Origin of the sequence: Anaerofilum hominis, from assembly GCF_014287275.1 — a bacterium.
Taxonomy (GTDB): domain Bacteria; phylum Bacillota; class Clostridia; order Oscillospirales; family Ruminococcaceae; genus Pygmaiobacter; species Pygmaiobacter hominis.
Genome location: NZ_JACONZ010000005.1, coordinates 227,728 through 285,398 on the forward strand (window position 1 = coordinate 227,728; position 57,671 = coordinate 285,398).

At 60.5% G+C, this 57,671-nt stretch carries 51 protein-coding genes and 2 pseudogenes (1 of these 53 running past the window's edge); 51 read left to right on the forward strand and 2 right to left on the reverse strand.

Features of this window, described 5'->3' with window-relative positions; all coding sequences use genetic code 11:
* Window positions 1-159 precede the first annotated feature (159 nt).
* Window positions 160-1,023, reverse strand: coding sequence for a hypothetical protein (locus H8S23_RS13155; protein ID WP_186888815.1), 864 nt, complete (start codon window positions 1,021-1,023; stop codon window positions 160-162).
* Between the two features lie 317 nt (window positions 1,024-1,340).
* Between H8S23_RS13155 and H8S23_RS13160 the strand changes: the two genes are divergently transcribed.
* The 42 genes from H8S23_RS13160 (at window position 1,341) to H8S23_RS13365 (ending at window position 47,484) form a co-directional block, all read left to right on the forward strand.
* A complete protein-coding gene (locus H8S23_RS13160; protein ID WP_186888816.1) occupies window positions 1,341-2,315 on the forward strand; it encodes a zinc-dependent alcohol dehydrogenase in 975 nt (324 codons plus the stop codon).
* 138 nt (window positions 2,316-2,453) lie between these two features.
* Window positions 2,454-3,443 carry a LacI family DNA-binding transcriptional regulator gene (locus H8S23_RS13165; protein ID WP_186888817.1) on the forward strand — a complete coding sequence of 330 codons (990 nt, stop codon included), beginning with the start codon at window positions 2,454-2,456 and terminating at the stop codon, window positions 3,441-3,443.
* A gap of 37 nt (window positions 3,444-3,480) precedes the next feature.
* A complete protein-coding gene (gene rbsD, locus H8S23_RS13170; RefSeq protein WP_186888818.1) occupies window positions 3,481-3,876 on the forward strand; it encodes a D-ribose pyranase in 396 nt (131 codons plus the stop codon).
* 88 nt (window positions 3,877-3,964) lie between these two features.
* Complete coding sequence (locus H8S23_RS13175) at window positions 3,965-4,981, forward strand: substrate-binding domain-containing protein (protein WP_186888819.1); 1,017 nt, start codon at window positions 3,965-3,967, stop codon at window positions 4,979-4,981.
* 126 nt (window positions 4,982-5,107) lie between these two features.
* Window positions 5,108-6,604: a sugar ABC transporter ATP-binding protein gene (locus H8S23_RS13180; RefSeq protein WP_186888820.1), complete on the forward strand. Its 1,497-nt coding sequence runs from the start codon at window positions 5,108-5,110 to the stop codon at window positions 6,602-6,604.
* Between the two features lies 1 nt (window position 6,605).
* On the forward strand, window positions 6,606-7,580 hold the full coding sequence (locus H8S23_RS13185; protein ID WP_186888821.1) for an ABC transporter permease: 975 nt from the start codon (window positions 6,606-6,608) through the stop codon (window positions 7,578-7,580).
* A gap of 23 nt (window positions 7,581-7,603) precedes the next feature.
* Complete coding sequence (locus tag H8S23_RS13190) at window positions 7,604-8,440, forward strand: sugar phosphate isomerase/epimerase family protein (protein WP_186888822.1); 837 nt, start codon at window positions 7,604-7,606, stop codon at window positions 8,438-8,440.
* A 59-nt stretch (window positions 8,441-8,499) separates the two neighbouring features.
* Window positions 8,500-9,243: a ThuA domain-containing protein gene (locus H8S23_RS13195; protein ID WP_186888823.1), complete on the forward strand. Its 744-nt coding sequence runs from the start codon at window positions 8,500-8,502 to the stop codon at window positions 9,241-9,243.
* 239 nt (window positions 9,244-9,482) lie between these two features.
* Window positions 9,483-10,385, forward strand: coding sequence for a ribokinase (locus tag H8S23_RS13200; RefSeq protein ID WP_186888824.1), 903 nt, complete (start codon window positions 9,483-9,485; stop codon window positions 10,383-10,385).
* 8 nt (window positions 10,386-10,393) lie between these two features.
* On the forward strand, window positions 10,394-11,059 hold the full coding sequence (locus H8S23_RS13205; protein WP_186888825.1) for a YczE/YyaS/YitT family protein: 666 nt from the start codon (window positions 10,394-10,396) through the stop codon (window positions 11,057-11,059).
* 1 nt (window position 11,060) lies between these two features.
* Window positions 11,061-12,497, forward strand: a complete 1,437-nt coding sequence (locus tag H8S23_RS13210; protein ID WP_186888826.1) for a M81 family metallopeptidase — start codon at window positions 11,061-11,063, stop codon at window positions 12,495-12,497.
* A gap of 318 nt (window positions 12,498-12,815) precedes the next feature.
* Window positions 12,816-13,802 carry a LacI family DNA-binding transcriptional regulator gene (locus H8S23_RS13215; RefSeq protein WP_186888827.1) on the forward strand — a complete coding sequence of 329 codons (987 nt, stop codon included), beginning with the start codon at window positions 12,816-12,818 and terminating at the stop codon, window positions 13,800-13,802.
* 329 nt (window positions 13,803-14,131) lie between these two features.
* Complete coding sequence (locus H8S23_RS13220; protein ID WP_186888828.1) at window positions 14,132-15,085, forward strand: alpha/beta hydrolase; 954 nt, start codon at window positions 14,132-14,134, stop codon at window positions 15,083-15,085.
* A gap of 77 nt (window positions 15,086-15,162) precedes the next feature.
* A complete protein-coding gene (locus tag H8S23_RS13225; RefSeq protein ID WP_186888829.1) occupies window positions 15,163-16,158 on the forward strand; it encodes a sugar ABC transporter substrate-binding protein in 996 nt (331 codons plus the stop codon).
* 142 nt (window positions 16,159-16,300) lie between these two features.
* Window positions 16,301-17,782, forward strand: a complete 1,482-nt coding sequence (locus tag H8S23_RS13230; protein ID WP_341479928.1) for a sugar ABC transporter ATP-binding protein — start codon at window positions 16,301-16,303, stop codon at window positions 17,780-17,782.
* 23 nt (window positions 17,783-17,805) lie between these two features.
* The gene (locus tag H8S23_RS13235; protein ID WP_186888830.1) at window positions 17,806-18,804 is read left to right on the forward strand and encodes an ABC transporter permease; all 999 of its coding nucleotides are present in this window, start codon (window positions 17,806-17,808) and stop codon (window positions 18,802-18,804) included.
* A gap of 17 nt (window positions 18,805-18,821) precedes the next feature.
* Window positions 18,822-19,220: a D-ribose pyranase gene (gene rbsD, locus H8S23_RS13240; RefSeq protein WP_186888831.1), complete on the forward strand. Its 399-nt coding sequence runs from the start codon at window positions 18,822-18,824 to the stop codon at window positions 19,218-19,220.
* A gap of 645 nt (window positions 19,221-19,865) precedes the next feature.
* On the forward strand, window positions 19,866-20,897 hold the full coding sequence (locus H8S23_RS13245; RefSeq protein ID WP_186888832.1) for a LacI family DNA-binding transcriptional regulator: 1,032 nt from the start codon (window positions 19,866-19,868) through the stop codon (window positions 20,895-20,897).
* Window positions 20,894-21,799, forward strand: a complete 906-nt coding sequence (locus H8S23_RS13250; RefSeq protein WP_186888833.1) for a ribokinase — start codon at window positions 20,894-20,896, stop codon at window positions 21,797-21,799. The genes H8S23_RS13245 and H8S23_RS13250 overlap by 4 nt, the downstream gene beginning before the upstream one ends.
* Window positions 21,800-21,873: 74 nt before the next feature.
* On the forward strand, window positions 21,874-22,587 hold the full coding sequence (gene deoD, locus H8S23_RS13255) for a purine-nucleoside phosphorylase (RefSeq protein WP_186888834.1): 714 nt from the start codon (window positions 21,874-21,876) through the stop codon (window positions 22,585-22,587).
* Window positions 22,588-22,613: 26 nt separating this feature from the next.
* Window positions 22,614-23,327, forward strand: coding sequence for a purine-nucleoside phosphorylase (gene deoD, locus H8S23_RS13260; protein ID WP_186888835.1), 714 nt, complete (start codon window positions 22,614-22,616; stop codon window positions 23,325-23,327).
* Between the two features lie 48 nt (window positions 23,328-23,375).
* Window positions 23,376-24,323: a nucleoside hydrolase gene (locus tag H8S23_RS13265; RefSeq protein WP_186888836.1), complete on the forward strand. Its 948-nt coding sequence runs from the start codon at window positions 23,376-23,378 to the stop codon at window positions 24,321-24,323.
* Window positions 24,320-25,678: an MATE family efflux transporter gene (locus H8S23_RS13270; protein WP_186888837.1), complete on the forward strand. Its 1,359-nt coding sequence runs from the start codon at window positions 24,320-24,322 to the stop codon at window positions 25,676-25,678. The genes H8S23_RS13265 and H8S23_RS13270 overlap by 4 nt, the downstream gene beginning before the upstream one ends.
* A 65-nt stretch (window positions 25,679-25,743) precedes the next feature.
* Window positions 25,744-26,889: a BMP family ABC transporter substrate-binding protein gene (locus H8S23_RS13275; protein ID WP_186888838.1), complete on the forward strand. Its 1,146-nt coding sequence runs from the start codon at window positions 25,744-25,746 to the stop codon at window positions 26,887-26,889.
* A 243-nt stretch (window positions 26,890-27,132) separates the two neighbouring features.
* Window positions 27,133-28,683, forward strand: a complete 1,551-nt coding sequence (locus tag H8S23_RS13280; RefSeq protein ID WP_341479929.1) for an ABC transporter ATP-binding protein — start codon at window positions 27,133-27,135, stop codon at window positions 28,681-28,683.
* Entirely contained in the window at window positions 28,680-29,777 is a 1,098-nt protein-coding gene (locus H8S23_RS13285; RefSeq protein ID WP_186888840.1) for an ABC transporter permease, read from the forward strand. The genes H8S23_RS13280 and H8S23_RS13285 overlap by 4 nt, the downstream gene beginning before the upstream one ends.
* Before the next feature lie 22 nt (window positions 29,778-29,799).
* The gene (locus H8S23_RS13290; protein ID WP_186888841.1) at window positions 29,800-30,741 is read left to right on the forward strand and encodes an ABC transporter permease; all 942 of its coding nucleotides are present in this window, start codon (window positions 29,800-29,802) and stop codon (window positions 30,739-30,741) included.
* Window positions 30,742-32,073: 1,332 nt separating this feature from the next.
* Entirely contained in the window at window positions 32,074-33,438 is a 1,365-nt protein-coding gene (locus tag H8S23_RS13295) for an amidohydrolase (RefSeq protein WP_186888842.1), read from the forward strand.
* Window positions 33,439-33,851: 413 nt separating this feature from the next.
* On the forward strand, window positions 33,852-34,736 hold the full coding sequence (locus tag H8S23_RS13300; protein WP_186888843.1) for a sugar phosphate isomerase family: 885 nt from the start codon (window positions 33,852-33,854) through the stop codon (window positions 34,734-34,736).
* Window positions 34,737-34,752: 16 nt separating this feature from the next.
* Window positions 34,753-35,706 carry a PfkB family carbohydrate kinase gene (locus H8S23_RS13305; protein WP_186888844.1) on the forward strand — a complete coding sequence of 318 codons (954 nt, stop codon included), beginning with the start codon at window positions 34,753-34,755 and terminating at the stop codon, window positions 35,704-35,706.
* Window positions 35,707-35,710: 4 nt separating this feature from the next.
* Window positions 35,711-36,586: a branched-chain amino acid ABC transporter permease gene (locus tag H8S23_RS13310; protein WP_186888845.1), complete on the forward strand. Its 876-nt coding sequence runs from the start codon at window positions 35,711-35,713 to the stop codon at window positions 36,584-36,586.
* Window positions 36,587-36,598: 12 nt separating this feature from the next.
* On the forward strand, window positions 36,599-37,606 hold the full coding sequence (locus H8S23_RS13315; RefSeq protein WP_186888846.1) for a branched-chain amino acid ABC transporter permease: 1,008 nt from the start codon (window positions 36,599-36,601) through the stop codon (window positions 37,604-37,606).
* Window positions 37,603-38,331, forward strand: coding sequence for an ABC transporter ATP-binding protein (locus tag H8S23_RS13320; RefSeq protein WP_186888847.1), 729 nt, complete (start codon window positions 37,603-37,605; stop codon window positions 38,329-38,331). The genes H8S23_RS13315 and H8S23_RS13320 overlap by 4 nt, the downstream gene beginning before the upstream one ends.
* A gap of 47 nt (window positions 38,332-38,378) precedes the next feature.
* On the forward strand, window positions 38,379-39,680 hold the full coding sequence (locus tag H8S23_RS13325) for an ABC transporter substrate-binding protein (protein ID WP_186888848.1): 1,302 nt from the start codon (window positions 38,379-38,381) through the stop codon (window positions 39,678-39,680).
* Between the two features lie 86 nt (window positions 39,681-39,766).
* Window positions 39,767-40,477 carry an ABC transporter ATP-binding protein gene (locus tag H8S23_RS13330; RefSeq protein WP_186888849.1) on the forward strand — a complete coding sequence of 237 codons (711 nt, stop codon included), beginning with the start codon at window positions 39,767-39,769 and terminating at the stop codon, window positions 40,475-40,477.
* 115 nt (window positions 40,478-40,592) lie between these two features.
* Window positions 40,593-41,630: a LacI family DNA-binding transcriptional regulator gene (locus H8S23_RS13335; RefSeq protein ID WP_186888850.1), complete on the forward strand. Its 1,038-nt coding sequence runs from the start codon at window positions 40,593-40,595 to the stop codon at window positions 41,628-41,630.
* An 82-nt stretch (window positions 41,631-41,712) separates the two neighbouring features.
* On the forward strand, window positions 41,713-42,621 hold the full coding sequence (locus H8S23_RS13340) for a DMT family transporter (protein WP_186888851.1): 909 nt from the start codon (window positions 41,713-41,715) through the stop codon (window positions 42,619-42,621).
* Between the two features lie 8 nt (window positions 42,622-42,629).
* Window positions 42,630-43,358: an HAD family hydrolase gene (locus H8S23_RS13345; protein WP_186888852.1), complete on the forward strand. Its 729-nt coding sequence runs from the start codon at window positions 42,630-42,632 to the stop codon at window positions 43,356-43,358.
* A 74-nt stretch (window positions 43,359-43,432) separates the two neighbouring features.
* Window positions 43,433-44,257: a TIM barrel protein gene (locus H8S23_RS13350; protein ID WP_186888853.1), complete on the forward strand. Its 825-nt coding sequence runs from the start codon at window positions 43,433-43,435 to the stop codon at window positions 44,255-44,257.
* 29 nt (window positions 44,258-44,286) lie between these two features.
* Entirely contained in the window at window positions 44,287-45,117 is an 831-nt protein-coding gene (locus H8S23_RS13355) for a sugar phosphate isomerase/epimerase family protein (RefSeq protein WP_186888854.1), read from the forward strand.
* 19 nt (window positions 45,118-45,136) lie between these two features.
* Window positions 45,137-45,949: a BtpA/SgcQ family protein gene (locus tag H8S23_RS13360; RefSeq protein ID WP_186888855.1), complete on the forward strand. Its 813-nt coding sequence runs from the start codon at window positions 45,137-45,139 to the stop codon at window positions 45,947-45,949.
* A 17-nt stretch (window positions 45,950-45,966) separates the two neighbouring features.
* Window positions 45,967-47,484 carry an FGGY-family carbohydrate kinase gene (locus H8S23_RS13365; protein WP_186888856.1) on the forward strand — a complete coding sequence of 506 codons (1,518 nt, stop codon included), beginning with the start codon at window positions 45,967-45,969 and terminating at the stop codon, window positions 47,482-47,484.
* 166 nt (window positions 47,485-47,650) lie between these two features.
* Here H8S23_RS13365 and H8S23_RS13370 read toward each other — a convergent pair whose 3' ends face one another.
* Window positions 47,651-48,031 (reverse strand): DUF2752 domain-containing protein, encoded by a 381-nt coding sequence (locus H8S23_RS13370; RefSeq protein ID WP_341479930.1) that lies wholly within the window; start codon window positions 48,029-48,031, stop codon window positions 47,651-47,653.
* Window positions 48,032-49,016: 985 nt separating this feature from the next.
* Here H8S23_RS13370 and purE point away from each other — a divergent pair.
* The 9 genes and pseudogenes from purE to H8S23_RS13410 form a co-directional block, all read left to right on the forward strand.
* Window positions 49,017-49,520, forward strand: coding sequence for a 5-(carboxyamino)imidazole ribonucleotide mutase (gene purE / locus H8S23_RS13375; protein WP_186888858.1), 504 nt, complete (start codon window positions 49,017-49,019; stop codon window positions 49,518-49,520).
* 108 nt (window positions 49,521-49,628) lie between these two features.
* Window positions 49,629-50,339: a phosphoribosylaminoimidazolesuccinocarboxamide synthase gene (gene purC, locus H8S23_RS13380; protein ID WP_186888859.1), complete on the forward strand. Its 711-nt coding sequence runs from the start codon at window positions 49,629-49,631 to the stop codon at window positions 50,337-50,339.
* A gap of 2 nt (window positions 50,340-50,341) precedes the next feature.
* The gene (gene purF / locus H8S23_RS13385) at window positions 50,342-51,781 is read left to right on the forward strand and encodes an amidophosphoribosyltransferase (protein WP_186888860.1); all 1,440 of its coding nucleotides are present in this window, start codon (window positions 50,342-50,344) and stop codon (window positions 51,779-51,781) included.
* 36 nt (window positions 51,782-51,817) lie between these two features.
* Window positions 51,818-52,861, forward strand: a complete 1,044-nt coding sequence (gene purM / locus H8S23_RS13390; protein WP_186888861.1) for a phosphoribosylformylglycinamidine cyclo-ligase — start codon at window positions 51,818-51,820, stop codon at window positions 52,859-52,861.
* Window positions 52,855-53,442 (forward strand): annotated as a pseudogene (gene purN / locus H8S23_RS14050) (phosphoribosylglycinamide formyltransferase); the annotation flags it as partial. The gene purM and the pseudogene purN, both read left to right, overlap by 7 nt.
* A gap of 201 nt (window positions 53,443-53,643) precedes the next feature.
* A pseudogene (locus H8S23_RS14055) lies at window positions 53,644-54,312 on the forward strand (IMP cyclohydrolase); the annotation flags it as partial.
* Window positions 54,313-54,331: 19 nt separating this feature from the next.
* A complete protein-coding gene (locus H8S23_RS13400) occupies window positions 54,332-55,579 on the forward strand; it encodes a phosphoribosylaminoimidazolecarboxamide formyltransferase (protein WP_279289098.1) in 1,248 nt (415 codons plus the stop codon).
* Window positions 55,580-55,668: 89 nt separating this feature from the next.
* Window positions 55,669-56,955 carry a phosphoribosylamine--glycine ligase gene (gene purD / locus H8S23_RS13405; protein ID WP_186888864.1) on the forward strand — a complete coding sequence of 429 codons (1,287 nt, stop codon included), beginning with the start codon at window positions 55,669-55,671 and terminating at the stop codon, window positions 56,953-56,955.
* 28 nt (window positions 56,956-56,983) lie between these two features.
* On the forward strand, window positions 56,984-57,671 hold the beginning of the coding sequence (locus tag H8S23_RS13410) for a phosphoribosylformylglycinamidine synthase (RefSeq protein ID WP_186888865.1). It continues 3,023 nt past the right edge of the window; only the first 688 of its 3,711 coding nucleotides appear in the window; it begins with the start codon at window positions 56,984-56,986; the stop codon falls past the right edge of the window.

Consider the following 57,671-nt stretch of genomic DNA (forward strand, 5'->3'; position numbering starts at 1 on the left):
CTGCGGGGCAGGGCCTGCCGGGCCGCAGAGCGGCGGTTTGGGGCAGAACGCCCTGCGGCGCAAAGCATTTCCCGGCTGCACCCGGGGACGCGCTTTATGGCCCGCCTTTCCTGCAAAAGCAGCCTCTAAAGCGCGCTCCGGCCGCGCGGGCCGCGCGGCTCAGTCGCGGATCACGCCCTTGATGACCGAGGTCTGAAGCGGGCTGTTGCGGCTCACGATCACCGGCGGGCGGCGCTCGATCGCGGCGCGCGCGATCTCGATATCCTCCGCTGCTTCCCCCTCGTTGAAGCAGCCGATGCAGACCATGTCCTGCTCCCGGATGGTGTTGTAGGAGAAATTCAGCCCCACAAAGGGGGTGGTGCGCCCGGCGGCGCAGGGCTTGATGGTGATGACCGGTTTTTTCGCGTTGTGGATCACCTTGTTCACGCTCTCGATCTCCACCTGCATCAAAAAGCCCATGCAGTTGTAGATCTGGATATAAGTTTCGACGTCGTAGCCGTTTTTGTCCGCATACTGCACCACCTCGGGCATGTGGGCCGAGAGGCCGGGGATCATGCCGGCTTCACGGATCATGTAGAGGTAGTCGGGCAGGCGGTCGATGGTCTCGGTGTTTTTATTGAGCAGCTGCTCGATGCAGGAGTGCAGCGGCAGGCAGAAGACCGCCCCGCGTTTGGCGCAGCGCTCAATCGCCGCCTTGGCCTCGGCGCGCGCCATGGGGGTGTCGTCCATGTTCAGGACGGGTTCGTCCATCAGGATCATCTTTTTGCCGGTGCGCTCCTGGGCAAGGGCGATCGCCTTTTCCAGGTTGGGGTCCGCGTCGCCCAGGCCCAGCACAGCGTCGATGCCCTGGGCGAGAAAGGTCTCAAAGATCCTGCTGACCGATTCGGGCTGGTGATGGGTGCGGCGGATCAGGGTGTCGCCTGCGGCGCTGCGGTGGCTGAACCCGGAGATCCAATTGCAGCCGATGATCATCCGGGGCAGGGAAACGCCGCCCACCATGGTGCGCGGGAATAGTTGCTGCATCTGTGTTCAACTCCTTAGAAATCACTGGAAATCAGCTCTGCTTGGAGAACGTAAACGAGTATAGCACAGGGCCCCCAAAAGTGCAAAGCGGCAGAAAAAACGTTTTTTGTGAGATAGGTAGGAAAATATCGTTTACCTTGCCCTTATATTACATTTAATAGGGGCCAAAACTGTTGTGATATTTCACAAAAATGGCTTGAAATAAGGAAAATCAGTCGTTTGACATCCCTAAAAAACTCGGATACAATTAGCCTCACTCACGGGACCGGGCCCGGCCCGACACACAACACGACACATAAACGGAGGTAACTAGAACCATGAAAGCAGATGCTCTTTGGGTAGTGGAACCCTTCAAGATCGAGGTCCGGCCGTTCGAGGTGGAAGAGCCGAAATACGATGAAGTCATGTTCAAGACCATGGCCTGCGGCCTGTGCTGCTGGGACTCCAGCCTGTACCAGTGCATCACCGCCCCCGGCCCCGCGCCCTATGTGATCGGGCACGAGGGCGTGGGCATTGTTGAAAAAGTGGGCGAGGGCGTCACCAACGTCAAGCCCGGCGACAAGGTCTTCTGCGCCAGCGGCTCCAACGTGATGATGAGCGAATACACCACCGTCAAGTCCGACTGCGTGGTCAAGCTGCCGGACGACACCAGCGACTGGGCCTCCGCTGTCATCGAGCCCAACTGCTGCGTCGTCAACCTGCTCAACACCACCAACGTCCAGGCGGGCGACCATGTCGTTCTGGTGGGCGCGGGCTATATGGGCACCATGACCCTGCAGGGCCTGACCCGCGGCTCGCAGGCGGGCCGCATCACCGTGTTTGAACTGCGGGAGGACCGCCGCGAGATGGCCAAAGCCTATCCCGGCTGCGAGGTGTACGACCCCGAGAGCGAAGAGGGCAAAAAGGTCATCGACGAGATCGTCGCAAAGGGCGGCGCGGACGTGGTCATCGACTTCGGCGCCTCCAAGTCCGGCTTTGAGCTGGCCAATAAGCTCTTCCGCCAGGGCGGCAAGCTCACGCTGGGCAGCTGGCACCGCGGCATGATGGAGTTCGACGGCAGCCGCTGGCACCTGGGCGGCGTGACGGTCTACAACCTCTCGCCGATGAGCAACGACCACTACACCGATATGCTGCCCCGCACCTATGAGCTGATCAAGCGCGGCGTGTATGAGCCGGGCAAGCTGGTCACCCACACCGTGCATTTCCGCGACAGTGAAAAGCTGGCCGAGGTCTTTATGCACTCGATCAAAAAGACCGACGGGTATATGAAAGCCGTCGTTATGTTCGACTGATCCCCGCCCTTTTTGGTTCCTCTATTGTGTTTTCCGGATGGCCTGGACGTGCGCCGGCGACAGCCGGCCCGTCGGTGGCCGGATGGGAACCAAGCTGAGGTAAACGTTTACCTCAAAACACATTGGGAGGGATCGGATTTGACCATCAAGGAGGTTGCGCGCATCGCCGGCGTTTCGATCGCCACGGTTTCAAAGGTCATCAACGGGTGTGACGAGCACATCAGCGAGGCCACCCGTGAAAGGGTGCGGGCTGTAGTCGCCAAATACAATTACATCCCAAACTCCGTCGCGCGGGGGCTCAAAACGCGCAAGAGCAAGATCATCGGCATTTTGCTGCCGGACATCACCAACCCCTATTTCCCGCAGATCGTGCGCGGCATCGAGGACGCCGCCAACCTGAGAGGGTACGGCGTGGTCTTCTGCAACACGGGGGACAACCCGGACCGGGAGGTGGAGTGCTACAACTTTCTGCGCTCCAAAATGGTGGACGGCATCATTTTCACCCGCTCGCTCAAGCGCTCCGCCAGGAACAGGGTGCTCACCGAGGACCTGCCCGCCGTGGTGCTGGACCGGGTAGAGCGGGACGACCGGGCCGACAAGGCCTGCGGCAAGGTCTATGTGGATGTGCGCAGGACCATGTACGACGCGACCATGAAGCTGTTCCAGGCCGGCTGCGGCGAGATCGCCTGCCTGTCGGCCGCCTCGGACAGCAAAAGCGACCGCTTTCTGGGCTATTTGCGGGCGCTGGAGACGCTGGACCTGCCCTATGACAAAAGCTATGTCTTTCTGGACAAATTCACCGAGGATACCGGCTACCGCGGGGCGAAAGCGGTGCTGGAGCACCATCCCGAGACGGACGGCCTGGTCTGCGGCAACGACCTGATCGCCATCGGCGCCCTGCAGGCGCTTTCCGAGCTGGAGCGCCAGGTGCCGCGGCAGGTAAAGGTGATCGGCATCGACAACATTTATTTTTCCAACTTCACCACGCCGCCCCTGTCCACCATGGGCCAGCCCACCTACACCATGGGGGAAGCGGCGGCCAGCATGCTCATCGACCATCTCGAATACGGGAAACCGCTTTTTGAATGTGTCTTTGACCACGAATATATCCAGCGGCAGACCGTGTGAGCGCCGCAGATCAAATTTTGAGGATGGAACACACTTTATGAAAAAAGACAGAATTCTCAACCCGGAGATCACCGCCGCCGTGGCGGCGCTGGGACATACCGAGTACTTATGCATCGGCGACTGCGGCCTGCCGGTGCCCGAAGGGGTCCGGACCATCGACGTGTCGGTCACGGCCGGGCTGCCCCGCTTTTTGCAGGTGCTGGAGGCGGTGGCCGGCGAGCTGGTGGTAGAGTCGTATATCTGCGCCGGCGAGATCGACGAAAAGAACCCCGAGACCCTGCGCCGCATGGAGGAGATCCTGGCGGGCAAACCGGTGCGCAAGGTGCCCCATGAGGAGTTCAAGCGCCTGATGGAAAAGGCGAAATGCGTCATCCGCACGGGCGAGACCTCGCCCTATGCCAATGTCATCCTGATCGGCGGCGTGAACTTTTGAGACCGGCCCGGAATTTTGAGATCGGGGCGGCGGCCGCGGCTGCGGCAGCCGTCCACAAAAAGAAACCAAAAGAATCTGGAGGAAAATTATGAAAAAGTTAGTCAGCATCATCCTGGCGGCGGCCCTGGCGTTCAGCCTGGCGGCCTGCGGCGGCACCGACAGCTCTTCCGCGTCCCAGTCCGCGTCCCAGGCGGCCGATTCGGTCGCCTCCAAGGCGGAGGACGGCAAGGCCCTGAAGATCGGCTTTGCGCTGCCCACCCTGCAGTTCCCATTTTATGTCCGCATGCACGACGCCTTTGTGGAAGAGTGTGAAAGCCGCGGCTGGGAGGTCGTCTTTGTCGACGGCAACCTGGACTCTCTCACCGAGGTCAACGGCTGCCTTGACCTGATCAGCAAAAACGTGGACGCGCTGGTGTTCGCCACCTGGTGGATGGACGCGATGGTGGACGTGTTCGACCTGGCCGCGAAGAGCGATATCCCCGTGTATATGATGGACGGCACCACCACCCCGGACGGCGTGGAGTACGTCTCGATCACCGGCACCGACAACTATGACGCCGGCAAGGTCGGCGGCACCTGGATGGCCGGCCAGCTCAAAGCCGAGGGCAAAACCAGCGTCAACCTGATCAACGTCACCATGGCCAGCGAGTCCGCCGTGGACCGCTGCAGCGGCTTTATGGACGGCATGAAAGAGAACGGCATCGAGGTCAACCTGGTCAACGAGTACATCGGCGACACCCGCGCCAAATCCATGCAGGCGGCCGAGGACGCCCTGGTGACCTATGGCGAGGGCAAGGTGGACCTGATCTTCGGCTACAGCGCGCAGTCCAGCCTGGGCGCCTACGACGCGGTCGTGGCGGCCAACCGCAGCGAGATCAAGGTGATGGGCTTTGACGGCGAGCAGGACGAGCTGGATCTGATCGACGCGGGCACCCAGTACGTGGGCACCATCATCCAGTATCCCGACAAGATGGGCGTGCTCACCGCCGAACTCATCGAAAAGACCCTGATCGGCGGCGAGACCGTGGAGCAGAAGCAGCCGATGTCCGCCGGCGTGTACTGCGCGGACGGCTCCCTTTCCGGCGAGGAGATCATGGGCGAGTAAGGACCGGTCTTTGCAACGCAGCACGGCAGCAGAAGTCCGGGGGCGCCGGGCGGGCAGCAGCCCGCCGGCGCCCCGCAGGGCTTCTTTTGAGAATCCCAACGTGCTGCGACGGAATGGAGGAAAGACATGCAGCCGACCGAAGACATTTTGGTTCTGAAAAAAATAAACAAGGCTTTTCCGGGCGTCAAGGCGCTGACCGACATGGACTTTTCCCTGCGCAGGGGCGAGGTCCACGCCCTGGTGGGTGAAAACGGCGCGGGCAAATCGACCATGATGAAGATCTTGTCCGGCGCTTATAAAAAAGACAGCGGCACCATCTTTTTTGAGGGCAAAGAGGTGGACATCACCGGCCCCAAGTTTTCGGAAGAGCTGGGCATCGCCATCATTTATCAGGAGCTCAACCTCATCCACCGGGTCAGTGTGGCGGAAAACGTTTTCCTGGGCCGCCCGCCGCGCAGGGCCGGCGTGATCCAGTGGGGCAGGATGTACCGGGACGCCAAGGCGCTGTTCGACAGCTTTGACATCAAGATGGACGTCTACGAGGACGTGCGCAGGCTGAGCATCGCCCAGCAGCAGATCGTCGAGATCATCAAGGCGGTCAGCATCAACGCCAAGGTGGTCATCATGGACGAGCCGACCTCTTCGCTGACCGAAAACGAGACCCAGATCCTGTTCCGCATCATCCGCAGCCTGAAAGAAAAGGGCATCTCGGTGATCTTCATTACCCACCGGCTGGACGAGATCTTCGCCATCTGCGACCGCATGACGGTGCTGCGCGACGGCTGCTACATCGGCACCCGGGACGTGAAAGACGTCACCAAGAGCGAGATGATCGCCATGATGATCGGCCGCGAGCTCAAGCAGCAGTTCCCCGAGCGCAGCGCCGAGATCGGCGATGAGTGCCTGCGGGTCGAGCACATGTCCGACGGCGGCCGGCACGTCAAGGACGTCTCTTTCAGCGTGCGCAGGGGCGAGGTGCTGGGCTTTGCGGGCCTGGTGGGCGCCGGGCGCACCGAGACGATGCGGCTGATCTTCGGCGCCGACCACAAGGCGCAGGGCAAGATCTTTATCGACGGCAGGGAGGTGTCCATCGCCAGCCCGCGGCAGGCGGTGGCGCACCGCATCGGCTTTGTCACCGAAAACCGCAAGGAGGAGGGCCTTTTCCTCAGCCTGCCGGTGCGCAACAATATCGTGGCGGTGGCCATCGACAAGATCAAATCCTTTCACATCCTGAATTTCGGCAAAGAGAAAGAGATCAGCGACAAGTATGTGCGCGACCTGCAGATCGCCACGCCGTCCATCAACCAGCGCGTGGTCTTTCTGAGCGGCGGCAACCAGCAGAAGGTCGTTTTGGCAAAGTGGCTGCTGTCCGACTCCCAGGTGATGATCCTGGACGAACCCACCCGCGGTATCGACGTCGGCGCCAAGCGCGAGATCTATGAGATCATCAACCAGCTGGCGGCCCAGGGCAAGGCCATCATCGTCGTCTCCTCCGAGATGGAAGAGATCATGGGCATCAGCGACCGGATCCTCGTCATGCACGAGGGCGAAATTTCGGGCGAGGTCAAAAAAGAGGACTTCTCCCAGAGCACCATTACTGAATACGCGGTTGGAGGAGCATAAAATGGGAGATAAAAACGCAATCAAGGAAAAAACCTCATTCGGCCAGAAGCTGAATAAATTTACCGACGCCATGGGCGTGTGGCTGGTGGTGCTGCTGTTCTTCATCATCCTCTCGGTGGCGACGGACAACTTCCTCACCTATGCCAACCTCACCAACGTGGTGCGCCAGATCTGCGTCAACGCGCTGGTGGCGCTGGGCGCGTCCTATGTCATCCTGGGCGGCGAGATCGACCTGTCCACCAGCAATATGTGCGCGTTTGCGGGCTGCGGCGCCGCGCTGCTCATGCGGGCCGGGGTCAACATGTGGCTGGCCATGCTGATCATGCTTGTCGTCGGCGCCCTCATCGGCTGCCTGACCGGCGTCATCGTGAACTATCTCAAGATCCCCTCTTTTATCGCCAGCCTCGGCATGCAGTACGTCATCCTGGGCACCACGCTGCTGCTGACCAACAGCGAGCCCATCTCCGGCCTGCCCGAGGGCTTCATGACCTTTGGCCGCGGCTATATCTTCGACGTCATCCCGGTGCCGGTCATCATCCTGGCGGTCATGTTCGCCATCGGCGGCTTTGTGTTCAAGTACACCTCGTTTGGCCGCAGCGTCATCTCGGTGGGTGAAAACATCACCGCGGCAAAGCTGTCCGGCATCAACGTCTCCCGCACCAAGGTGGCCATCTTCTCCATCGGCGGCTTCAGCGCGGCCCTGGCGGGCATTGTGCTGGCCAGCCGCCTGTCCTCCGGCCAGCCCATGGCCGGCACCGACATCGGCCTGCAGGCCATCGCGGCGGTCTATGTGGGCGGCACCAGCAAGGGCAGCGCGCTCAACGTGCTGGCCGGCTCGCTGGCGCTGGGCCTGGTCAACAACGGCCTGAACCTGCTGGAGGTCAACGCCTACTGGCAGAAGGTGGCCCTGGGCGTCATCATCATCTTTGCGGTGCTGATGGACCAGGTGCGCGCCAGCAAGACGGCAAAGAAATAGCAAGACCACAAAGGAGGAGCACCATGAAGATCGCCTACACCGCCTGGACCTGGCTGCAGGACGAGTACAACGGCTGGGCCCCGATGAGCGACAAGCCCAAGCGCGATTTCGAGGCCTCTCTGCGGGACCTGCACGCCTGCGGGTACCGCTGCCTGGAGGATTTCAACATCGTCGCCGATATCTTTGACGGCTGCCCGGAAGAGTTTGCCGCCCTGACCCGCAAATACGACATCGAGTTTGTCAACCTGTACCATTACCTGACCGCCGATTTCGAGTACGACCGCAAAAAGACTGAGCAGTGCATCGCTTTCATGAAAGCGCAGGGCACCACTCAGATGAACCTGGAGCCGCCGCGCAAGGCGCCGGACCAGGTGATCGGGGAGAAAGAGCTGGATGAAGTGGCGCGCCACTGCGATATCCTGGGTGAGATGTGCCGCGACGCGGGCATCAGCCTGGCGCTGCATCCCCACTGGGGCACCTATGTGGAGCGGGAGGACCAGATCGACTATTTTCTCGCCCACACCCGGCGGGACTGCGTGGGCCTCTGCCTGGACACCGCCCACACCGTGCTCTGCGGCATGGACCCGGAAAAGCTGTTCGCCAAATATCTGGCCCAGGGCGTGCTGCGATACGTCCATTTCAAGGATATCGACCCGGACCCGGCCGCCCATCCCGAATATCCGCCCCGCCGCTTCCGGGCGCTGGGACAGGGCACGGTAAACTTTCCCGGCGTGCTGCGGGTGCTGCGCGCCGGCGGCTATGACAACGTCATCTGTGTGGAGCTGGACTTCAACCGGGTGAACAACTACGAGTCCGCCTACACCTCCCGCAAATACATCTACGACGTGCTGGGCATGTGAGGCGGCGGACCGTCAAAAACAAAAACGACGGAAATACAGAAAAAAAGGAGTGCAGTACTATGTCGAGAAAAGCAATGATCTTCCGGGGCGGCTGGGACGGCCACGAGCCGAAAAAGGTGAGCGAGCGCTTTAAAAAGCTGCTGGAAAAAGAGGACTTCGAGGTGGACGTGTTCGACACCCAGGAGTGCCTGGCGGAGACCGAGCCCCTGCTCAAATACGACCTGATCATCCCGATGTGGACCCAGGGGCAGATGGACGACCGCTACGCGTTCCATCTGGCCGAGGCGGTGGAGAGCGGCGTGGGCCTGGGCGGCGCCCACGGCGGCATGTGCGATTCGTTCCGCTGGAACATCGAGTATCAGTTCATGACCGGCAGCCAGTGGGTGGCCCACCCGGGCGACACCTGGTACCACCACATCTCCGACCTGTCGCCGGACAATCTGGCCTTTGTGCAGCAGTTCTACCCCTCGCCCGACGACGGCTTCGAGACCACCTACACCGTCAACATCAAGCGCGGCGCAGCCTCCCCGATCGTCGAGGGCATCCCCGATTTCCAGGTGCGCACCGAGCAGTACTATCTGCACCTCGACCCCTGCGTGAACGTGCTGGCCACCACCCTGGTCACCACCACCGGGCCGCACAGTTCCAACGGGCCGGTGGCCATGCCGGTCGTCTACACCAAGCTCTGGGGCAAGGGCCGCGTGTTCTACAGCTCGCTGGGCCATGTGGACCGCATCTATGACGAGGCGCCCGAGGCGCAGGAGATCGTGCGCCGCGGCCTGCTGTGGGCGGCCCGCAAGTAAGAGGCCCCGGCACGGGCCGGTAAAGGCACGCCCCGCCGGGACGTGGCCCGCAAAAAAACGGCGCAGTCCTCGCATGAGCGGCTGCGCCGTTTTTGATGGGCCCCTTATTATTACATTATATATGTAAAGAAACCGTAAAAAGTCACGGCGGAGAAACAGGCCGCCGCAGACAGACCCGGGCGGCCGGGACAGGCGGCGGACAGGCCGCCGCAAAAGATGAAACCAGATGGGGGTTGGATATGAAGATTTTGTGCTATGGCTCGTTGAATGTGGATCATGTCTACGGGGTGGACCACTTTGTCCGGGGCGGGGAGACGATCCCCTCCCTGAGCAGGGAGCTGTTCTGCGGCGGAAAAGGGCTGAACCAGTCGGTGGCGCTGGCGCGCGCCGGCGGCGAGGTGTACCATGCGGGCAAGGTGGGCGCGGACGGCGGCATGCTGCTGGACCGCCTGAGACAAAACGGCGTCAATGTGGACCACGTCAGCGTCAGCGCCGATCTGCCCACCGGCCACGCGGTCATCCAGGTGGACGCAAAAGGGCAGAACTGCATCATCGTCTGCGCCGGGGCGAACGGCTCGATCACAGAGCAGGAGATGGACGAGGTCCTCTCCCACTTTGGCCAGGGGGACATCCTGCTGCTGCAAAATGAGATCAACGGCATCGGCACGCTCATGCGCAAGGCCTACGGGCGCGGCATGCAGATCGCCCTCAACCCTTCGCCCATCGACCGGAAGCTGGCCTCGCTGGAAGAGCTGCGCTATGTGACCTGGTTCATCCTCAACGAGGTGGAGGGCTGCGAGCTCACCGGGCAGCGGGAGGGCGCGGAGATCTGCAGCGCCCTGCTCCAAAAATATCCGCGCGCCCGGGTGGTGCTCACGCTGGGCAAAAAGGGCTGCCTGTACCGGGACGGCGAAAAGACCGCCGCCCACGGCATCTACGACGTGCCGGTGGTGGACACCACCGCGGCGGGGGACACCTTTACCGGCTATTTTCTGGCGGGGGTCACCGACGGCCTGCCGGTGGAGCGGATCCTGGAGCTGGCCAGCAAGGCCTCCTCGCTGGCGGTCAGCCGCCGGGGCGCGGCGGATTCCATCCCGGCGCGGGCCGAGGTGGAGGCCTGCGCGCTTGCCCTTTTGGGGTGAGAGCGGCGATGAAAAAGAAAAAAGGCATCAAAAAGGGGTTTCAGCAGGCCGGTTTTCCGCTGAAAGTCCTCGGCACGCTGGCCGGCATGCTGATGATCGGCTTTGCTATGGCGGGTATGTATCTGGGCGATCTCGGGGCTGACCCGATCTCGATCCTGATGGAGGGGGCCGCGCGCGCGGCGGGGCTCAGCAAGGGGATGGGCGCCAACCTGGTGAACCTGGCGTTTTTCCTCTTTGCCCTGCTGTTCAACCGGCGCAGCATCCGCTGGGCCACCCTGATCTCGGTGCTCGCCATGGGCCCCAGCGTCGACCTGGGCCTGTGGGTGCTGGGCGCCCTGCTGCCCGCGCAGATGAGCTTCCCCGTGCGGCTGCTGCTGGGGGCGGCGTCCTGCGCGCTGCTGGGCTTTGCCATTGGCTTTTACCTGTCTTTTGATTTCGGCGCGACCCCCTCCGACAGCGTGGCGCTCTGGCTCCGGGACACCTTTCACCTGCGCTACCGGGTCTGTTCCTGGCTGCTCTACTGCTTTGCCTTTGCGGTGGGCTGGGCCCTGGGCGGCACGGTGGGGGTGGTGACGGTGCTGGGGCTGGCGCTGCCGGGACTGATCGCGGATCTCGTTCTCGCCCGGCTGCAGGCGGGCCCCGCCCCGCGGCCGGAAGAAAAAAAGGAGGCCTGAAATGAAAGTGATGATCGGCGCCCTCGCGCATGAATCCAACGACTTCTGCCCTCATCTCACCACCCGGGAGATGTTCGAGTTTTACAGCGGGGATGAGGTGGCGCGCCACCTGCCGGTGGCGGACATCTTTGAGGAGGCGGGCGTGGAGGTGATCCCCTCCATCTACGCCGCGGCGGAGTCCTACGGGCCGGTGGAAGAGCAGACGTTCCTCTATTTTGAAAAGATGATCCTGGACACCGTGCGGGCGAACCCGGACCTGGACGGCATCTGGATGTTCTGCCACGGCGCCATGAATGTGCAGAACATCGGCAGCGGCGAGTACCGGCTGGCCTGTGACCTGCGGGCCCTGGTGGGAGAAAACTGTGTGATCTCTTTCGGCATGGACCTGCACGGCAACCTGGAAGAGGACCTTGCAAACCAGGTCAATATCTTCCGCTGCTACCACACCGCGCCCCACACCGACCAGCGCGACACCTACCGGCGCACGGCCCGCGCGCTGGTGGAATACCTGCGGTACGGTCACCGCCTGCACCCGCAGCTGCGCAAGCTGCCCATGATCTTTCCCGGAGAGATGGCAGCCACCACGGTGGAGCCGTTCAAAAGCATCATCGCCTACATGGACGAGCTGGAGCGCAGGCCGGAGGTGCTGTGCGCCAGCTGCTATATCGGTTTTGCCTGGACCGACGCGGCGCGCACCTCTTCCGCCGTGGCGGTGGTGCCGGCCGCGCCGGAGCATGAACAGCTCTGCGCACAGCTGGCGGACGACCTGGCGCAGAGGGTCTTTGCCCGCCGGCGGGAGTTCGGCTTTGAGATGACGGCGCTGCCTCCCCGCGAGACGGCCCTCGCCTCTCTGTACGAGCTGCCGCCCCCCTGCTGCGTGACCGATATGGGCGACAACCCCACCGCCGGCACCACCGGCGGCGGCACCGTGCTGCTGCGGGAGTATCTGGCCGCCGCGGACGGGAAAAAGCGGGTGCTCATCGCCGGCATCTGCGACCCGCAGGCTTTCGCCGTCTGCCGGGCCCATCGGGAGGGGGATGTGTTCGACCTCTCCATCGGCATGGAGATCGACGAGGTGACCCGCCCGGTGCAGGTGCGCGCGGTCTGCCGGGGCTGCCGCAGCGTGCTGGGCTACCGGATCGCCTCCGTGCCCCCCATCAAGCGCTGCGAGGCGGCGATCGTCTCGGTGGGCGGGGTGGACGTGGTGATCACCGACCGGGCCTACGCGTTCACGCAGAAGGTGAATTTTTCCTCCTGCGGGCTGGATCCCAGCAGCTATGACGTCTTTGTCACCAAGTTCGGCTACATCTTCCCGGAACTCAAAGAGATGGGCAAAAGCTTCATCATGTCCAACACCCCGGGCGAGAGCTATCAGATGATCACCGAATTCAACTACAAAAAGATCCGCCGCCCCATCTACCCCCTGGACGATATCTGAGCCAGAGGCGGACCGATGGAGGGGCCTTTTAAAAGCCGATCCATTTGTTAAGAACAGAAAAAACCGCAGGAAAAACCGGTAAGGAAAAAGACGGAGAGACGCAGCGACGGCGCTCTTCGTCTTTTTTTGTCAGCGGGGCCGGAAAAGGAGGAGCAGCAGCGCAGATCCGCGGGAAAACAGCTGTTTTAAATCGCCAAAAATGAAAGGGCAAGATTAGGCAGAATAGCAATAGAAAACCGAAAAAAAAGATGATATACTAAGGGCACAGATTTAAGGTTAACGTTTACCTTATCGAGTAAGTCATCGCGCAGGAGTAATATGGGTGTAACGCTGAGGGATGTCGCAAAAAAAGCGGGAGTCTCCGCGGTCACTGTGTCAAAGGTCGTCAACGGTACGGACCAGCATATCAGTGAAGAGACGCGGCTGCGGATCCAGAAAATCGTAAAAGAACTGGGATATGTTCCCAACGCGGTGGCAAAAGGCCTGAAAGAAAAACGGACCAATATGCTGGGTTTTCTTTTACCGGATATTTCGAACTCTTTTTTTCCAGAGGTCGCCCGGGGCATCGAGGATATGGCAAAGGTCCATGGCTTCGGCGTAGTGATGTGCAATACGGACGACAGCGCCGAGCAGGAGACCGAGCGCATCCGCTTTTTATCTTCGCGGATGGTGGACGGGATTGTTTTTGCCCGGGCGCTGAAAAACAGCAATATGAGACAGCTGCTCAGTTCTGGACTGCCAGTGGTCGTGGTCGACCGGGACATAGAAACGGAACATACGGGGATGGGGCAGATCTTTGTAGACACCCAGCGCGGGATCTATGAGAGCACCAGCCTGCTGATCGGAGCGGGCTGCAAAAAAATTGCTTTTATCTCCGCGGAGTACGCCGCCAGATTCGACCGTTACCAGGGGTATTGCGACGCGCTGCAGCAGGCCGGGCTTCCAGTGGAGCCGAAACGGGTCTATAAAGATCACTATGATGTCAAGACCGGCTATGAGGGTCTTTACCGCATTTTGGCGAATACCGAGATCGACGGCGTAGTGTGCGGCAACGATATGATCGCGGTGGGCGTGCTCAACGCCCTGAAAGAAAAGGGGATCAGCGTACCGGGGCAGGTCAAGGTGATCGGTTTTGACGATGTTTACTTTTCACGATATCTTAGCCCGCCACTGACGACCGTTTATCAGCCCGCATACCAGATGGGGTCGGCGGCTGCGGAGATGCTGATCGACCATATCCTCTATCAAAAGCCGCTCTATAAAAAAAATTTGGACTTTGAACTGCGGATACGCAATACGGTATAAAAGCGGAGAAAACCGCAGTTCTGCTTTTGCAGAAAAAATGAAAAGGTGAGGCACGGCGCCTGCCGCTCTCGCGGGGGAGCGGCGCCTGCGGCCCGCAAAGGGGCAAGCCGGACGACCGCATCCGCAGACACTGCAGAATGTCGGATTTTTCTCTTTTCAAAAACAAGCCGGGATGGAAAGAGTTTATATTTTTATAAGGTAAACGTTAACCTAAAATTTGTGGGGTTTTCACGGACACGAGGACAGAGAAGCTAAGCCTCTAAAGAAGTTGTCCAACAAAAGGTAAACGTTAACCTTATCAATTCAATCAAAGAAAGGGAGAAAAAAACATGAAAAAGTATGAGCCGATCTTGCAGTGCGAGTACGGCCCGCTGGCCGACAAGGTCTGTCTGGAGCCGGACTATTTCAAAGGCTTTGAACCGGCCCGCAGGCAGGAGATCGTGGCAAAAGAGGCCCGGTTCTACCGCAGCATTACAGACGCCTTTTCGGTGGACAGCCAGCTGGAAAAAGCCTATGTGACCTATCCGTCCTATGACGGGGCTGAAATCAAAATGAAATACTATAAGCCCCTGAAAAAAGGCGACAGGCGCCCGGCCTGGATCTTTATCCACGGCGGCGGCTACATGACCTGCAGCGTAGAGACCCATGATTTCGTCCCCTCCTATGTGGCGGCAAATGCGGACGTTGTGGCCTTTTCGGTCGAGTACCGTCTGGCCCCCGAGTACAAGTTCCCGGTGGGGCTGGAGGACTGCTATGAGGCGGTCCGCTGGGTGTGGGCGCACGCGGAGGAGTTCGGCGTGGATCCCGACAGGATCAGCCTGGGTGGCGACAGCGGCGGCGGCAACTTCACCGCGGTGCTCACCCTGATGGCCCGGGAGCGCGGGGAGTTCACGCTGGACAAACAGGTGCTGATCTATCCGGGCACGGATATGTCGGGCACGGTGGAGAAAAAGTCGCCCAAGGTTTATCCTCCCATTGGGGACGAGCGCAGCAAAGACAGCGGCCCTGTCGCTTTTTATGCCGGCAAGGACGTAGACCTGACCGACCCCCATCTCTCTCCGCTGCTGGCGGACAGTCATGCGGAGCTGCCCAGCGCTCTCTTTATTCTGGCCGAGTGTGATCCGCTGGTAGACGACGGGCTGATGTACGCAAAGGCGCTGCAGGACGACGGTGTGGCGGTGGAGTGCCATGTGTACAAAGGCATGCCGCACGCGTTTATCCTGCGCACCTACACAGAGACCTTTGCGGCGCTGGACAAGATCTGCGCATTTATGAAAGCCTGAAAGGGGCTAAAGCAAGTCTGCTTTTCACGCGGCTGCGTGAATGGATAAAGAAACAAAAAAGAAAAAAGGAGACTATCATGAAAAAAGCAATGGCATTGATCCTTACTCTGGCAATGGCGATTTCACTGGCTGCCTGCGGCGGCTCCGGCAGCTCCAGCACACCGCCCGCCTCGGGCGCGGCTTCCGGCGGCGTGGCTTCCGCTGCGGGCAAGGAGAAGATTTTGATGGGCCTGGCGATGCACAACCAGTCGGCGGACTGGGCGGTGCGCTTTCAGGAGGCGTTTTTGGAAGCTGCGGCGGAAAAGGACGTGGAGGTCACCTTTACGGATGCCAACAGCGTGGCGGCCACACAGGTGAGCAACATTGAAGACCTGGTCTCGCAAAATATTGACGTGCTGGTGGTGCTGCCCGCCGATTATTCGGCACTGGGACAGGCGCTGAAATATGCCGATGACAACGGGGTGCCCATCGTCAATGCGGATTCCCGCGTGGTGAAAGAGGATCAGCCCCTGGTGTCCAGCTTTATCTCTGCGGACAACTACAAAGCAGGCTATACCCTGGGCGAATATCTGGCCGACACACTGCCCGAGGGCGCCACGGTGGGCACCTTGAACAAGCCCGAGATCGCTGCCATCGGCGACCGGTTTGTGGGCATGGAGGATGCTTTTAAAGACAAGGGCAGAGACGATCTCATCATCGCGGAAAAAATCGTCACCGACACCAACCAGGCGGCGACCTATACCGAGGACATGCTGATGTCCACCCCGGAGATCACCACCTTTGTCGCGCTCAACGACGGTACCGCCCTCACCTGCTATGCTACCTGCAAGCAGCTGAACCGGGAGGATGTGCGCGTCTACGGTTTTGACGGCTCCCCCGCCGGCAAGCAGTCCATTGCGGACGGAGAGATGGCCGGCACGCTGGTGTACTCCCCGGTAGATCTGGCCCGAGCTTCTTTTGAAGCTGCGTACGCCATCTGCACCGGTGCGGACTATGAACAGGACTTCCAGATCCCCATGTGGATGATCAGCCCGGAGAACATCGCAGAGCGCGATCTGAAAAATTGGGAGTGACCCCTTTCCCCGCGCAAAGGCGATAGCCAGGTAACATCATCGGGAAAAGGGCGGCGCTGCCTGGGCAAGCGGTTTAAGGGGCTTCTTAGACCACGCGCTCTCGCACCGCGCCGCCCTTTTCTCTGTCAAGGAGGGAAAGGCTTTGGAAAACTATTTGCTTGAAATGACCAATATCCACAAAAGATTTCCCGGCGTCTACGCCCTGAAAGGGGCAAAGCTGCGGCTGAAAGCGGGCGAGGTACATGCCCTGGTGGGCGAGAACGGCTCCGGCAAGTCCACCCTACTGAATGTTCTGGGCGGTATTCTGTCCCGGGACGAGGGCGAGATCCGGATGAATGGGGAAGCGGTCGAGATCCAGGGCGTGCTGGATGCCCAACGGGCGGGGATCAGCATCATCCACCAGGAGCTGGTCCTGGTGCCCTATCTCTCGATCGCCGAAAACATCTATATCAACCGCGAACCCATGAAAAACGGGATGGTGGATTACGGCACTCTATATGAAAATGCCCAGAAGTTTATCGACGAGTTGGGGCTGGACCTGGACGCAAGGGAAAAGGTCGTGCGCCTGACCATTGCCCAGCAGCAGATGGTGGAGATCGTCAAGGCGGTGTCTTTCAACGCCAAGATCGTAGCGATGGACGAACCCACCTCCTCGCTTTCGGATAAGGAGATCGACGCGCTGTTTGCCAACATCCGCAGCCTGAAAGCCCGGGGGATCGGCGTCATCTATATCTCACATCGTCTGTCAGAATTGACGGCCATCGCGGATACGGTCACCGTTCTGCGGGATGGGGAGATGGTGGCGACCAAAGCGGTGAGCGAGACGAACAACGACGAGATCGTGCGGCTGATGGTGGGCCGCGAGGTGACCAACTATTACACCCGCACCTATAATCCGCCGGGAGAGACCATGCTGAAGGTGGAGGGCCTGAGCTCCAACAAAGTCAAAGACGTGAGCTTTGAGGTGCACCGGGGCGAGATCCTGGGCTTTGCCGGCCTGGTGGGCGCGGGCCGCACCGAAACGATGAAAGCGATCCTCGGCCTGGATGAGAGGACAAAGGGCCGGGTGACCCTGTTGGGCAAGCCCCTGGACGCCAGGGAGCCAATGGCCGCCTATCGCCGGGGCATCGCCTATATCCCTGAAAACCGCCGGGAGGAGGGGATCATCCCCCTGCAGACCATCCGGTTCAATATGACGCTGAAAGTCCTCGGAGATTTTATCAAGGGGATCCGTGTGGACCGCAGCAGAGAGCGGGAGATCACCGACCGGTATATCCGGGAGCTGTCGGTCAAAACGCCCTCACAGCTGGCGCGGCTGCAAAACCTTTCCGGCGGCAACCAGCAAAAGGTGATCATTGCCAGCTGGCTGGCGGCCCGTCCCGAACTGATCATCATGGATGAGCCCACCCGCGGCATTGACGTGGGGGCAAAAGCGGAGATCTACGCGCTGATGAACGACCTTGCGCGCCAGGGGATCGCGATCATCATGATCTCCTCCGAGCTGCCGGAGATCATCAACATGAGCGACCGGGTCGTGGTGATGCGGGAGGGGACGGTGTCCCGGGTGCTGGAGCGCCCCCAGCTCTCGCAGGAAGAGATCATGAAATACGCGGTCAATATTTAAGTTTGAAAACAGAGGGATAAACCATGGAAAAAACCAAATCCAGACCCAAAACGGGGAACGGCCGCTCCGGCGGCGCAAAGGCGTTTTTCTCCCAGTATGTGGGGCAGATCGCCTTTTTGGGGCTGCTCTTTGTCGTCCTGTCCTTTGGCACCGGAAATTTTCTCACCAGCCAGAACCTGATCAACGTCATGCGGCAGATCTCCACCAACATGTATGTGAGCTGTGCCCTGACAATGATCCTGATCACCGGCGGCATCGATCTTTCCACCGGTTCGGTAATGGCGCTGTCCGGCATGGTCGCCGGCTATATGTCGCTGGCGGGGCTGCCTTTCTGGCTCTGCGCTCTCTGCGGCGTCCTCTCGGGCACACTGAGCGGCTTTATCAGCGGTTTCATCATTTCCAGCACCAGCCTGCCCCCTTTCATCGTCACCTATTCGATGCAGAGCGTTCTGCGGGGCATGGTATTCGTCATCACCTCGGCCAACGTCCTGCGTTTGACTGACGACGCCTTTATCGCTTTTGGCGGTGGTTCGCTGGGCATTGTCCCCTACCCGGTCATTTATATGATCGTGGTCATCGTCATTACTTATCTGATCGTCAACCGCACCCAGCTGGGCCGCCATATGTACGCCACCGGCGGCAATGTGAAAGCTGCCCAGTATGCCGGCATCCGGGTCAAGTGGGTCCGCCGTTTCATTTATATGGCCTCCGGCACCATGGCGGCCCTGGCGGGGCTGGTCTACACCAGCCGCAGCACCTCCATGCAGCCCGCGCTGGGCACCGGCATGGAGATGGATGCCATTGCGGCGGTGGTGCTGGGCGGGACCTCGATGGGCGGCGGCCAGGGCGGTATCTTCGGCACCATCCTGGGCGTCCTGATCATCGGCTTTATCAACAATGGCCTGAACCTGCTGCGGATGAACAGCTATTGGCAGTATATCTGCAAAGGTATCGTCATTTTGATCGCAGTATACCTGGACGATGTGAAGAACAAGCGGATGCTGCGCGCCGTTGGGAAATAAAACCGGAGGCCAATGCAATGAAAAAAACAGTTTTACTCAATGCGGGCGTTACTTCAATGATCGCGGAGATGGGGCATACCGATACGCTGACGATCGGTGATTGCGGCCTGCCCATCCGCGGGCAGGCAAAACGTCTGGATCTGGCACTTAAATTTGGGGTGCCGGGCTTTATCGAGACGCTGCAGACCGTACTGACCGAACTGCAGGTCGAAAAGGCCATCCTGGCCGAAGAGATCAAAGCGGCGTCTCCCGACATGGAACGGCAGATCCTGAACTGCCTGGGAGAAAAGGTGGAGGTGGAATATGTTCCGCATGAGTGTTTGAAAAAAATGAGCGAGAGTTCGCGGGCTGTGGTCCGCACGGGAGAGAACACCTCTTATGCCAATGTCATTCTGGTGGCAGGGGTGCCTTTCTAAGGGATAAAACGTTACCTGTTCTCTGTGTTCGGATTTTTATGAAAAGGGTCAAAGGCACGGGCCGGCGGCAAAGCTGTCCCCGCACCTTTGGCCCTTTTGCTCCGATGCTGCGCCTCTCTGCGGAGGCCATCCGGCGGGGCATGCGGTGGCGCCGCTGCGCCGGCTCTTGCCGGAGAACGGCCGGCGTGAAGAAAAGTATAAATAAATTGCGCTTTTGCAGCGCGGCGACACAGAAGATGACGGCGCGGGCCTGACTGCCGAGATGGCGTCCGTTTCCCCTGCCCGGCAGCCGAAAACAGAGCCGCACGAGGTGGGAGCAAGGCGGACGCGAAAGAGGAGGGCGTCTCGGTCCGGCCCGCGGCCGGCGCAGGAGGCGGCGCTTCCCCTTTCCCGCGACAGCTGCGACAGAGGAAAAAATCTTTCTGAGCGGTCCCGTGAAAAAGGCGGAATCCTGAAAAATATGAAACCGTTTCCTTTAAATGAGAAAGAGTTTTTTTGTGTCCAATACACATACAGACTTCTCAAAACTTGTGCAGGATTACAGAAAATGATGACAACAATGGAAAAGTTGTTGACATTTCGCGGAGGCGAAAATATAATTCAGGGTGTGGTAACGGTTACACCTTGTAAAAGGGAGGGGGAGCAATGGGAAAGGCCATCACGATCCGTGATATTGCAAAAGAAGCAAAGGTCTCTCCCACCACGGTCTCCCGCTATCTGAACGGCACCGGTTATGTGGACGAGCAGACCGCCAGCCGCATCTGCGAGGTGGTGGAGCGGTTCCACTACCGGCCCAACCGCATCGCCCAGAGCCTCAAGAACAAGGAAACTAAAAATCTGGTGCTGGTGGTACCAGATATCCAGAACCCCTTTTATTCCAAAATGGCGAACGAGATGCAGCGCCTCCTTTTTGAGGAGGGCTACACCGTCACCCTGTTCGATTCGGGCGGGGAGTTCTCCATGGAGATGAAATATCTCGGCGTCGCGGACGCAATCGCGGCCGACGGCATCCTGTTCGCCTCTTTCTCCTCCCATCAGACCATCCTGCGGGAGCTGCAGAGGTCCGGCGTGCCGGTGGTGATGATCAACTCCTATGACGCCTGCCCCTTTGATTCGGTCCACGGCGTGCGCGGGCAGAGCACCTATCTGTCCACCAAGCACCTGATCGCGCTGGGGCACACCGATATCGGGTTTGCCGGCGGCAATACCGGCACCTCGATCGAGGTCAGCCGCCGGGCGGGCTACCTGCGGGCCATGCAGGAGGCGGGCCTGCCCGTCACGGGCGAATATGTGTTCGAGATGGGGTTTGACAGCGACTCAGGCCGCAAGTGCGGCACCTATTTTTCCGCGCTGCCCAAGATGCCCACCGCCATCTGCTGCGCCAACGACATGATCGCGCTGGGGGTGATCCAGATCCTGCTGGAGCGCCGCTACAAACTGCCGCGGGACGTGTCGGTCACCGGGGTGGACAACATCATGTACGGCGATCTGTGCAGCCCGCCGCTGACCTCGGTGACCAACGACAGCAGCGAGTTTGCGCATCTGGCGGTAAAGACGCTGCTGGAGCGGATCCGCGGCACCTACACCGGGGACCCGAGAGAGTTTTTGATCCAGCGCCGGCTGGTCGTGCGCGGCAGCACCGCCGCCCCAAAAAGCAAGGAGTGTGAGTTGAGATGAAAATTTTGAATCTGGGCTCGCTGAACATTGACAAGGTGTACAGCGTGGAGCATTTTGTAAGCGCCGGCGAGACGATCTCGTCCAGCAAAATGGAGACTTTCAGCGGCGGCAAGGGCCTGAACCAGTCCATCGCGCTGGCGCGCGCCGGCGCCGAGGTGTACCACGCGGGCGCGATCGGCCCGGACGGGGAGGACCTGCGGGCCCTGCTCGAGGATTCGGGCGTGCATGCGGGGTACCTGCAGACGCTGGATACGGTGACCGGCCATGCGGTCATCCAGCTGACGCCCAAGGGACAAAACTGCATCATCATTTCGGCGGGCGCCAACGGCGAACTGACCGAGAGTTACATAGACAGCGTGCTGGCCCATTTCGCGCCCGGCGACCTGCTGCTGGTACAGAACGAGACCAACAACGTGGCCTACGCCATGCGCAGGGCAAAGGAAAAAGGGCTGAAGATCGCGTTCAACGCCTCCCCCATCAGCGAGGCGCTGCTGGGCTATCCGCTGGAACTGGTGGATTACTACCTGATCAACGAGGTAGAGGGCAAGGCCCTGTCCGGCGGCGCGGAGGGGGACAACGAGGCGATCCTCGCCGGGCTGAAAGCCCGTTTCCCAAAGGCGGCTATCGTGCTGACGGTGGGCAAGGACGGGGTGCTGTACCAGTACATGGACGAGCGGGCCTGCCACGGCATCTACGACGTGCCGGTGGCGGATACCACCGCGGCCGGGGACACCTTCTGCGGCTATTTCCTGGCCTGTGTGGCCAAAGGGCTGCCCGCGGCCGAGGGGCTGCGGATGGCAAGCCTGGCCAGCAGCCTGGCGGTGAGCAAGAAAGGCGCGGCCAACAGCATCCCCACCTGGGACGAGGTCGAGGCTTTCGGCCGGACCGCCAAAAGCCTGTAAGGCTGTAAAAGCATCGCGATTGCAGCGGCGGTACGCCGCTTCAAAATACCCAACTGCAGAAAGGAATATGGATTATGGCTAAACACACGACTGCCCCCACCCCGCACATTCAGGCTCAGGTCGGCGAGATCGCCGAGACCATCCTGCTGCCCGGCGACCCGCTGCGGGCAAAATTCATCGCAGATACTTACCTTGAAAATGTGAAGCAGTTCAACGCCACCCGCAACATGTTCGGGTTCACCGGCACCTACAAGGGCCGCCCGGTCTCGGTCATGGGCACCGGCATGGGCTGCCCGTCCATGGGCATCTACAGCTATGAGCTGATCCACATCTACGGCTGCAAGAATCTGATCCGCATCGGCACCGCCGGCACCATGCAGCCCGAAGTGCATGTGAAAGAGATGGTGTTCGGCATGGGCGCCTGCACCACCAGCAACTATGTGCGGCTGATGGGCCTGCCCGGGACGTTCGCCCCCATCTGCAGCTTTGAGCTGCTGGAAAAGGCGGTCGCCAGCGCCAAGGAGCTGGGCTACAACTACCATGTGGGCAACATCCTTTCCTCCGACGTGTTTTACGGCGTGGACCTGCCCCACGGCAAGACCTGGCCCGAGATGGGCGTGCTGGCGGTGGAGATGGAGTCCGCCGCCCTGTACACCAACGCGGCCGCCGCGGGCGTCAACGCCCTGTGCATCCTGACCATTTCGGACGGCCCGGACGAGGTCACCACCGCCGAAGAGCGGCAGACCGCTTTCACCCAGATGATGGAGGTCGCCCTCTCGCTGGCCTGAGCCCCGAGAGAGAAAGGAACAGAGTTATGGCTAAACACACGACCGCCCCCACCCCGCACATCCAGGCCCAGGTCGGCGAGATCGCCGAGACCATCCTGCTGCCCGGCGACCCGCTGCGGGCAAAATTCATCGCAGATACTTACCTTGAGAATGTGAAGCAGTTCAACGCCACCCGCAACATGTTCGGGTTCACCGGCACCTACAAGGGCCGCCCGGTCTCAGTGATGGGCACCGGCATGGGCTGCCCGTCCATGGGCATCTACAGCTATGAGCTGATCCACGTCTACGGCTGCAAGAATCTGATCCGCATCGGCACTGCCGGGGCGACGCAGCCCTTTGTCCACGCCCGTGAGATGGTGTTCGGCATGGGCAGCTGCACCAACAGCAACTATGTGGCGCAGCAGGGCCTGCCCGGCGATTTCTGCCCCATCTGCAGCTTCGAGCTGCTGGAAAAGGCGGTCGCCAGCGCCAAGGCCCTGGGCTACAAGTACCATGTGGGCAACATCTCTTCCGGCGACACCTTTTACGGCGTGGATCTGCCCCACGGCAAGACCTGGGCCGAGATGGGCGTGCTGGCGGGCGAGATGGAATCCGCCGCCCTGTACACCAATGCAGCCGCCGCGGGCGTCAACGCCCTGTGCATCGTCACCATTTCGGACGGCCCGGAGGAGATCACCACTGCCGAAGAGCGGCAGACCGCTTTCACCCAGATGATGGAGGTCGCCCTCTCGCTGGCCTGAGCCGGACGGTCCGGATAATTTTGAGCAGAGAATGGAGCGTTATCCCAAATGCAGAAAAGACCTTTTATTATAGACTGTGACACTGGCACCGACGACGCCATCGCCATCATCGCCGCGCTTTACAGCGACGAGGTGGAGGTCAGGGCCATCACTTCGGTGAACGGCAACGTAGAGCACAAATACGTCTGCCAGAACAACCTGGACCTGATGGAGTATCTGGGCCAGGACGTGCCGGTGGCCAAGGGCGCCGTCAAGGCGATCCGCGACATGAACCTGCACTCCAACGACGGTACCCACGGCCCCACCGGCCTGGGCACCCTGACGCTGCCCGCCGCGCAGCATAAGCAGTTCGACCCGCGCATCGCCGCCCAGGTCATCTATGAGACCGCGGTGGAAGAAAAGGGCGAGCTGGAGCTGCTGGTGATCGGCCCCATGACCAATATCGCCATCGCCCTGCTGCAATACCCGGATCTGCCGGGGCTCATCAAGCATATCTGGTTTATGGGCGGCGCGGCGGTCGGCGGCAACGTCAACACCACTGCGGAGTTCAACATCTGGGTCGACCCCGAAGCCGCCCATGTGGTGCTGGAGAGCGGCATCCCCATGACCATGGCGGGGCTGGACGTCACCCTGAAAGCCGCCATGATCGAAGAGGACGCGGCTGAGCTGCGCGCCTGCGGCACCCGGGGCGCCGATTTTGTGGCCGACCTGCTGGAATTCATGTTCCGCCGCCGGGACAACGGCCATGAGGACGCCCTGATGCACGACGCGCTGGCCCTGGGCGCGGCGCTCTGCCCCGAATGCCTCGTCTGCAAAGACTGCTTTGTGGATGTGGAATGCTTTGGCCAGTACACCCGCGGACACACCGCCGTGGATCTCAAGGGCCGCAGCGGCAAGCCCGCCAATGTATCGGTGGCGCTGGAGATCGATGTGCCCCGCTTCCGCCGCTGGCTGGTGGACACGGTGAAAAACAGTGCAAAGCTGGGTGACAAATGAGCAACGCCCTGATCCGGGATAAGAACTTTTATCTCAACATTTTCACCTTGACCTTTCCCATCATGCTGCAGCAGCTGCTGCGCATCAGCGTAAACACGGTCAACAGCATCATGCTGGGCGGCATCGACCAGCTGCAGATGTCAGCGGTCAGCCAGGCGGACCAGGTATTCTTTATCTTTTACACGGTCTGCAACGGCTTTGCGGTGGGCTGCTGCGTGCTGGTGGCCCAGTACTGGGGCCGCCAGGACGTGAACGCCATCAAGACCATCCTGGCCATCGCCCTGCGGGCCATCGCCATATTCGGCCTCATCGTCACCGCGCTGGTGATGCTGTTCCCCACCTTTTTCATGCGCATCTACAGCAGCGACCCGGCCCTGATCGAGCTGGGCGCAGGCTATCTGCGGCTGGTGGCCCTGATGTATACCCCCTGTGCGATCAGCGTTATGCTCTTTGCGGGCTGCCGCGGGGTCGAGCAGGTGCGAATTATCCTGGCAACGAATGTTATTTCCTATTCTGTGAATATTTTCCTCGATTACTGCTTATTGTTTGGCAAGTTCGGTTTTCCGAAGCTCGGAATTACAGGAATTGCCATTGGAACCATCATTGCACGCCTTGTAGAGCTTGTCTTTTGCGGTGCATTCGTGTTAAAATTTGAGCAGAGGATCGGTTTTCGTCTGCCGGACCTTCTGCGCAGGGACAAGCAGCTGAGCAAAGATTTTGTCAAGGTGGCTTCGCCCATTGTGGCGCACGAGATCATCTGGTCTTTCGGCACCAGCGCCGCCAACATGATCACCGGCCAGCTGGGCACCAGCGTGGTGGCGGGCTACAACGTCACCGTGGTGCTGTACGATCTGTGCGCCAGCGTGGGCAACGGCTTCCTCAACGCCTGCAGCGTGGTGATCGGCAAGACCATCGGCAGCGGCGACCGGGACAAGGTCAAGCAGCAGGCGCGGACCATCCTGCTCATGGGGCTGGGCATCGGCCTGGTGCTGGGCGCGGTCACCATACCGCTGCGCGGGCCGTTCCTCTCGCTGTATAACCTGGAGCCCGACGCGGTGGGCTATGCCCGCCAGTTCATGATGGTCATCGCCCTGATCTGGCCGTTCTCGATGCTGGAGATGGTGGGGATGATCGCCATCCTGCGGGCCGGCGGCGACGGCAAGACCGGTTTTTACACCGATATCGTCGCCATGTGGCTCACCACGATCCCGCTGGCCTGGCTGGCAGCCTTTGTGCTGAAGTGGCCTGCGGCGGCGGTGGTGGCCATCATCAAGACCACCATCATCATCGAGGCGGTCGTCGGCATCATCCGCGTGATGTCGATGCGGTGGATCAAAGATCTGACCCGCCATTGAAATCGGAACCCGCTCTCCATCCCGGAGAGCTTAATAGAGTTCAAAAAAGCAAAAGGAGAGAAAACATGAAAAAGTTTGCATCCATCCTTCTGGTAGCTGCGATGGCTCTGTCGCTGGTCGCCTGCGGCGGCGGTGACTCGTCTTCCGCTTCCACCCCCGCAGCCGGCGGTTCCAGCGCCGCTGCCTCCACCCCCGCTGACAAGGGCGGCAAGGGCAAGATCGCCTACATCGTGGGCAACCTGGGCGACAAATCCTTCTCTGACTCCGGCGAGGCCGGCATGAACATCCTGCGCGGCGAGGGCTGGGACGTCAAGACCTTCGAGCTGGGCGACGCCACCAAGGCCGACAAGTACGAGGACGGCATCCTGGACGCTCTGGATCAGGGCTACGAGTACATCGTCGGCTCCTCCACCTACCTGGAGATCATGATCGGTCTGGCCGACGAGTATCCCGACGTGAAGTTCGTGGGCTTTGACGAGAAGAAAGACGACGCTGATCTGCCCGAGAACGTCACCTGCATCTTCTACGCCCAGAACGAGGGCTCCTATCTGGTTGGCATGATGGCCGCCGCGATGAGCGAGACCGGCACCGTCGCCGTTGACGTGGGCGTCGAGAACCCCGTCATCAACGACTTCGTCACCGGCTACATCCAGGGCGTCATGGACTGGAACGAGGCCAACGGCACCGACGTCAAAGTGGTCAAGGCCGCTGTTGACAGCTGGACCGACCCCGCCAAGATGAAACAGCTCTGCCTGGATCAGGCCCGCAACAACAAGGCCGACGTCTTCTATCAGGTGGCCGGCGGCTCCGGCGACGGCCTGTTCGAGGCCTGCGTCGAGAGCAACACCTGGGCCATCGGCGTTGACTCCGACCAGTATCAGATGTACAAAGACGGCGAGAACCCCGAGAAGGCCGACGTCATCCTGACCTCCATGCTGAAAGAGGTCGGCAACTCCTTTGTCTCCCTGTTCCATCAGATCGAGGAAGGCGACACCGACTCCATCTGGGGCCACACCATCACCCTGGGCCTGGCGCAGGATTCCGTGGGCTATGTGGACAACGCTTTCTTCCAGGAGAACGTGCCTGAGGAAGTCCGCACCGCCATGGCCGACGCCGCCGCCAAGGTCAAAGCCGGCGAGCTGACGGTCAAGAGCTACTACGACTTCGCCGACGAGGCCGAGTTCAACGCCTTTGTCGAGGCCGCGAAATAAGCTTCCCTGAAGTTTAAACTGTAACGCTGGGATGACCCGGATGCTTTCTCAGCCTCCGGGTCATCTTTGCAAGAGGGGCCTGGGACGGGCAATCAAAGCGGCGCGCGCGCCGTTTTGGCCCGCCGGGCCCCGGGAGCCGCCCGCTTTGCGGGGGCGGCCGCCGGGGTCCGGTGGACAAAAAAGGAATCAACAGCGGGGCAGCTTCCCGCCCTGCTGAAAAAGATGAAAAAGGGGGTACATTGCGTGGCAGACGAAGTACTGCGTATGCAAAACATCACCAAGATCTACCCGAATGGTTTTGTTGCCAACAAGGACATCACTTTCGGGGTCGGCGCCAACGAGATCCACGCGCTCGTGGGCGAAAATGGTGCAGGCAAGACCACTCTGATGAAGATCCTGTTCGGCATGGAAGCGCCGCAGGAGGGCAAGATCTTCATCAACGGCAAAGAGGAGAAGATCACCAATCCCCTCGACGCGATCGACAAGGGCGTCGGCATGGTGCATCAGCACTTCATGCTCGTCCCCTCGCTGTCGGTGGCGGAGAACGTGACCCTGGGCGTAGAACCCATGAAGAAAGGCCTGTTCGATTTTGAGGGCGCTGTCAAAGCCACCCAGGAGATCGCGGACAAGTACAACTTCAAGGTGGACGCCCGCAGCAAAGTGCGGGACCTGAGCGTCGGACAGATGCAGAAGGTGGAGATCCTGAAAGCCCTCATCAAGGGCGCAAAGATCCTGATCCTGGACGAGCCGACGGCCGTGCTGACCCCGCAGGAGACCGAGGAACTGTTCGAGCAGCTGTTCACCCTGCGCGACAGCGGCGTGTCCATCATCTTCATCTCCCACAAACTGGAAGAGGTCATGCGCATCTGCAGCAAGGTCACCGTGCTGCGCCATGGCCAGTGCATGGGCACACATGACACCGAGGGCCTCAACGAGGCGTCCATCTCCAAGCTGATGGTCGGCCGCGATGTTGTGCTCAAGATCGAAAAAGAAGACCCCAAGACCGGCAAGCCGGTCATCTCCATCAAAAATCTGGTCAAGATCAATTCCATCGGCAAACACGTCATCGACGACATCAGCTTCGACATCCATGAGGGCGAGGTCGTCGGCATTGCCGGTGTCGAGGGCAACGGCCAGACCGAGCTCTCAGAGGTGCTCTCGGGCATGGGCGGTTTTGCCTCCGGCGACGTGCTGCTCAACGATACCTCCATCAAGGGCAAATCGGTGCGCGAGATCCGCGACCTGGGACTGGCCTATATCGCCGAGGACCGCATGGTCGAGGGCGTGGCCGGCGATATGTCCATCAAGATGAACATCATGGCCGACCGCTTCACCAAAAAAGAGTTCAAGAGCGGCCTCTTCATGAACGGCAAAAAGATCGATGAGATCGCCCGCCAGTACATCCAGGACTTCGAGATCCTCTGCGACGGCCCGGACCAGCCGGTGCGCATGCTCTCCGGCGGCAATATCCAGAAAGTGGTCGTCGCCCGCGAGTTCACCAGCGGCGCAAATTTCATCCTTGCCAACCAGCCCACCCGCGGCATCGACGTGGGCACCGCCGAGATGATCCGCAAGACCATCGTGCGCAAGTCCCGCGAAGAGGGTACCGCCACGCTGCTGATCTCCGCCGACCTGAACGAGGTGCTGGAGTGCTCCGACCGGCTGCTCGTCATGCATAAGGGCAAGATCGTCGCGGCTTTCCCCAAGGCCAACGAGGTCTCGGAGGAGACCCTGGGCGAGTACATGCTGGGCATCAAGGAAATGACTCTGGAAGAGATGGAGGCCCTGTTATGAATAAAACACAAAAGATCGAATCCGTAATGGAGGTCGTCCGCATCCTGGCGGGCCTCTTCATTGCCTACGCGGTGGCGCTGGTCATCCTGTTCGCCATCAGCGACGAGCCGGTGTTCATCGTGCAGCAGTTCATCGCCGGCCCCTTCTCCTCGGCCCGCCGCATCGGCAGCATCATCAACCTGGCCGTCCCCTTCACCATCTGCGGCCTGTCCATGTGCTTCATGTACGCGGTCAATAAGTTCAACCTGATCGGCGAGGGCATTTTCATGCTTTCCGCCTGCATGGTCACCTGGGTCTCCCTGAGCCTGCAGAACCTGAACCTGCCCGCCGTGGTCATGGTCCCCCTCATGTACGTCGTGGCGATCCTCACCGGTGTTGTGATGGCCTTTATCCCCGCCATCATGGACCGCAAGTTCAACGCCAACGTGGTCGTGGTATCCCTGATGCTCAACAGCGTCATCGCTTATCTGGCCACCTGGATCCTGCGCTATAAGGTGCGCGACTCCAGCATCGCCTACATGGGCTCCAAAGAGATCCCGAAAAGCGTGCAGCTGCCCGGCATCTTCGGCAAGTTCCGCGTCCAGTCCGGCCTGATCGTGGCGATCATCTGCGTCATCATCATCGCCGTGCTGTTCTACAAGACTTCCTTTGGCTGGAAGATGCGCCTGGTGGGCGCAAACCCCCGTTTTGCCAAGGCGGTGGGCCTGTCGGCCCTCGGCATCTCGTTTGCGGCCCAGCTGGCCGGCGGCGCTGTGGCCGGTATCGCCGGCGCCACCGAGATGATGAGCAACTACACCCGTTTCCAGTGGACCACCACCACCCAGCACGGCTTTGACGGCCTGCTGGTGGCCGTGCTCGCCAAGAAGAACCCGGTGCTGGTGCCCATCGGCGCGCTGTTCCTGGCCTACATCCGCATCGGCGCGGACGTGGTCAACACCAGCGGCGATATCCCCATCGAGTTCGTCACGGTCATCCAGGGCATCATCATCCTCCTGGTCGCGGCCGAGTCCTTCCTGTCCGGCGCCAAGAACAAGCTGATCTTCAAGGCGGCCGAAAAGGACGAAAAAGAGAAACAGGCGAAGGCAGCAGCCTGAAACGAAAGGAGAAGACAGCTTTATGAATATTGATTGGGTCGCATTTATTGCAGACGCCCTCAAAATGGCAACTCCCCTGGTCTTCGCCGCCCTCGCCGCCCTGATCACCCGCCAGGCGGGCATGTTCAACATGGGCGTTGAAGGTATGATCCTCTGTTCCGCCCTGGGCTCGGTCGTCTTCGCCCATTTTGGCGGCAGCGTTTGGGTCGGCCTGCTGGGCGGTATCCTGATCGGCCTTGTCACCGGCATGATCATCGCGTTCTCCAGCCTGACCGGCAAGACCGACCTGTACCTGACCTGTATCGCGTTCAACCTGATGGCCGCAGGCGGCACCGTGTTCGTCATGTACCTGCTCACCGGCGACAAGTCTTCCACTGCCGGCTCGCTGCGCAGCTATCAGATCCCCAACATCGATATCCCTCTCATCAAGGATATCCCTGTGCTGGGCCGTATCGTCTCGGGCCAGAGCCTGCTCACCTATCTGGCGGTGCTCTCGGTGTTCCTGGTGTGGTTCCTGCTCAAAAAGACCCGCATCGGCCTGCGCATCCGCGCGGTGGGCGAGAATCCCAGCGCCGCTGAGTCGGTGGGCATCTCGGTGCCGAAGATCGGCTACATCTCCTTTGCGTTCTGCGGCATCTTCGCCGGCCTGTCCGGCGCGTTCCTCTCCATGAGCTGGGTCACCTTCTTCATGAAGAACATGGTCAACGGCCGCGGCTACATCGGCCTTTCCGCCCAGAACATGGCGGGCGGCGCCCCGGTGGGTTCCGCGCTGGCCTCGCTGCTCTTCGGTTTTGCGGACTCCCTGTCCATCACGCTGAAGAACCAGACCACTTTCCCCACCGAGTTCCTGAACATGATCCCGTATCTTGCCACCATCCTAGCGATCATCATCACCAGCGTCATCGCCATCAACAAGCGGCGCCGCATCGAAAAAGGCACCGCCAAGGCGGCGGCGGAGGAGTAAACTCTGCAAAAGACGGATCAAAGCAAAAAAGGACCGCGCAGGCCAGCCCTGCGCGGTCCTTTTTTGCCGCGGCGGCGCCGCAGCTTTCTCCCCGCGGCGCAGCAGGAGGCGCCCGTTTCCCCTGCTGCGCGCCCTGCCGTTTCCCTGTCCCGTCGTCATTGCCTGATATCCTGTGCTGCCCGTGGTCTTCTCTGCTGCCGGCGTTGTTCCTCTGCTGCCCCGCCGTCTTCCCCTGTCCAGTCGTCACTGTCCGGTGTCCCCGCTGCCTCTCCTCGCCCTTTTCCCCCGCCATCCGCTGCTCGGTGTCCTCCGCTGCAGGCCGTTGTCCCGCTGCCGCAGGCCGTTGTCCCGCTGCTGCAGGCCGCTTAGCCCGCTCTGCTCGCCTCCCTGCGGTCTCTCCGCCTCTCTGCAGTTTCCCCTCCGCCGTCTGCTGTCGTCGCTGTCCTTTCCCCGTCTCCCGGTCTGCACTCGCTCTTTTTCCCCTCTGCCCTCTCATCCCTGCGCTGTTGCTCAGTGCCCTCCGCTGCCCGTGGTCTCTCTGCCGCAGGCCGGCTGCCCCGCTCTGCCCGTTTCCCCGTGGTCTCTCCGCCGCTGTGCGGTGTCCTCCGCTGTTGTCCGTTGTTTCTCTGCCACAAACTGCCTGCCTTGCTCTGTCCGTCTCCCTGCCCTTTTCCCTCCGCGTCCCCGTCTTCTGCCGCCGTTGCCCAGTAGTCCCCCCGCCGTCGCCTGCTGTCTCCTGCTGCCGTTGCCAGTGGGTCCTCGCTGACTCTTTGCGTCTTGCGGTCCGCACTCGCTCCTTTTCTCCGCTGTCCTCCCATCCCTGCGTTGTTGCTCAGTGACCTCCGCTGCCGGTGGTCTCTCCGCCGCAGGCCGCCGGCCCCGCTTTGCCAGCCTCTCTGCGGTCTCCCGCCGTTTTCCGCCGTTCGACGTCTCCTGCCGCCATTGCACGTAGTCCGCCCTGCCGCCCCGCCGTCTCCCCCTGTTCCCCGTCGCTGCAGGGGGCCTCCCGCTGCACCTGCGCCTCCCCGCTGCCGCTTCTCCTGCTGTGCCGCTGTCATTTTCCATCCGCTGCCCGCTGTCCCGCCATCGGCGCCAGCGTCCCTGCCATCGCCTCCCTCCTGCATCTGTGCCCGCATCCCGGGCACAGACGCAGTTGACATGCGGACGGGCAGGGCTTATACTGGTAACAATTATTTTTTCGTTCGGCTATGCGGAGCGGAAAAAACGGCCGTGTCCCCTGCGGACATGGCTGGCCGTAAGGGGGGCGTGCCCGCGTGAAGAAAAGGCGGACGCGCAAAACCGTGGTAAGGCAGTTGAGAAAGGGGAAGAGAAATGGAAAAGAGAGTTTGCTGTGAGGCTGTGGACCGGCATGCGGAGGAGCTGACGAAGCTGGCCACCAAAATATGGGAAGAGCCGGAGATGGGCTGGAGTGAAGTCAAGGCCAGCGCCTGGACGGCCGAATATCTGAAAGAGCAGGGGTTTGAGGTGGAACTGGGGGCCTACGGCGTCCCCACGGCCATCCGCGCGGCCTGGGGCAGCGGCCACCCGGTAATCGGTTTTTGCGGCGAGTACGACTGCCTGCCCGGCCTGAGCCAGAAAGTCTGCGCGCATCAGGACCCGGTGGTGCCGGGCGGCAATGGACAGGGCTGCGGGCACAACCTGCTGGGTGTTGGCTGCGTGGGCGCCTGCCTGGGCCTGAAAGCGGAGCTGGAGGCCAGCGGCAAGGAGGGCACTGTCGTCTTTTACGGCTGTCCTGCGGAAGAGCAGCTCACCGGCAAGGGCTTTATGGCCCGGGGCGGCGCGTTCAGCGAGTGTGATTTCACCATTGCCTGGCACCCGTCCTCAGTCAACCAGAACACGCTGGGCAACATGACCGGGGTAGAGGGCGCGTTTTTCCGCTTCAAGGGCCGCACTTCTCACGCGGCCATGAACCCTCAGGACGGCCGCAGCGCGCTGGACGCCGTACAGCTGATGAATATGGGGGTGGAATTTCTGCGGGAGCACGTCACTGACGACGTGCGCATCCACTATAACATTGTGGACGGCGGTCTGGCCCCCAACATCGTGCCGGACACTGCCGGCAGCAAGTATTTTGTGCGGGCGCTCTCCCGCGAGGCGGTAATGGACACCTTCGAGCGGGTGATCAAGTGCGCCGAGGGCGCGGCCCACATGACCGATACCACGCTGGAGATCGAGCGGCTGGGCGGCATCTACCCCACCCTGCAGAACCGGGTGCTGGCTGAGGTGATGCAGAAGGTGCGCGAGGAGCTGCCCCTGCCGGAGTATACTGCCGAGGAACTTGCCTTTGCCGAGGAGATGAACAGCCATTCGCCGCTGTATGAAAAAGGGGTCACCCCGGCGATCGACGCCCAGATCAAGCCGCTGGGCAACTTCAACGGGTTCGCCTCCACCGACTACGGCGATGTGATGCACATCTGCCCGGGCGTGCAGAACATCGACTGCACTGCGGCCACCCTTTCGGGCGGCCACAGCTGGATGGTCACCGCCTGTTCCGGCTCGTCCATCGGCATGAAAGGCATGCTGCGGGCAGCCAAGGTCATGGCGGCGGGCGCCTTTGAAATGGTGGAGCACCCCGAGCTGCTGAAAGCGGCCCGGGAGGAATTCGAAGCGGCCATGGGCAACAAGAAATACGTCTGCCCCATCACCGACGAAGTGGCCAGGCCTTTCGGCAAATAGATCCGCACCGCACACAGCACAAGAAAAAAGAGAGACGCAAACGCGTCTCTCTTTTTTTGTGCCCCACTGGGGGCATCCCAGGCGGCGTGCCAGGCAGGAAAGAACGCCCCAGCCTGCAGCACGGGCTGTCTCTTTCGGCTGCGATCTAAAATGCCCTGCTTACAGAGGGAAAGCGAGAAAAGGAAAACAAAAATTTAGTTGATTTTTTAAATTTTCAAAAAGGAAAATCAAAAAAATTGTCAAACCAAGAGGAAAATAATGGGAAAAACTTGCATTTAATAAATTTTACATCAAAATATACAAAAATAACCCACATTATTGTAAAAAATAAAGTTAATTTAGTATTGATTTTAGTGAATTCATGCATTACACTAAAACCAGATAAAGCACAGCGCAGAAGGAGGTCGAGGTTGATGGACTTTATCATTTCCAATGAGCAGTTGGAACAGTGGTGCAGCTATTCCCCGGAAGAACTGAAGAAAAGGAAAGACCTGAATGCAGATCTTCGCGTCCGGAGCGAAAGCCGGCAATTTTACAGGGAAGTTGCCGATCTCATGGCGGAAGAATTGCTGGCCAACAATGCGAAAGGGGCTGCGACCAGATGGATCGTGCCGGCGGGCCCGATCGATCAGTGGGACTATTTTATCGAGCGGGTCCATCGGGAACAGATCAGTTTAAAAAATCTGTGGATCTTTATGATGGATGAGTACCTGGATTGGGAAAGCCGCTTGATCCCTGAGGACGCACCTTACGGCAGTCTCCATGCAGTGATGAAAAAGAACGTCTTCAGCAAAATCGACCCCGCACTGATGTGTCCTGCGGAACAGATCATTTTTCCCGATCCCCGCGATCTTGATTATTATGACAATAAGATCGAAGAGCTGGGCGGCATCGACACTATCTGGGCGGGCATCGGCTGCAAGGGGCTGATCGCATTTTGTGAAGCGCCTCATTCCCGCTATTACCGCATCAGCCAGGAACAGTATCGGAATTCCAAGACCAGGATCGTAGAGCTCAACGAGGATACTCTGGTGGCTCTGTCACAGCGGCGCTTTGGGGGCTATTACGATAAGATCCCGCCCAAGGCGGTCACAGTGGGGATGAAGTCGATCCTGAGCGCGAAAAGGATCGTCTGTATGCTGCGCTGCGGATCGTGGAAACAAACGGTGCTGCGGGTCATGCTTTTGTGCACAGAGACCACGCTGGAGTACCCTGTCACCTTTGCGATGAAGTATATTCCCGAAAAGATCGTATTCTGCGACGAAGAGACACTGGAGCATCCGCTCTGTAAAGAATAGTTGTGGGAAATTTGCAATGGATACAGTAAGAGCGCTTGTTTTCAACAAACATGGAATAGGGCATATGACGCGCGTGGCGCGCTTTCCCCGGCCGGGCGAAACGATACGCGCCCTGGAATGGCGATTTGGAGAGGACGCGGGAAAAGGGACCAATGTCGCGGTCGCGCTGGGGCGGCTGGGGATAAAAAGCGCGTTCGTGTGTAAGGTGGGGGCAGACGATGGGGGCGCGCTCGGCGCAAAGTGGCTGAAAGGCGCCGGGGTCGACCTGAAGCATTACAAAATGTCTCAGCAGCTGACGACGGATATCGGCCTGGTGATCACGCAGAGCGACGGCGAGAATATGATCATCGGAAGCGCCCAGCATCCCTGTTATACAAGCCGGGAAGAGCTGTTTGCCGCGATCGATGACTACCCGGAGGCGGAATTTTTTCTGACCGGCCTTGAGATCGACCAACGGCTGCCGATCGAGGGATGCCGCTACGCAAGATCGCGGGGAATGACGACGCTGCTCAATGCGAGCCCCCTGACAGACGAGATCCGGCAGCCGCTGGATTGTGTGGACTATCTTTTTGTCAACGCGCTGGAAGGCGTACAGCTCAGCGGCGCGGAAAAAAAAGACCGCAGCTGGTATCAGATCGCGGAACTTGTGCGCAGGCGCCATCATCCCAAAACCGTGGTGATGACTCTGGGCGCTAAGGGGTGCATCGTTTGCAGAGGAGACGGCGGAAGATTTTTTGCCTCCTATGAAGCGACCTGTGTCGACTCCATTGCCGCCGGCGACGGATTTATGGCCGCTTTCGCAGCGGGCCTTGCCTGGGGCATGACCGACGCCGAGGCGGCGGACTGGGCCAACCGGTACAGTGCGGTGGTCGTCAGCAGGAAAGGCGCGATCCTGTCCTACCCTACCCTGAACGAAGCGAAAGAGATTTCTGGCAGTTTCAAAAAACGCCAGGCAAATGAAGGAGCCTGAAAAGATGTATTACGAAACACTGATACTCGGACTGGTCATGGGATGCATCTACAGCGTAACTGCACTGGGCGTCAACATTATCTACGGGATCATGCAGATCGTCAACTGGGCGCACGGGTCGATCCTGATGATCTCAATGTTTATCGTATATGGGGCCGTAGTGCTGTTGGGGATGAATCCTTATCTGACCCTGATACTTGCCGTCCCGATCATGTTTGGCTTTGGATACGCGTTTCAGCATATCGTGATCCGCCCGCTGTTCCTGCGCGAAAAAGCGGATTCCAACCCGGTGGGGCTGCTGCTGTGCACGGCGGGCCTGGGCATCGCGCTGGAGAACATCATGCTGATGATCTTTAAATCCACGCCGCGTTCCATCTCTATGGATATTTCACTTACCTATGTTCCCATCGGGTTTGGCAGAAAGCTCAGTCTGGTAAAGATCATCGGTGCGGGCATTGCGGTCGCAGTCGTCGCTATTGTCTGGATCTATATGAACAAAACCTATCCAGGCAAAGCGCTTCGGGCCACTTCTCAGGACCGGGAAGCTGCCCAGATGATGGGCATCAATGTTCTCCAATGCTACAACGTCGCGTTTGGGATCGGCTGCGCGATCTGCGCGGTAGCGGGCGTCATCTTTTCCACCTTTTACACGATCACCCCCTCGGTGGGCACGACGATCGGCAGCAAAGCGTTCATTATCCTGGTCCTGGGCGGAAAAGGGTCGGTAGGCGGCTGCCTGATCGCCGGGCTGATCATCGGCCTGGTAGAAGCCTTTGGCGGATTGTTCTTTGACTCCTATACGGGGCAGATGCTCTGCTTTGTGATCTTTGTTTTGATGCTTTACTTCAAGCCGAACGGTCTGTTCGGAAAGAAAGTGTAGGGGGTGACATAAATGAAACGATTTTCAAAGCCTACGCTTATCAGAGCAGCCATATCTGCAGCCGTGGTCCTGGGATTTCTTGTGGCGGTGCAGTTTTTAAACAGTTATTATCAGCAGATCTTTATCTACATCCTGATGTTTGCCTATTTTGCTTCTGCCTGGAATATCCTGAGCGGCTTTGCCGGGCAATTCTCGCTGGGGCACGCTATTTTTATCGGGATCGGGGCCTATACCTCCACCATCCTTTATACCCAGTTCGGCATCTCTCCCTGGGTCGGGATGCTGGCCGGCGGGGTGCTGGCTGCGGGCGTAGGCGTGCTGATCGGTCTGCCCTGCTTTAAGCTCAAAAGCACCTATTTTACCCTCACCACGATCGCACTGGCAAACATTCTTCTGCTGCTGGTGCAGAACACCCGCAGCATTGGCCCGCTCGCGATCAACGGAGCACGGGGCATCCAAATTCCCGCAGTCACCGGAAACGACTTTGGGGCGATGCAGTTTTTGGACAAGAAATACTATCTCTATATCATCCTTGCCATGTTGGGGGTCGTATTGGTGGTGTGCCAATGGATCAAGAGCACCAAGATGGGATACCAGCTGGCGGCAGTGGCAAATAATCAGGACGCCGCGGAATCCCTGTGCGTCAACTCGCGCGCCCTGAAGCTCAAGGCAATGGCGATCAGCGCTTTCCTCTGCGCCATGGGAGGAACTTTCTACGCCCAGGTCATCCTTTTCTGCAATCCCGCCAGATTGTTTTCGGAAGCGCTGTCGGACAAGCTGGCCATCGTCGCCATGCTGGGCGGAAAAGGGACTGTGTTCGGCCCGACGGCCGGCGCCCTGATCGTGGAGACCATCTCTCAATTTGCCTCCGCAAAATTTGCCAACATCCAGGGACTCAATCTTGCGATCTACGGCATCATGCTGATTGTCTGTATCCGCTTTTTCCCCGACGGCATCCTGCCCATCATCCAGAAATTTGTCAGGAGGGTCTTCAGAAAAAAGGGGGAAGTAAAAAAATGAACGATATCCTGCAGGTGGAGCACCTGTCCAAACAGTTCGGCGGCCTGAAAGCGGTAAACGACTTTTCCATGACAGTGCAGGAGGGGGAGATCCACGCGCTGATCGGGCCCAATGGAGCGGGCAAGACGACGCTGTTCAACCTGATATCCGGCTTTATCCCCCCTTCGGCGGGAAAGGTGATATTTGCGGGACAGGATGTCACCAACGCCAAGCCTTACCGGCTGTGCAGCAAAGGCCTGGTGCGCACCTATCAGATCGTACAGCCTTTCCGGGGCATGTCCACCCTGGACAATGTGATGGTGGGCGGCTTCACGCACACGGACAAAACGTCTGTGGCGCGGGAAAAGGCGAGAAAAGCCCTGGAGATCACCAAACTGGACCGCAAGGCGGACGTGCAGGCAAGAAGCCTGAACTTGTGTGAACAGAAGCGGCTTGAAGTCGCCCGTGCCCTGGCGACGGAACCCAAACTGATCATGCTGGATGAAGTGATGGCGGGCCTCAACCCCACGGAGGTAGCGGAAGTCATGGAGATCGTAATGGATATCAAAAGGCTGGGCATCACCATCGTCATCATCGAACATATCATGCAGGCGGTCATGAGTATTTCCGACAATATCACGGTGCTCTCTTTTGGGGAAAAGATCGCAGAGGGAAAGCCGGATGAGATCGCGGCGGACCCGAACGTCATTTCGGTGTATCTGGGCTCGGACTACGCACAGGAATAACTCCTGACAGTCAGGCAGGAGAGATAAAATAAAAAGGAGAAATGAAAATGAAAAAGCTATTGGCGGTACTTCTGACATGTGCGATGGTGTTTTCACTGGCGGCATGCGGTGCAGACGCTTCCGGCGGCGGCGGGGCGGCGTCTCCCGGCTCCGGCGGCAGCGGGGCGTCCGGCGGGGATGTGATCAAGCTGGGGGTGCTGTTCCCCTATACCGGCTCGGCCGCCGCTGTCGCGGAAGACGCGCAGAAAGGCATGGAATTCGCAGTCTCGGAAATTAACGATCGCGGGGGGATCGCTTCCCTCGGAGGAAAAAAGATCGAGCTCTATTACGGGGACACCCAATCCAATGAGGAAGCCGCGGCCACCGAGGCGGAGCGGCTGATCGCCGAGGTGGGCGTGTCCGCCCTGATGGGCTGCTACCAGTCCGCCGTCACGGCGAGCGTGCAGACCGTCTGTGAAAAGTATAAGGTCCCCCTCGCCATCACCTGCTCTACAGGGGATATCCTCACCGAAGGGGAAAAGCCCTATTCTGTCACGATCCATGAGCAAAATCAGGACACCACCAAGACCCACGCCCAGTTCATTGAGGATATGAACGAAAAAGAGCCCGGCTGCATCAAAACAGCGGCCATCCTTTATCAGAACGACGACTGGGGCCAGTCCCTGAGCGATCAGTGGAAAGAGCGTCTGGCAGATATCGGCGTCGAGATCGTGGTGGACGAGGTCTTTGCACAGGACGTCACTGATCTGACCACGGTGGTCACGAAACTGGTGGAAAAGAAACCGGACGTGGTGCTGAACGCCTGCTATTTCCAGTCCATGGTGCTTTTGACCCAGACGTTTGTGGGCATGGGATATGAGCCCAAAGCGATGCTTTGCTCCTCTTCCGGAGAGACGGACAATGACTTTATCCCCACGGTGGGCAACAACGCAGACGGCTTCTTTACCGTTTCCGGCTGGGGCGAGGATGTTCTGCTCTCGATGCCGGACAAGCAGTGGATCGGAGAAGAGTATAAGGAGCGGTATGACGGCGAGCACTATACCGCGGAATCCGCAGCGGGCTGGGCGGCCGCCATGGTGATCTGCGAGGGCCTTGAGGCCGCGGGCACCGAAGATCCCGAGGCGCTGAACGCCGCCATCCGGGGCCTGGTCATCCCCACCGACGCATGGTGGAATATCTACCCCTATGAGATCTCCTTTGACCCGGTCACCGGAAAAAATATGAACGCGATCCCGGTCATGGGTCAGTTCCAGGACACCAAAATTAAACTCATCTACCCCGAGACGATCCAGGCGGAGGGCACAGAGCTCGTGTTTCCGGGTTCCGAGCTTTCCCCTGTGAACCAATAGAGAAGCGCCGTGTCTTTCTGCGGGCCGCCTTTGATGGCGGCCCGCAGAGGGAAAGGCACGGGCCGGCAGGAAGAGAGGAAACACATATGCATCTGTTAGAGTTGAATCAGGTCTCCGTTTCATACGATGCAGTCTCGGCACTGCAGGAATGCTCTATCTACATCGATGAGGGGGAAATGATCAGTATCGTGGGATCCAACGGCGCGGGCAAGACGACGGTGTGCAAGGCGATCTCAGGTGTTTTGGACATCAGGGGAGGCGAGGTCTCCTTTGATGGCAAGGATATCACAAAAGTGCCCGGGTATGACCGCGTTGAACTGGGGATCATCCAATGCCCGGAGGGCCGTCATCTTTTTCCGGATATGACCGTGATGGAAAACCTGGAGATGGGGGCCTACTGCAAACGGGGGCGCAGGGACGCGGGGGAGAACCTCAAATACGTGCTGGGGCTGTTCCCGCTGCTGGAAGAGCGCAGCGGGCAGGCGGCAAGGACGCTTTCCGGCGGCGAACAGCAGATGCTTGCCATTGGCCGGTCCCTGATGTCCGACCCCCGGCTGCTGATCCTTGACGAGCCCAGTCTCGGGCTTTCTCCCGTCAATGTACAGCTGATCTTTTCAAAGCTTGGGGAGATCCGTGCCCGCGGCACGACGATCCTGCTGGTAGAGCAAAACGTGGAAAAATCCCTGCGCAACTCCGATCGCGGCTATGCGCTTGAAAACGGCAGGATCGTGCTCACCGGCACAGGAAAAGAACTGCTGGAAAACGAAGACCTGAAACGTGTTTATCTCGGAATGTAAGGGTGCAGAAAGGGTGGAGAAAATTTAATAAATTTTAGCTTTTTAAAATTGACACCTCATTTTTTTCGTGATACTCTATCCATAATATAAATTATAAATTATGGCGGTATTCAGGATGAATTTAAAAGAGATCGCGCAGGCAGCGGGGGTATCACAATCTACAGTGACCATGGTTCTGCATGACCGCAAAGGGGTCGGCGCGGCGACAAAAGAGCGCGTCGGCGCCATGCTGGAGGCCAACGGATATACGATAAAACGGCAGGCCCCTGCGATATCGTCGCCAGAGCCGAAAAAGGTCATCTTTATCAAGTACAAGCGCCACTCCCTGATGGTTGACGGCAACCCGGAATACATTTCGAGGCTGATGGACGAAGTGGAGCAGTGCTGCAACAAAGCGGGCTATGAGCTTGTGTTTAAGGTCGCCAATGCCGAAACGCTGCCTGACGTTTTTGAAAAAGTAAATAATGAGCCTTTTGAAGGAAGTATCCTTTTGGGCACGGAGTTTAGTAATGAGGACAGGCCTTTACTAAAAGACGTCAGAAAACCGATCGTCATCATCGACAATGATCTGGTAAAGCTTTCTGTGACCAGCGTTTCCACACACACCTGGAATTCCATGCGCGGAAAGGTGGAATATCTGCTGCGCAGAGGGCACAAGCGGATCGGCTACATCCGAAATGCGCGCCCCACCAGCATCTGTACCGAGTGTTTCCGCGGCTATCTCAACGCCATGGAATCGTATGGGCTGCAGGCGCACGACGAGTATGTCTATGATGTTGAACCGACGTTTGACGGCGCTTATAAGAGCATGAAGAAACTGCTGGCGCAGGGGATCGATCTGCCCTCAGCGCTGGTATCGAATTCGGACTGCCTTGCCCTTGGGGCAATGAAGGCCCTGCAGGAGTATGGGATCCGTGTCCCGAAAAACGTTTCTATCATCGGCGGCGACAATATCGCCAGCTGTACCATGCATTCCCCGCAGCTGACCACCTGCGACGCGCATCCCTGCGAGATCGGGAAATGGGCGGTCAAGCTGCTGCAGGAGCAGATCGAAAACCCGGCGGGGCCGGTCATCCGCCTGCGGGTGGAAACAACGATCATCGAGCGGGAAAGCGTGTGCGACTATTCTGACTGTATCCCTTTTCAAAAATGAAAGGGGCGCCGCCCGGATAAGTCTTTTAAAAGGCAGTGTGCAAATTGCACGCTGCCTTTTTTCTTACAACGGAGGTTGCAAATTGAAGATCGACTCCCATCGGGCAAAGGGGATATTGTTCACATCCCTCTCCGCGCTGTTATATGGCACACTTCCGGTTTTTGCCGGTTTTGCGTATGCCGCGGGCAGCAATGCAGAGACGTTCAATTTTTATAAAAGCGTGTGGGCGCTCCCTGTCCTGGCCGTCCTGCTGATCGCCGGCAAAAGATCGCTTCGCCTGCCCTGGCGCCTGGCACTGTGGGCTGCGACAGCCGGGGTGCTGGGTAAAGGCATCACCTCGCTGCTGCTTTATTCAAGCTACAACTATGTGAGCAGCGGCGTCGCGACAACGCTGCACTTTATGTATCCGCTTTTTGCCGCAGTGCTGGGACGCGTTTTTTTCCATACGCGTCTGCCGGCCTATAAGTGGATCACCCTCCTGATCGCGACGGGAGCGGTCGCTTTGTTCATCGACCGGGACGGCGGCGGGCAGGGCGCGGTCGGGGTCTTGTGTGCAGTTGCCTCGGGTGCAGTGTACGCCGGGTATATCCTGCTGGTGGACAAAAGCGGTGTTTCCGCCGTGGACCCCCTGGTGTTTGCGTTTTATCTCGCTGTCAGCGGCGCTGCCTTTTCTTTCCTCTACGGCATCTGCACCGGGACGCTCCGCTTTTTTCCATCGGTTCAGGCGCAGCTTTACACAGCTGCCGCCGCAGTGGGGACCTCGGTTTTCGGCGCCGCATTTTTTCAGCAGGGGATCCGCCTGCTGGGAGGGGCCACGGCCGCATTTTTCAGCCTGTTAGAGCCGGCGGGAAGCTGCGTGCTCGGTGCCCTTTTCCTCTCTGAAAAAATCGGGGGCCGGACGGCCGCCGGTATCCTGCTCATCCTGGCCGCCGTTGCCGCGATGATCTGGATGGACTTTCGCAGGGCGCAAGACGATGCAGGCGCAGGGTGAGGGGAGAGATGATGAGAGAGGTATGCTCGGAAAAGAGAGAGAAAACCGGCAGAAGCCAGGATGTGCTGGACGCTTTTCTCTTCGACTTCGACGGCGTGCTCGTGGATACCGAAACGGTTTGGTCGAACTGTTTGTACCAGTTTTGTAAAAGCCGGGCGCTGCCGGTCAAAAAAGAAGAACTGTTGGCCTATGTGGGCGACGGGGACCGGCAGGTCATTTCCCACATTGCCCGCATAGGGGGGATGAGGGAAGAACAGATCCTCTCCGAAGTAAGACCTCCGTTTCAGGAGGCGTCGAAGGAGCTTACTCTGCGTCCCGGCGTCCGCTCTTATTTTGCCTATGCAAAAAATGAGGGGATAAAATTGGCGCTCGTATCGAATTCCGGGCGGGATTATCTGAAAAGATGGCTGGAACAGCTTTCCCTGGAGAGCTGCTTTGACTGCGTCGTCTCCCGTGAGAGCGCTCTGCGCCCCAAACCGGCGCCGGATCTTTACTGGAAAGCGATAGAGCTGCTTCATCTGGAGAGATCGGCAAAAATGATTGCAGTGGAGGATTCTGCCCTGGGGATGCGGGCTGCAGCCGCAGCGGGCATCTGGGCGGCGGCGTTTCCCAACGAAGCGACCGGTTCGGCGGTGGCCGCGCTCTCCCCCCTCTGTGTCGATCTTGCGAAGATAGCGCCCCAGGAGCTGATCCGGCGCGCTTATGAAGTTTACGACGGCGGCAGGCTGCAGGCCTGACGCCGGCCGCACGGTTTCCCTTTCAGCTCTGAGATAAAACGGGCTGCCGGGGACAAAGGAAAGGAAGGATAAAAATGAAGATCGCACTGCTGTCGCTGTTATTCCGCCACTATCACCTGGAAAAAGTTTTTCAGGTCGCATCGGAACAGGGATATGACGGCGTCGAGATCTGGGGGGGACGCCCCCAGGCTTACCCCTACGACATGGACGAAGCCCGCTGCGAAGAGGTGCTGCGCATGAAAGAGCAGTATCATCTGGAAGTCCCCATGTATACGCCCGAGGTGCTCGGGTATCCGTTCAATATCGCGACGACAGATGAAAAAGAGCGGAGCGAGACCATCGATTATCTCAAAAGAGCCATCGATGTCTCACGGGCGATCGGGGCGCCCCGCGTTCAGCTGGCTGCGGGACACGCCGGCCACGGCACCAACCGCAGAAAGAACAGAGAAAACGTCGTTTATGTGCTGAAAACGCTTGCCGACCACGCGGAGAAAATGGGGATCGACCTTGTCCTGGAGGCCGTCACGCTCATGGAGAGCAATGTCGTCATCTTTCTGGATGATCTTGTCGAATTGATCGAAGAGGTCGGCAGCCCCCGCCTCAAGGGCATGTTGGATACGGTCACGCCGACGGTGCACTGGGAGACCTTTGCAGACTACTTTGAAAAGCTGGGCGACAATATGGCCTATATCCATTTTATTGACAGCGACGGCCGCGATCAGCATCACTTCCCCCTGGGCGAGGGGAAGATCCCCCTGCAGGGCCTGATGGCGATCCTGCGCAAGTACGGCTATGACGGCTGGCTCAGTTCAGAGCTGGTCTCGCCCTATGGCCGCGACCCCGAGCTGTTTGCCGCGCAGGAGATCCGCAGCATACGCCGGGTGCTGGAGTACAGGTAAAGACAGATCGAAAAGGCGGGAGAGCAGACATGAGAAAATTAAACTGGAACCAGTTCGGCATCATGAATATGAACTATCTGTTTTACACCCTGGACTATTTTTTGGACGCGGCCCGGGATATGGGGATGAAGAACATCAATCTCTGGACGGCAAATCCGCACGTCCATCTGGAGGACTCCACGGACGGGGAGTTTCGGCAGCTGGGGGAAAAGATCCGTTCCCGGGGGCTGCGCTGTTTCTGTGTCTGCCCTGAGCAGGTGGTATATCCTTTCAATATCGCAGCAGAAGACCAGCTCATCCGCAGCAGATCCATCGCTTCTATGAAGCGTGCGGCCGAGTTGTGCCGGATCCTGGAGTCTCCATTGCTGCATCTTTGCCCGGGCTGGGGGTTTTATGACAAGCCGGATGGGCTTGAAACGGCCTGGGAACTGGCGCGTGAGGCGATCATCGAAATTGCGGCATTCGCCGCAGAGCAGGGGGTCACCCTGGCGCTGGAGCCGCTGCAGATCGTCGAGTCCAACCTGGTGGGGGATATTCCCAGCGCAAAACGCATGCTGGAAGAGGTCGGGCTGCCGAATGTGAAGCTTCTGGTGGACACCTGCCATATGGCGGTAAAGGGGGAGCGGCTGGACGACTATTTTGACGCATTTGGCAAAGATATCGTCCACATCCATCTCAACGAGTCGGGACAGGTGCCCTGGGGATACGGAGATCTGCCGCTGAGGGAGTACATAGCGCAGCTGGAAAAGCATGACTTTGACGGCACCATCACGCTGGAAGTCTGCTCAAGAAAGCACTATATCGACCCCAACCACTCCGTCGGACGGGGGATCGAGACTGTAAAAGCCGCCCTCCAATGAGGAAGAAAGGAAAATTATCATGCAGACGATCAAAGAACTTTTCGGAACGGCAAAACCCATTATTGCCCTTCTCCATTTCAGAGAGCTTCCCGGAGACCCCGGATATCGCGCCGGGCAAAAGCTGGAAGAGCTGGTAGCCTGTGCCCGTGAGGAGCTTCATGCCCTGCAGGACGGCGGAGTGGACGGCATCCTGTTTTCCAACGAGTTCAGCTTTCCTTATCTGGATCATTTGGAGCATGTGACGACGGCAGCGATGGCCTATATCATCGGAAGACTGAAAGAGGAGATCCGCGTGCCCTTTGGCGTCCACGCCATCAGTGACCCGATGGCCACGATCGAACTGGCTGCGGCGGTGGAAGCACAATTCGTGCGCAGCGTGTTTGCGGGCGGCTATGTGGGGGAAAGCGGGATCCGCTCGAAGAATGCGGGCGAGTATGTCCGCAAGAAGAAAGAGCTCAGGATGGACGACCTCTTGATGTTTTATATGATCAACGCCGAGTCGGACGGAGACCTCAGCGGGCGTTCCCTGGAGGTCGTCGCCCAGGCCACGGTGTTCAAATGCCAGCCCGCGGGGCTTTGCATCTCAGGCATCCATGCCGGAGAAGATGCGGATACCGACCTTCTGCAAAAGATCCGCGCGGCGGCGCCGGGCACAGCGGTGTTCAGCAATACGGGGACAAGAAAAGAGAATGTTGCCGAAAAGCTCAAACACTGCGACGGGGCTTTTGTGGGCACGTCGTTTAAAAAGGAAGGAAAGTTTGAAAATTTTGCCGACCGTGAAAGGGTAGAGGAATTCATGGCTGCCGTACGCGCCTGCCGCGGCAGCCTGTAGCCGGAAAGGGGCGCGGGATGGCAAAATTTTTTTTGGGGATCGACATCGGCACCTATGAGAGCAAAGGGGTGCTGATAGACGGGGAATGCCGGGTCATGGCGATCCACGCCGAACGCCACGGGCTTGAAAACCCGCGGGAGAATTATTTTGAGCACGATGCCGAGAAAGTGTGGTGGGGTGACTTCTGCAAGATCACCCATGCGCTTTTGCAGAAAACGGGGATCAAAAATTCTGAGATCGCCGCGGTGGGAGCCAGCACGCTGGGGGCAGATCTGGTCGCCGTGGACGAGGACTGCCGGCCGCTGCGCAAGGCGATTTTGTATGGGATCGATGCGCGGGCGGAAAAGGAGATCGCGCAGCTGAACAGAAAATACGGCCTGGAAAAGGTGCTGGAGTTCAACGGCCGTCCGCTGTGTTCCAATGACGTGCCGCCCAAGATCCTCTGGCTGAAAAACAACGAGCCGGAAGTTTATGATAAGGCCTACAAGTTTTTGACCGGCTCCTCCTTTATCACCGCAAAGCTGACCGGATGCTATGTGATCGACCGCTTTCTTGCCTATGGGGCGTTCACTCCGCTCTATGACCCCCGTGATGGCTCGGTGGATATGGAATACTGCGAAACATTTTGCCGCCCCGACCAGTTGGCCCGGGTGTGTGACACCACCGATGTAGTGGGGACGGTTACCCGGCGGGCCGCTGCGGACACGGGGCTCAAAGAGGGGACCCCGGTGATCGCCGGCGCAGACGATTCCGCCGCGGAGGCGATCAGTACGGGGGTGCTGGAAAAAGGGGACATGATGGTCCAGATCGGCTCTTCCCTGTATTTGATCGGGCTGTGCGACAAATTGATAAAAGACTCCCGCGTCTGGAGCGGCGGGTTCTTGATCCCGGGTACATTCAGCGTTCAGGGCGGCACCAACAACGCCGGCACCCTGACCCGATGGTACCGAGACAACATCTTTTTTGACAAAGCGGAGAAGGAAGAGGCCGGCGGGCCCAACGCCTATCAGGCGATGCTGGAGGGGATCGAAGAGATCCCGCCCGGATCGGAAGGCCTGATCACCTTGCCCTACTTTGCCGGGGAGCGGACCCCCATCAATGACCCGCGGGCGCGGGGGCTTTTGTTTGGCCTCACACTGCGGCATACCCGCAAGCATATGTACCGTTCCGCATTGGAGGCAGTGGGGTACTCGCTGGCACAGCACTTTCGCATTTTTCAAGAAAATCAGGTGGACATCCGCACTATTTATGCGGTCGGCGGCGGGACCAAGTCCCCCGTTTGGATGCAGATCATCTCGGATATCCTGGGCATTGAGATCGTCACGGCGGACGTCACCGTCGGGGCCTCTTTCGGAGATGCGGTAATGGCCGCTATTGGCGTGGGACACTTTGGCGGTTTTGGCGAGATCCGCAGTCATATCCGCCCGGGCCAACGTTACTATCCGAATAAAAAGGATCATGAACTCTATCAGCCGTATGTAAAAATATTTGGTGAACTTTATCACCGCAACCGGGATTTGATGCATTCCCTCTGATAAGAGAAAAAAAGGCGGGGACCCCTCTCCTTTCCCGCCCGGTGGCGCTCCCGCGGGGGAGCGAAAAAACGCGGCCTGCCGGTACTTTTCGTACCGGCAGGCTGCGTTTCACCTGAGAACGTTCTGAAAATCAGGGGAATACTGGGAGAGAGAAAAGAACGAGGGGTCAATAGGGATAAAAGGGCAGATTGCGCAGCACGCCGAAAACCAGAAGCACTGCCGCGCAGGCCCACAGCAGAAAGGTCTGGACAGGGGATGGACGCAGGGTGCCGGTGCGCGCCCAGCCTGCGGCGAGCCGCACGGCCAGCAGGGCCAGCAGGGGGCAGAGCAGCAGCAGGGCCGGATTGCTGCGCCATGCCGCTGCAAGGTCGCCTGCTGCCAGCGCGCTCAGCATCCGCGTCGCGCCGCAGCCCGGGCAGTCCAGCCCGGTGGCGGCGTGGAAAAGGCAGGGCACCCCCACTCCGGCGCGGGAGAGCGCCACCCCTGCCGCCACCCCCAGCAGCACCAGGCCGGTGAGCAGCACCAGCCGCTGCAGACGGCTCTTCACAGCCCGGCGCCCCCCGCGCCGCTGCGCCGGGCCCGCAGAGGGGGCCGGGCAAACGGGAAAAAGCGGGCGCAGGCCGCGTTTTTTCTGTTGAAGATCATAGGCTCCCTCCTTTGATGCGGCGCCGGGCAGGCGCGCAGAAAACATCTTTTTCCGGCTTTGGGGTGCAAAGCCGTCAAAGGCCGCCGGGCGCGCCGGGCCCGGGGCCCGCCGTCCCGATTGCGCCCGACTGCGGCGTGGGCGGGCAGGCGCAGAAAACAGCGGCGCAGTTCCTGTTTTTTTAAGGATATCAAAGAGGACCCTCCGCGTCAACCGGCGGGCGCGCCCGGAGGGGCAGTGCGGCTGCGCAGCTTTGTCACCTCCCCCTCCCTCGCGTCAACCGGGCGGACGCGCCCAGGGGGATACGCCAGGGAAAAGAGAAGCGCCCGCGGAGAGGTACAGAGAATGCGCCGGGCCGGGCGGCACTTTTGGGAACCGTTGTAAAAATGGATAAAGCGGGGCGGCAAAAATCGCCGTTTCCCTGTCTGTTTCCCCGAAAAAATAAAAAGTCGCCCCCAGCCATTGCTTTTGCCGGACAAACCCTCTAATATTATATTGTACTTTGTCTCCGGCAAAGAGAGGGTCCGCCCTCTCTTTGCCGGGCTCTGTTCACGGCGATTTTGCGGTGCGAGAAGAGGAGGAGCGGCATGAGGCAGTGCGATTGGAACCAGTCCGGCGGGTCCGGCGGTCCGGGCGCAGGGGCAAGTGCCCGCTTTTTGAACGGCTTCCCCGGGAGGGGAGCAACCTTTTTTCCCCGTGAGAACAAGACCAGTGTAACCTGCGGTAAACGCGGCGAAGTGTAAGGCTATGGCATACGTGTGCCATGGCCTTTTTTACTGCCGGAGATGCGGCCGCAGGCCTGCGCAGGCGGGGTCAGGCCGCGCCCTGGCGCGGCGGATGAAGTCTTTTATTATTTTATTACATTAAAAGATACAGGGAGGAACAGACGATGAAAAAAGTTGGTATCCTGATGGGCAGCGACACGGACCTGCCGGTGGTGCAGAAAGCCATCGACGTGCTGCGGGAGCTGGAGGTCCCGTTTGAGGCGCATGTGATGAGCGCGCACCGCACCCCCAAGGCGGCGGCCGAGTTCAGCGAAAAGGCGCTGGAGAACGGTTTTGGGGTGCTGATCGGCGCGGCGGGCATGGCCGCCCATCTGGCGGGCGCGCTGGCCGCAAATACCGTGCTGCCGGTGATCGGCCTGCCCATCCGCGGCGGCGCTGCCGACGGCATGGACGCCCTGCTCGCGACGGTGGAGATGCCCTGGGGCATCCCGGTGGCTACGGTGGCCATCGACGGCGGCAAAAACGCCGGTCTGCTGGCGGCCGAGATCCTGGCAGTGGAGGACGAGGCGCTGCGCGGCCGCCTGCGCGCCCGCCGCGATGCGGAGGCGGAGCGCCTGCGCGCCAAGGACGCCAAGCTGCAGCAGACCCTGGCGGATCAGCTGAAATAAGCGCGCTCTCCGTCCGGGGACAATGGACGGGGGGACGGCGGGCACCATAACGCGCACGATTTGGACCTGTTGACAGGAATAAGCAATGAAAATGCGGAGGGAATTAGGATGGAAAAACGGGAACAGCTGTATGAAGGCAAAGCCAAAAAGGTCTATGCGACCGACGACCCCGAACTGGTGATCGTGGATTATAAGGACGACGCCACCGCGGGCAACGGCGCCAAGAAAGGCACCATCCGCGGCAAGGGCGTGGTGAACAACAAGGTCACCAACTCGCTGATGAAGATGCTGGAAGAAAACGGCGTGCCCACCCATTTTGTGGAGCAGCTCTCCGACCGGGAGACGGTGGTCAAAAAGGTGAGCATCGTGCCGCTGGAGGTCATCGTGCGCAATGTGGCGGCGGGCAGCTTTACCGCCCGCCTGGGCGTGGCGGAGGGCACCCGCTTTGCCAGCCCCACGCTGGAGTACAGCTACAAGGACGACGCGCTGGGAGACCCGCTGATCAACAGCTATCACGCCATCGCCCTGGGCGCGGCCACCCGGGAGGAGCTGGACACCATCAACGCCTATGCGTTCAAGGTGAATGAGGTGCTGAAAGCCTATCTGGCAAAATTCAACATCGATCTCATTGATTTCAAGCTGGAATTCGGCCGCCTGCCCGGCGGGCAGATCGTCCTGGCGGATGAGATCAGCCCCGACACCTGCCGCTTCTGGGATGCGTCCACCGGCGCCCATCTGGATAAGGATCTGTTCCGCCGTGATCTCGGCGGCGAGGAGGACGCCTATCGCGAGGTCCTCAAGCGCCTGCTGGGGGAGTGAGCATGAGAGAGAGCGGGAGCGAAAAACTGCACGAGGAGTGCGGCGTCTTTGGCGTTTACGACCGGGGCGAGGCGGGGGACGTGGCCGCGCTGACCTATTACGGCCTCTACGCGCTGCAGCACCGGGGCCAGGAGAGCTGCGGCATGGCGATCAACGACGACGGCGTTTTTACGCTGCACAAGGACGTGGGCCTGGTGAACGAGGTGTTCACCCCGGAAAAGCTCACAGCCCTGGGCGGCGGCCGCATGGCGGTGGGGCATTGCCGCTACGCCACCACCGGCACCCGCAGCCGCAGCAATGCGCAGCCGCTGGTGGTGCGGCATATCAAGGGCAGCATGGCCCTGGCGCACAACGGCAACCTGACCAATGCGGCCGAGCTGCGGGAAAAGTTTGAGCTGGAGGGGGGCATCTTCCACACCACCAGCGACACCGAGGTCATCGCCTATGCCATCACCAAAGAGCGCATCCACGCGCCCAGCATCGAGGCGGCGGTGGGATCGGCCATGGGGCAGCTGGCGGGGGCTTACAGCCTGGTCATCTCTTCACCCAGCAAACTGATCGCCGCGCGCGACCCGGTGGGCTTCCGCCCGCTGTGCATGGGGCGGATGGGGGAGAGCGTCCTGTTTGCCAGCGAATCCTGCGCGTTCGACGCCGTGGGAGCGGAATTCGTGCGGGATATCGAGCCGGGCGAGATCGTTGTGGTGGACGCGCAGGGGGTGCGCAGCATCCGAGACCACTGCGGCGGCCCCACGGCGATGTGCGTCTTTGAGTTCATCTATTTTGCCCGGCCCGACTCGGTGATCGATGGTTCCAGCGTGCACATCGCGCGGCAGAGGGCGGGCGCGTTTCTGGCGCTGCAGCACCCGGTGCAGGCCGACGTGGTCATCGGCGTGCCGGATTCGGGGCTGGACGCGGCGCTGGGCTATGCCAAGCAGAGCGGCATCCCCTACGATATCGGCTTTTTGAAAAACAAATACATCGGCCGCACCTTTATCGCCCCCACCCAGAAGCAGCGGGAGAACGACGTGCGCATCAAGCTCAACCCCATCGCCTCGGTGGTGCGGGGCAAACGGGTGGTGCTGGTGGATGACTCCATTGTGCGCGGCACCACCAGCCTGAAGATCGTCAAGCTGCTGCGGGAGGCCGGGGCCAAAGAGGTGCACATGCGGCTTTCGGCGCCGCCGTTCCTGTATCCCTGCTACTTCGGCACCGACATCGATTCCAGCGAGCACCTGATCGCCTACCGGCATACGGTGGAGGAGATCCGCAGCATCATCGAGGTGGACAGCCTGGGGTATCTGGATGTGAACTGTCTGGACAAGCTGGCGGACAACTCCAAATGCGGCTTCTGCAGCGGCTGTTTTACCGGGAAATATCCGGTGGAGCCGCCGAAAAAGAGCCAGAAGAGCAAGTTTGAAAAAAAGATCTCTGGGCAGAAATAAACGGGCCGCCGGCAGGGCGGGGGGATAGGAGACGTTATGGAAAAGAGCTTTAGCGAGAGCTACCGCGCCGCGGGGGTGGACATCACGGCCGGCTATACGGCGGTAGAGCTGATGAAAAAACATGTGGCGCGCACCCAGCAGGGAAACGCCGGCGTGCTGGGGGGGCTGGGCGGCTTCGGCGGCCTGTTCGCGCCGGACCTCACCGGCATGTCGCAGCCGGTGCTGGTGTCCGGCACCGACGGCGTGGGCACCAAGCTGAAACTGGCCTTTCTGCTGGACCGGCACGACACCGTGGGCATCGACTGCGTGGCCATGTGTGTCAACGACGTGATCTGCTGCGGCGCGCAGCCGCTGTTTTTTCTGGACTATATCGCCTGCGGCAAAAACAGGCCGGAGAAGATCGCGGCCATCGTGTCGGGCGTGGCCGAGGGCTGTGTGCAGGCGGGCGCGGCGCTGATTGGCGGCGAGACCGCCGAGATGCCCGGCTTTTATCCCGAGGACGAGTACGACCTGGCGGGCTTCACGGTGGGCCTGGTGGATCGGGCCCGGCTGTTCGACAACAGCCGCATGCGCCAGGGCGACGCGATCATCGCGCTGCCCTCCAGCGGGGTGCACTCCAACGGCTTTTCGCTGGTGCGCCGGGTTTTTGACCTGGAGCACGGCGCGGCGGAACGCCATGTCCCCGAACTGGGCCGCACGCTGGGCGAGGCGCTGCTGGAGCCGACCCGCATCTATGTGAAGCCGGTGCTGGCGCTGGCGCGGCAGATAGAGGTGCTGGGCGCGAGCCACATCACCGGCGGCGGTTTTTATGAAAACATCCCCCGCTGCCTGCCGCAGGGGCTCACCGCCCGCATCGAGAAGGCGGCGGTCAAAACGCCGCCGCTGTTCGGCCTCATCGCCCGCGAGGGCGGCATCCCGGAGCGGGATATGTTCAACACCTACAACATGGGCGTGGGCATGTGCCTGGTGGTGGCGGCCGCCGATGCGGACCGCGCGCTCGCGATCCTGCGCGAAAACGGCGAGGACGCCTATCTGCTGGGCGAGCTGGCGGCCGGGGAAGGCGGGGTCGAGCTGTGGTAAGGGTGGCGGTACTGGTTTCCGGCGGCGGCACCAACCTGCAGGCGATCCTAAACGCCGCCGCCGCGGGCGGCCTGCCCCACGCGCAGATCGCCCTGGTGGTCTCCAGCCGCCCGGGCGTGGCCGCGCTGGAGCGGGCGGCCAAAGCGGGCGTGCCCGCCCAGGTGGTCTGCCGCAGGGAGTACCCGGACGGCGCGGCCTTTGACGCCGCATTGCTGCAGGTGCTGGCGGCGCACGAGATCCGGGTCGTGGTGCTGGCCGGGTTCCTCTCCATTTTGGGACCGGCGGTGATCGCGGCCTATCCGGGCCGGATATTGAACGTCCACCCCAGCCTGATCCCCAGCTTCTGCGGGGCGGGCATGTACGGGCTGCGGGTCCACCGGGCCGCGCTGGACAAAGGGGTGAGGGTGACGGGCGCCACCGTGCACTTTGTCAACGAGGTGCCGGACGGCGGCGAGATCCTGCTGCAGAAAGCGGTGGAGGTGCTGCCCGGCGACACGCCGGAGACCCTGCAGCGCCGCGTGATGGAGCAGGCCGAATGGCAGCTGCTGCCCCGCGCCGTAGAGCTGGTCTGCGCCCGCGAGGCGGGCGAAGAGGCGGCTGCCCCGCCCACCTGCCCCTGCCGCGGCGCGGCGGGGGCGCACAGCCGGACATCAACTGAAACAGAAAAGGAGCCGAAAGTTATGGCCACACAGGACATCGCAGCGCTGCTGCGCGAGAACAGCTACCCCGGCCGGGGCATCATCCTTGGCCGCAGCGAGGACGGCAGAAACGCCGTCGCCGCCTATTTCATCATGGGCCGCAGCGCCAACAGCCGCAACCGCGTCTTTACCGAGCGGGACGGCGGCGTCATCACCGAGGCGGCTAACGAGAGCAAGATGGTGGACCCGACCCTGATCATCTACGCGCCGGTGCGGGTGCTGGGCGACCAGATCACCATCGTCACCAACGGCGACCAGACCGATACCATCTATGACTGCATGGAAAACGGCGAGAGCTTTTCCAAAGCGCTGCGCAAGCGCTCGTTTGAGCCCGACGCCCCAAACTATACCCCGCGGGTGAGCAGCTACCTGAAAGTCACCGGCGGCCGCATGCGCTACCGGATGGGCATCATCAAAAGCGACGGCGGCGATCCCGAGTCGGTGGAGCGGTTCTTTTACGAATACCCCAAGCCCCTGCCCGGCGAGGGACGCTTTCTGCACACCTACGACGGCGACGGCGACCCCATCCCCAGCTTTACCGGCGAGCCGCGGCGCATCGCCATCCGGGGGGATATCGACTCGTTCACCCGGACGCTGTGGGAAAATCTCAACGAGGCCAACAAGGTCAGCCTCTTTGTGCGCTATATCCCGCTGGGCGACGGGCGCCCCGAGACCCGCATCGTCAACAAGTACAAAAAAGTGGACGCGGCCCCGGCCGCCAAAGAGCCGTTCCATCCCGGCATGATCAAATAAAACTTTTTCCCGCGCGCCGCTGCGGCGCGGCGAAAGCGCGCGTCCCGGCACGGGGCGCAAAAAACAGGAACAAACCGAAAGGACGCGTTTTGCAATGAAAGAGCTGGAACTCAAATACGGCTGCAACCCCAACCAGAAACCCGCAAAGCTGCTGGTGCGCGAGGGGGAGCTGCCGCTGGAAGTGCTGAACGGCAAGCCCGGATACATCAACTTTATGGACGCGCTCAACTCCTGGCAGCTGGTGCGGGAGCTGAAAAAGGCCGCCGGCCTGCCGGCCGCGGCCAGCTTCAAGCATGTCAGCCCGGCGGGCGCCGCCCTGGGGCTTCCGCTGTCCGACACCCTGAAAAAGATCTATTTCGTCGAGGGAATGGAGCTTTCGCCCCTGTCCTGCGCGTATGCCCGGGCCCGCGGCGCGGACCGCATGTCCAGTTTCGGCGACTGGATCGCCCTGTCGGATGAATGCGACGCGGCCACGGCCCGCATCATCAAGCGGGAGGTGTCGGACGGCGTCATCGCGCCGGGCTACTCCGCCGAGGCGCTGGAGATCCTGAAGAGCAAGAAAAAAGGCAATTACAACGTCGTGCGCATCGACCCGGACTATCAGCCGGCAGCCCTGGAGCACAAGGACGTGTTCGGCATCACGTTTGAGCAGGGGCGCAACGGCCTGGAGGTCACCGAGGCCCTGCTGGAAAACGTGGTCACGGCGAACAAGACCCTCACCGCGGCGCAGAAGCGGGATCTGATGCTGGCGCTCATCACCCTGAAATACACCCAGTCCAACTCGGTCTGCTATGCAAAGGACGGGCAGGCCATCGGGGTGGGGGCCGGCCAGCAGAGCCGCATCCACTGCACCCGGCTGGCGGGCAACAAGGCGGATATCTGGCATCTGCGCCAGCACCCCAAGGTGCTTGGCCTGCAGTTCAAAGAGGGCATCGGCCGCGCCGACCGGGACAACGCCATCGACGTGTATATCAGCGAGGACTGGGAGGATGTGCTGGGAGACGGCGTCTGGCAGAACACCTTTGCCGTGCGCCCCGAGCCGCTGACGGCGGCGGAAAAAAAGAGTTATCTGGCCGGCGTAAAGGGCGTGGTGCTGGGCAGCGACGCGTTTTTCCCGTTTGGGGACAACATCGAGCGCGCCCACCGCAGCGGCGTGGAGGCCATCGTCGAGCCGGGCGGCTCGATCCGGGACGACCAGGTCATTGAGACCTGCGACAAGTACGGCATCGCCATGGCGTTCTGCGGCATCCGGCTGTTCCACCACTGATCCGAAGCGGAACGGGAGAAAAGCTCACGACCGGCCCGGGCGGCCGCGCTTTGGGCTTTTCTTGTTGTTATGAGAGGGAGGAAGCGGCAATGAAAGTAGCAGTGATCGGCGGCGGCGGGCGGGAGCACGCCATCATCCGCAAACTGAAAGAGAACCCCGGCATCAGCGCGCTTTACGCGCTGCCCGGCAACGGGGGCATCGGGTACGACGCCGTCTGCGTCGACATCCGGGCCACCGACCTGGACGGCATCGTCGCCTTTGCCGTGCGGGAAAAGCTGGATTTTGTGGTGGTGGCGCCGGACGACCCGCTGGCCCTGGGTCTGGTGGACCGTCTGGAGGCCGCCGGTATCCCGGCCTTTGGCCCCACGGCCCGGGCGGCCCAGATCGAGAGCAGCAAGGTGTTCAGCAAGGAGCTGATGAAAAAGTACGGCATCCCCACCGCGCGCTATGAGGTCTTTGCCGACCCCGCCGCCGCGCGGGCGTATCTCGAGGGCAACGACCGCTGGCCCATCGTGCTGAAAGCGGACGGCCTGGCGCTGGGCAAGGGCGTGCTCATCTGCAAAGACCGGGCCGCCGCGCTGGACGGGGTGCGCGCCATCATGGAGGACCGGGCCTTTGGGGCCGCGGGCAGCCGCATGGTGGTGGAGGAGTTCCTCACCGGGCCGGAGGTCAGCGTGCTGGCTTTCACCGACGGCAAGGCCATGGTGCCCATGGTCAGCAGCATGGATCACAAGCGGGCGCTGGACGGCGACGAGGGGCTGAACACCGGCGGCATGGGCACGGTGGCGCCGAACCCCTATTACACCCCGGCGGTGGCCGCGCAGTGCATGGAAAAGATCTTTCTGCCCACCATGGCTGCCATGAACGCAGAGGGCCGCACGTTCAAAGGCTGCCTTTATTTCGGGCTCATGATCACACCCGAGGGGCCCAAGGTGATCGAGTACAACTGCCGTTTCGGCGACCCGGAGACCCAGGTGGTGCTGCCGCTGCTGGAGAGCGACCTGTTCACTGTCCTGCGGGCCGTGAGCGAGGGGCGGCTGTCTGAAACGCCGGTGCGGTTCCGGGACGGGGCGGCGGCCTGCGTGGTGCTGGCATCGGGCGGCTATCCGCAGAAATATGCCTCCGGGCTGCCCATCGAGGGCCTGACCGGGGGCCAGCTGCCCGGCGCGGAGGAGGTCACGGTCTACCATGCGGGCACCCGCAGCGGGGACGGCGGCCTGGTCACGGCCGGGGGCCGGGTGCTGGGGGTCACCGCGACGGCGGCCGACCTGCCGGCGGCTTTGGAACGGGCTTATACCGCGGCGGAGAAGATCCGCTTTGAGGGCATGCATTACCGCAGGGATATCGGCAGACGGGCGCTGGAAGCGCGCGGATAACGAGTAAAGGGATAAAGGAGCACAGCGCATGGTTTATCGCATTTATGTGGAAAAACGACCCGGCTTTGACGTGGAAGCGCAGGGCCTGCTGGAGGAGCTGCGCAGCCTGCTGGGCATCCGCGGGCTCGAGGGATTGCGGCTGCTGAACCGCTACGACGTGGAGGGCATCTCCGACGAGCTGTTCCGCCAGTGCGTGGGAACGGTATTCAGCGAGCCCCAGCTGGACCTGACCTATGACGAACTGCCCGCGCCGCAGGGGGAGGGCGCGGTCTTTGCGGTGGAATATCTGCCCGGTCAATTTGACCAGCGCGCGGATTCAGCCTCCGAATGCATCCAGCTGATCAGCTGTTCCGAGCGGCCTCTGGTCCGCTCCGCAAAGGTGTATCTGCTCTCGGGCCGGCTCTCGGCGCAGGAGCTGGCCGCCGTCAAAAAATACGTCGTCAACCCGGTGGAGGCGCGCGAGGCGTCGCTGGAGGCCCGGCAGACGCTGGCCGCCGCTTATCCCCAGCCGGGGCGGGTGGAGACGCTGAACGGCTTCAACGGGCTGGACAAAGCGGGGCTGGCCGCCTTTGTGCAGCGGTACGGGCTGGCCATGGACGAGGACGACGCCGCTTTCTGCCAGCAGTACTTCCGCTCTGAGCAGCGCGAGCCCACCATCACCGAGATCCGCATGATCGACACCTACTGGAGCGACCACTGCCGCCACACCACCTTCG

Coding starts and splice junctions, on each gene's coding strand:
- H8S23_RS13345 (WP_186888852.1), top strand. CDS start 42,630: ATGATGAGAGAGGTATGCTCGGAAAAGAGAGAGAAAACCGGCAGAAGC.
- H8S23_RS13160 (WP_186888816.1), top strand. CDS start 1,341: ATGAAAGCAGATGCTCTTTGGGTAGTGGAACCCTTCAAGATCGAGGTC.
- H8S23_RS13300 (WP_186888843.1), top strand. CDS start 33,852: ATGGACTTTATCATTTCCAATGAGCAGTTGGAACAGTGGTGCAGCTAT.
- H8S23_RS13265 (WP_186888836.1), top strand. CDS start 23,376: ATGCAGAAAAGACCTTTTATTATAGACTGTGACACTGGCACCGACGAC.
- purD (WP_186888864.1), top strand. CDS start 55,669: ATGAAAGTAGCAGTGATCGGCGGCGGCGGGCGGGAGCACGCCATCATC.
- H8S23_RS13245 (WP_186888832.1), top strand. CDS start 19,866: ATGGGAAAGGCCATCACGATCCGTGATATTGCAAAAGAAGCAAAGGTC.
- H8S23_RS13290 (WP_186888841.1), top strand. CDS start 29,800: ATGAATATTGATTGGGTCGCATTTATTGCAGACGCCCTCAAAATGGCA.
- H8S23_RS13155 (WP_186888815.1), bottom strand. CDS start 1,023: ATGCAGCAACTATTCCCGCGCACCATGGTGGGCGGCGTTTCCCTGCCC.
- H8S23_RS13175 (WP_186888819.1), top strand. CDS start 3,965: ATGAAAAAGTTAGTCAGCATCATCCTGGCGGCGGCCCTGGCGTTCAGC.
- purF (WP_186888860.1), top strand. CDS start 50,342: ATGAGAGAGAGCGGGAGCGAAAAACTGCACGAGGAGTGCGGCGTCTTT.
- deoD (WP_186888834.1), top strand. CDS start 21,874: ATGGCTAAACACACGACTGCCCCCACCCCGCACATTCAGGCTCAGGTC.
- H8S23_RS13195 (WP_186888823.1), top strand. CDS start 8,500: ATGTCGAGAAAAGCAATGATCTTCCGGGGCGGCTGGGACGGCCACGAG.
- purC (WP_186888859.1), top strand. CDS start 49,629: ATGGAAAAACGGGAACAGCTGTATGAAGGCAAAGCCAAAAAGGTCTAT.
- H8S23_RS13220 (WP_186888828.1), top strand. CDS start 14,132: ATGAAAAAGTATGAGCCGATCTTGCAGTGCGAGTACGGCCCGCTGGCC.
- H8S23_RS13305 (WP_186888844.1), top strand. CDS start 34,753: ATGGATACAGTAAGAGCGCTTGTTTTCAACAAACATGGAATAGGGCAT.
- H8S23_RS13355 (WP_186888854.1), top strand. CDS start 44,287: ATGAGAAAATTAAACTGGAACCAGTTCGGCATCATGAATATGAACTAT.
- H8S23_RS13185 (WP_186888821.1), top strand. CDS start 6,606: ATGGGAGATAAAAACGCAATCAAGGAAAAAACCTCATTCGGCCAGAAG.
- H8S23_RS13215 (WP_186888827.1), top strand. CDS start 12,816: ATGGGTGTAACGCTGAGGGATGTCGCAAAAAAAGCGGGAGTCTCCGCG.
- H8S23_RS13325 (WP_186888848.1), top strand. CDS start 38,379: ATGAAAAAGCTATTGGCGGTACTTCTGACATGTGCGATGGTGTTTTCA.
- H8S23_RS13335 (WP_186888850.1), top strand. CDS start 40,593: ATGAATTTAAAAGAGATCGCGCAGGCAGCGGGGGTATCACAATCTACA.
- H8S23_RS13270 (WP_186888837.1), top strand. CDS start 24,320: ATGAGCAACGCCCTGATCCGGGATAAGAACTTTTATCTCAACATTTTC.
- purM (WP_186888861.1), top strand. CDS start 51,818: ATGGAAAAGAGCTTTAGCGAGAGCTACCGCGCCGCGGGGGTGGACATC.
- H8S23_RS13190 (WP_186888822.1), top strand. CDS start 7,604: ATGAAGATCGCCTACACCGCCTGGACCTGGCTGCAGGACGAGTACAAC.
- H8S23_RS13205 (WP_186888825.1), top strand. CDS start 10,394: ATGAAAAAGAAAAAAGGCATCAAAAAGGGGTTTCAGCAGGCCGGTTTT.
- H8S23_RS13235 (WP_186888830.1), top strand. CDS start 17,806: ATGGAAAAAACCAAATCCAGACCCAAAACGGGGAACGGCCGCTCCGGC.
- rbsD (WP_186888831.1), top strand. CDS start 18,822: ATGAAAAAAACAGTTTTACTCAATGCGGGCGTTACTTCAATGATCGCG.
- H8S23_RS13320 (WP_186888847.1), top strand. CDS start 37,603: ATGAACGATATCCTGCAGGTGGAGCACCTGTCCAAACAGTTCGGCGGC.
- H8S23_RS13365 (WP_186888856.1), top strand. CDS start 45,967: ATGGCAAAATTTTTTTTGGGGATCGACATCGGCACCTATGAGAGCAAA.
- H8S23_RS13285 (WP_186888840.1), top strand. CDS start 28,680: ATGAATAAAACACAAAAGATCGAATCCGTAATGGAGGTCGTCCGCATC.
- H8S23_RS13225 (WP_186888829.1), top strand. CDS start 15,163: ATGAAAAAAGCAATGGCATTGATCCTTACTCTGGCAATGGCGATTTCA.
- H8S23_RS13350 (WP_186888853.1), top strand. CDS start 43,433: ATGAAGATCGCACTGCTGTCGCTGTTATTCCGCCACTATCACCTGGAA.
- H8S23_RS13180 (WP_186888820.1), top strand. CDS start 5,108: ATGCAGCCGACCGAAGACATTTTGGTTCTGAAAAAAATAAACAAGGCT.
- H8S23_RS13295 (WP_186888842.1), top strand. CDS start 32,074: ATGGAAAAGAGAGTTTGCTGTGAGGCTGTGGACCGGCATGCGGAGGAG.
- H8S23_RS13310 (WP_186888845.1), top strand. CDS start 35,711: ATGTATTACGAAACACTGATACTCGGACTGGTCATGGGATGCATCTAC.
- H8S23_RS13200 (WP_186888824.1), top strand. CDS start 9,483: ATGAAGATTTTGTGCTATGGCTCGTTGAATGTGGATCATGTCTACGGG.
- deoD (WP_186888835.1), top strand. CDS start 22,614: ATGGCTAAACACACGACCGCCCCCACCCCGCACATCCAGGCCCAGGTC.
- H8S23_RS13330 (WP_186888849.1), top strand. CDS start 39,767: ATGCATCTGTTAGAGTTGAATCAGGTCTCCGTTTCATACGATGCAGTC.
- rbsD (WP_186888818.1), top strand. CDS start 3,481: ATGAAAAAAGACAGAATTCTCAACCCGGAGATCACCGCCGCCGTGGCG.
- H8S23_RS13275 (WP_186888838.1), top strand. CDS start 25,744: ATGAAAAAGTTTGCATCCATCCTTCTGGTAGCTGCGATGGCTCTGTCG.
- purE (WP_186888858.1), top strand. CDS start 49,017: ATGAAAAAAGTTGGTATCCTGATGGGCAGCGACACGGACCTGCCGGTG.
- H8S23_RS13250 (WP_186888833.1), top strand. CDS start 20,894: ATGAAAATTTTGAATCTGGGCTCGCTGAACATTGACAAGGTGTACAGC.
- H8S23_RS13210 (WP_186888826.1), top strand. CDS start 11,061: ATGAAAGTGATGATCGGCGCCCTCGCGCATGAATCCAACGACTTCTGC.
- H8S23_RS13315 (WP_186888846.1), top strand. CDS start 36,599: ATGAAACGATTTTCAAAGCCTACGCTTATCAGAGCAGCCATATCTGCA.
- H8S23_RS13360 (WP_186888855.1), top strand. CDS start 45,137: ATGCAGACGATCAAAGAACTTTTCGGAACGGCAAAACCCATTATTGCC.